The organism is Aquimarina mycalae, from assembly GCF_029906345.1.
GTDB lineage: Bacteria > Bacteroidota > Bacteroidia > Flavobacteriales > Flavobacteriaceae > Aquimarina.
This window is the reverse complement of sequence record NZ_JARYGY010000001.1, coordinates 963,023-1,020,693: the sequence shown is the minus strand read 5'-3', so window position 1 is coordinate 1,020,693 and position 57,671 is coordinate 963,023. Positions and strand designations below refer to the sequence as shown.

The window sequence follows — 57,671 nt, the reverse complement described above, 5'->3', positions numbered from 1 at the left end:
GAAGATATTTCAGATTTACTAAACGGAAATACTGCATCGCAGTCGGAAGCTCCAAAAGAAGAAAAAACGGAAACTCCTGCACCAAGTTCAACAGAAACAGCAACGGTTCCTGAAGGTGTAGAAGTAATTACTATGCCTCGTCTTAGTGATACTATGGAAGAAGGTACGGTAGCTACTTGGCTTAAAAAAATAGGAGATACTGTAGAAGAAGGTGATATATTAGCAGAAATAGAAACCGATAAGGCGACTATGGAATTTGAATCCTTCTATAATGGAACTTTATTACATATAGGGATAGAAGAAGGGCAAACAGCACCTGTAGATGCGTTACTGGCTATTATTGGTCCTGCAGGAACAGATGTTTCTGGTTTAAAAGATGGGGTTCCTGTTGCTGCAAATTCTGCGACAAGTGAAACCGCTCCTGTAAAAGAGGATACTGTAGAAACAGCCACAGTAAGTGCTGTAAACAATGCATCTGGAGGAAGAATATTTGCTTCTCCATTAGCTAAAAAAATAGCAGCAGATAAAGGTATCGATCTATCTCAGGTAAAAGGAACTGGAGAAAATGGAAGAATTATAAAGAAAGATGTAGAATCATTTACGCCTTCTACGGCAATTAGTGCTTCAGTATCAGCAAAGACAACAACTTCAACTCCAGCAATTCAAACGTTTACTCCAGCAGGAGAAGAGAGTTTTGAAGAAGTAAAGAATTCGCAGATGCGTAAAGCAATTGCAAGAGGTCTTTCTGCATCCAAGTTTACAGCTCCTCATTATTATTTAACTATTGAGGTAGGTATGGATACTGCAATTTCTTCTCGTAAGATTATAAATGAATTACCTGATACAAAAGTGTCATTTAATGATATGGTTGTTAAAGCTTGTGCCATGGCTTTAAGAAGACATCCACAGGTAAATACAACGTGGAAAGACGATGTAACTGTATATAACAAACATATAAATATTGGAGTTGCAGTAGCTGTTCCTGATGGTTTGGTTGTACCAGTATTACCATTTACCGATCATATGAATATTATGGAGATTGATACTAAGGTACGAGATTTGGCAACCAGAGCGAGAGACAGAAAATTGACTCCTCAGGAAATGAGTGGAAGTACATTTACAGTTTCTAATTTAGGAATGTTTGGTATACAAGAGTTTACTTCGATTATTAATCAACCGAATTCTGCTATTTTATCAGTAGGAGCAATTGTCAAGAAACCTGTAGTAAAAAACGATCAGGTTGTAGTTGGTAATACGATGAAAGTAACGTTAGCTTGTGATCATAGAACTGTAGATGGAGCCACTGGAGCTCAGTTTTTACAAACGTTAAAACAATATCTGGAAAATCCAGTGACCATGTTGGCGTAATAGAAAAGTAAAACTTTAAATTATAAATCCCACTTCAAAAGAAGTGGGATTTTTTTATATTTAAAAAATGAATAAGAGAATTGAAAATCTGAAATCTAATACGTTATCCAATAAAACATTTTTATTAAAAGAATATATTTTCGAGTATAAACATACTGAGGCACATGTGCCAGAAAAACATCTTAGAGAAGTCTATGATCACGGAGATGGAGCCTCTGTATTACTTTATAATCGTTTAAAAAAAACAGTAGTTTTAACAAGACAGTTTAGACTACCAACATATTTAAACGGAAACAAATCAGGAATGAGTATTGAAGTGTGTGCAGGATCATTGGATGGAGATACTCCTGAAGTCTGTGCAAAAAAAGAAGCACTTGAAGAAACAGGTTATAATGTGAGTTCTGTAGAAAAAGCATTTTCAGTATACGCATCTCCTGCTACAATGACCGAAATTGCTCATTTATTTATTGCGGAGTATACAGATGAAATGAAAGTGGAAAAAGGAGGAGGTCTGGATCATGAAGAAGAGTATATTGATGTGTTAGAAATAAATTTTGATAAAGCATTCGATATGATGAAAACTGGAGATATTAAAGATGCCAGAACCGTTATGTTACTTCAATTTCTGAAAATAAAAGGTATAATGCTATCTTAATTTCATTTCTAAGAGTGTTCTTTTTAAGTATCTTTAGCAAAAATCAACATTCATCTCAAAGAATAAATAAAACATGAAACAGATTATACTAGTAGCTATCGCACTCTTATGTATCACTTGTAAAGAAACAACTGTTGCGCAATCTTCGGCATCCAGTACTACAGCTGCCGATGTAGGCAGCATTATGAACTTTTTGGCTAGTGATGAGCTCAATGGAAGAGATACAGGAAGTGAAGGCTTAGAAAAAGCTGCAAAATATATAGAGTCCGCATTTAAGGAATCTGGAATCACTCCTTATTTCGAAACTTATTTGGATACCTTTGATGCCAAAGGAACAGAAACATATAATGTAGTTGGGTACTTAAAAGGAACAGATCCTGAACTTTCCAAAGAATTTGTAATTGTAGGAGCACATTTTGATCATATAGGGCAAGGTAAAGATGTTAACGGAGATGTGATTGCTAATGGAGCTAATGATAATGCTGCAGGAAGTACAGCGGTAATTTCATTAGCTAAACATTTTGCTAAAACAAAAAATAACAAACGTAGTGTATTGTTTGTGTTATTTGGAGCAGAAGAAAGAGGGTTGCTGGGATCGAAACACCTAGCTAAAGTTTTAAAAGAAAAAAACCTGGATCTTTATACGATGGTAAATTTCGAAATGATCGGAGTGCCGCTAAATGATAAAGCATATAAGGCATATATTACTGGATTTGAAGCATCTAATATGGCTAAGAAAATAAATGAATATGTAGGTAGTGAATTAATAGGTTTTTTGCCTAAAGCAAAGGAGTTTCAGTTATTTAGAAGAAGTGATAACTATCCTTTTTATAAAGAATTTGGCGTTCCTTGTCAAACCATTTCCACCTTTGACTTTACCAATTATGACTATTATCACCATGTTGATGATGAGGTTTCACAAATGAATTTCGAATTTATGGCAGAGCTGATTAATGATTGTGTACCAGCAATAACCAGTATCTTAAATACACCAACAAAAGAAATTAAGTTAAATTAAGACTCATATAAATCGATGAAACAGGGTAAGATTTTATAACTAATGAAAAATATTATAATTACTGGAGCCAGTAGAGGAATTGGATATGAGATGGCTATATTGTTTGCTGAAGAAGGACATCAGGTTTTAGCTTTATCCAGAAATGAAAAACCTATTGCTGCTCTAAATCATAAAAATATCCACACGTTTTCTTTTGATTTATGCGATTCTTCGGATTTACAAAAATTGAAAGATTACGTAGTAGATTCTTGGAATCAGGTTGATATCCTAATCAATAATGCTGGTAAATTATTAAATAAGCCTTTTGGCGAAATTTCTACTCAAGAATTTGAAGAAGTATACAAGGTAAATGTTTTTGGGGTAGCAGAAATTACACGTCTTATGTTGCCATATATGACTGAAGGAAGTCACGTGGTAACGATAAGTAGTATGGGAGGAATTCAAGGTAGTATGAAGTTCCCTGGTCTAGCTGCATATAGTTCTAGTAAAGGAGCTGTAATTACTTTAAGCGAATTACTGGCAGAAGAATATAAAGAAAGTGGTATCGCTTTTAATGTATTAGCCTTGGGAGCTGTGCAAACCGAGATGCTGGAAGAAGCATTTCCTGGATATCAAGCGCCACTTACAGCAATTGAAATGGCAAATTATATTAAAGATTTTTCACTTACTGCAAATAAATTTTATAATGGTAAGGTGTTGCAAGTATCTAGTAGTACGCCTTGATGTATAATCACTTGTGTTTTTTGATATGCATAAAAAAGCAGGAATATTATTATTACTACTCGTAGTTTTTTCGTGTAGCAAGAAAAAGAAAAACCTAACTACAGAGATTGATGCTACATGGCATTTTAAATCAGTAAAAGATACTTCTTGGTTATCAGCATATGTTCCAGGTACAGTACATACAGATTTGTTGAAAAACAAAAAAATAGAAGACCCCTTTTTAGGAGTCAATGAGGAAAAGTTGCAATGGATCACTTCTGAAGATTGGGAGTATAAGACTATTTTAAAGTTAGGAGAAGAACAGTTACAAAGGAAACATCATCAGCTTAGTTTTGAAGGTATTGATACCTATGCCGAAATATTTTTGAATGATAGTTTGCTGTTAAAAACTAATAATGCTTTTAGAACATGGAAGGTAGATGTAAGTGGAAAACTTCAGAGTGAAAACCGATTGAGAGTTTTATTCAAGAATCCAACGGCAATAGAGGAAGAAAAAAAAGCAAAACTATCTTATAACTTACCTGCTGGGAATCGTATTTTTTCTCGGAAAGCTCAGTTCCATTATGGTTGGGATTGGGGGCCTAAATTCATTACTGCTGGTATATGGAAACCCATTATCTTGAAATCATGGGACGATATACAGTTACAAGATGTATATATAAAACAACAATCTTTAGACGACAAATTAGCAAAACTGCAAGCTGATATTCTGTTAAACTCAACTGAAGATATGGATGAAGAAGTAGTAGTTCATATATTGATTAATAAAGAAATCTCTGAAACAAAAAAAATCACACTAGAAAAAGGAAGTCAAACCTATAGTGTAAATTTTCAGATAGAAAACCCTAAACGATGGTGGATACATACGTTAGGCGAACCTTTTTTATATGATATACAAATTCAGGTGTTATATGGAGATGAGGTGGTCGCATCAGAGAATATCAAAAAAGGATTACGAACTATTGAGTTAATTACTGATAAGGATGTAAACGGAGAATCTTTTTATTTTAAACTAAATGGTCAGTCTATCTTTATGAAAGGGGCGAATTATATACCACAAAATATTTTTCAGCCAGAAGTTACTAATCAAGCGTATGTAGCGCTTTTTGATGATGTGATAGATGCAAATATGAATATGTTACGTGTTTGGGGTGGCGGAATTTATGAGAATAACGTTTTTTATGATTTAGCAGATGAAAAAGGTGTTCTTTTGTGGCAGGACTTTATGTTTGCTTGTGCAATGTATCCAGGAGATGTAGATTTTTTAGAAAATGTAAAACAAGAGGCTATAGATAATGTAACCAGATTGCGTGATCACGCAAGTATTGCACTTTGGTGCGGAAATAATGAGAATAACGAAGCTTGGCACAATTGGGGATGGCAAGCAAATAGAAGTGAGGAAGAGAAAGCTGAGATATGGGGTAATTATCAAAAACTATTTAATGATATTTTACCAAATACGGTTGCTGATCTAACAAACACATCATACTGGGAAAGCTCACCTAAATACGGAAGAGGAAACCCAAAATTTCAAACGGAAGGGAATGCACATGATTGGGGAGTATGGCACGATGGATATCCTTTTGAGAGATTCGAGGATAAAGTGCCAAGATTTATGAGCGAATTTGGGTTTCAGTCATTTCCAAGTTATCAGGCTATTCAGTATTTCACGCAACAAGATAGTATCGATATTGATCACTCCAGTTTTGCGACACATCAAAAACATAATAGAGGATTCGCGCTAATAAAAGAGTATATGGAACGTGATTTTCCAGTTCCTGATACAGATGAAGATTATGTATATGTAAGTCAATTATTACAGGCGTATGGTATGGCAAAAGGGATAGAAGCGCATCGTCGTGCTAAACCATATAATATGGGTTCTCTTTATTGGCAATTAAATGATTGTTGGCCAGTGGTTTCCTGGTCTGGTATTGACGGGTTGGGAAATAAGAAGGCATTGCATTATAAAGCAAAAAGAAGTTTCGAAAATATACTGATTTCTCCAAAAATTGAGAATGATACATTGAATATATATGTTGTTAATGATGAATTACAACAACAAACTGGGAACTTAGAATTAACGATTCAAGATTTTAATGGAAAGGTAATTTGGAAACATAATGAGCAAATTTCTGTAAAAGCAAATGCTTCTCAAGTAGTATTTAAAAAATCAATGAAAACTTTAGATATACTAAAAGAAGAAGTAATGTTGATATCAAGGTTTAATCAGTCGAGCACTAATTTTTATTTTGTAAAACCTAAAAATTTACAATTACCAGCTCAAGAAATCATTAAAAAAGTAATTAAAGTTGAGCATGGATATGAAGTCAAAATATCCTCAACCCAACTACAAAAAGATGTATTCTTGTATACCAATAGTAAAGGTAGTTTTAGCGATAATTTTTTTGACCTACTTCCTAATGAAGAAAAGGTTGTTTTGTTTAAAACTACTACGGATTCAGAAGTTGATATTCTGATAAAAACGTTGAATATGCTAGTTGATTAATTGTCTATATGGTATATGATATGATTGCTGATCCATGATTTTTATCTCCAAAAAGTATAAAATATGTTAAGTGTTTTTACGATTTAGATGATACGCAACTTTTAATTCTAAATATACAAGAATAAGAATCACTGCTATTTCAAGTAAAAAATAAAGTAATCCCAAACGAGTCAGTTTTTGAAAATGAACAAATAATATAACTACAGAAATTAAACTATACAAGAGATTCGAAACACCGATGATCTTTAGAAAAAAGCTATGACTTTTATCTAAATAAAAATAGCAATAGATATCATATACTATAAAAATACAGGGAAATGTGGTTAGAAAATATAAAGTAGTTTCAGGAAGCCCTATACTACTTTGAAATCGAATAAATACAACTCCTAGTAATATAGCAGATATCAACGCTCCGATTCCATCTATCAAAAAAAAGGATTTGGCCTTTACATTCATCATTATCAAAGATTGATATCCGATGTTTTTTTATTTTTCAACCATCCGTAGCATAAAATATATCCATAACATACTATTACTAAAAGTAAAGCCATTTTAAAACCAATATTATCAGTTAGAAAGCCATAGAAAGGAGGTATTAATGCACCACCTACAATCGCCATACATAATAAACCTGAAGCTTGAGGCTTTAAATCTCCCAGTCCATCTAACGCAAGGGTAAATATGGTTGGAAACATAATTGAATTGAATAACCCTACAGCCAGAATTGACCACATAGCAATCAATCCATTCGTATTCATGGATATTAAAAGCATCGTAATTGCTAGTCCAGCAAAAATGCTTAATACCTTTCCAGGAGACATAATCTTCGTGAGATACGCACCAATAAATCGACCGATCATAGCTCCAGACCAATAGAAAACAACAAAGGCTCCCACAATAGCTTTGCCGTCCATCGTTGTAAGATCAGAATTTAAGATCCGTTCGCATAGTGTGCGCATAAAAGGAGTGTTTTTGATCACTTCTACCAATTGCATATCCAAGAAGTAATTAACTAAATAACTACCAATAGCTACTTCTGCTCCTACATATACAAATATTCCTAGTGCACCCAAGAGCATTATTTTATTTCGTAACAGCCTACCATATCCATCTTTTGGACTTTCTTTCATTAAAGCAGGTAGCTTAATAAACCTAAATAGTATAGCCAGTAATAAAATAAAACCTGCGATCGCTAAAAAAGGAATTTGTACGGTAGCTGCTTCGGCAGTATAATATGCTTCTTTTTGAGTATCTGTTAATGTTAGAATTTCTTCGGATGATTTTACGGTATCACTCAACAAAAATATAGCTCCTACAATAGGGGCAATAGCCGTACCTAGAGAATTAAAGGCTTGAGATAAGTTAAGACGACTGGCTGCTCCATTTTCATTTCCTAATAAAGCAACATAAGGGTTCGCAGCCACTTGCAAAATAGTAATGCCGCCAGCTAGTGTAAAATATCCTAATAAAAACACACTAAAGAAACGATATGCAGATGCTGGATAAAACAATAAACATCCTATCGCCATAGTGGTGAGCCCTACTATGATTCCTTTTTTATATCCAATTTTGGATAAAATAAATCCTGCTGGTACCGATAATACAAAGAATGCGGTAAAAAATGCAAATTGAACCAATCCAGCTTGAAAATAAGAGAGTTCGAATACATCACGCAACCGAGGGATTAAAGAATCTACTAATACAGTAATAAAACCCCATAAAAAAAATAGTATAGTAATGATGATAAAAGCACTGCGATAAGACTTTGATTGATTCATGATAAAATAATTTATGCTTTATTGTAAAAACTTGTTGGAATGTTCTTATTATTTCCGTCTTGATATTGCATAATCGAAAAACCTTCATGAATACAATAATGACCTACTTCTCCTGATTTATTCATAGCAATATATGCAATCTGAAAATCTTTATAGCGATCATTTTTCGTAACAATCCTACGAATAGCTTCTTCGCAAGCTTTTTGCGGACTCATTCCATTTCGCATCAGTTCTACAATTAGGAAGCTCCCCACAGTTTTTAAAACTTCTTCTCCCATTCCAGTCGCTACTGCTCCACCAATTTCGTTATCAATAAATAATCCTGATCCTATAATTGGAGAATCTCCGACACGACCTTTCATTTTATATGACAATCCAGAAGTGGTACAAGCACCAGCAATATCTCCATTAGTATCAATAGCTAGCATACCGATGGTATCATGATTTTCGATATTTATGATAGGTTTATATTCGGGAGATTTTTTCCAGGTTTCCCAAGCTAATTTAGAAGCATCTGTAAGAAGATTTTCTTTTTTGAAACCCTGTCGATACCCAAATTCCTCTGCACCTTCTCCTGCTAAGATAACATGAGGAGTTTCTTCCATAACTTTTCTGGCTAATGCTGCAACATTCGTAATGTTTTCTACACAAACTACAGCACCACAATCACCATCAGAGTTCATTACACAGGCATCCAGTGTTACATTTCCTTCTCTATCTGGGGCGCCACCTTTCCCAACAGTTGTATTCTTTAAGTTTTCTTCTTCGATGGCAACTCCTTCAATAACTGCGTCGAGTGCTGGTTTTCCAGCTGCTAATGCTTCACCAGCTGCGGCGTTTGCTTTTGTAAATCGCCAAGTACAGATGGCTATAGGAGATGGGTTAGTACTGTTCATAGATGTGTTTTTTTCTTGTGCTACCGATTGATCTTGGTTTTCTTTACAGCCTATAATTGTAGATCCTACGGTTAATCCAACACTAGTAAGTGCTGTATTTTGAATAAATTGGCGTCTCTTCATAAACTATTTTATAATTATTTCATCCGCAAAAATCCATGCCCTCCCATCATGAGCACTTCCTATATGCCAAGAAGGAATTACTCCCACGGTTTTAGCCTGAATCTTTACGTAACGCGCTTTTCGTTTTTCGAATTTTCTTTCGACTATTTTGATACTAGGTGTTTCATTAGGAGTTGGTTCTTGTTCAATTTCATTTTTTGATATTGATTTCCATTGTTGACCATCATCAGAAACCCAAATTTCCACCTTGGTAGGATAGAATATCCAACTACGTTGATCTTCCAGAAAACCTATAGCAACCGTATTAATTTCTTTAGCGCTTCCCAAATCAATGGTTGCAATTACATCTCTATCGTGGAAACCCTGCCAAGATCCTGATCGATAATCTGTGGTTCCTTTAATGCCATTGATTAATGCATTGGGTCCTCCACCATTATATCTATTTGCATATTCGTTCTTTAATTGGATAGAAAGATTAGCATCTATCTTAAAAAACTCTGTAGCAATTACAGCACTTTTAATATTATTTAGTGATGCATATGTTTTTAATGTTAGTGGAGAAGAGATTTCTATGGGCTCATTATATTTTTTGAATACAGAATCGTTCAGAGTATAATAAATAATTGTATTTGAATCTACATTTTGTAGCGTAATAGTTGTTTTTTCTTTGAAAGCAATTTCTCCTTCAGCAATAAAAGGAGGTGTAATAATGATATGATCTGTAATGGCAGTGCTAGGGATGTGCTCATCTTTTGTAGCCCAATTAGATGGAGTATTGGTCATTTCAAAAACTAATGTTCCTCCTTTCATAATATCATCATGTTGAAGATAAGAGAAAAAATGTGGCATATCATTTAATTGAGCCGAAGCTATATATTTGTTTTCCTTAGATAGGTTATTGGCTATAATAGTAAACTCTTTTCCGTTTTCAAGATGTATTGTGGCTTTGTCAAAAAGAGGAGTTCCAATGATATAGTCATTAGATCCAGGAGTTACTGGATAAAAACCGAGACTGCTAAATATATACCAAGCACTCATCTGTCCACAATCTTCATTTCCTGAGATTCCGTCTGGAGTATTAGTATATAATTCGGTGAGAATTTGATGAATTTTTTCTTGAGTTTTATGAGGTTTGTTTACATAATTATAAAGATACCCCATATGATGACTTGGTTCATTTCCATGTGCATATTGTCCGATAAGACCTGTGATATCAACTTGGTGTGATCCAGAAGTATTACTGTTTGCAGAGAAGAGCGTATCTAATTGTTTTTCTAATGTTTTTTTACCGCCTAATAAGGTTATAAAACCACTGATATCCTGAGGGACATAAAAGCTGTATTGCCAGGAATTAGCTTCGGTATAATTAAAATTCACCTCATAAGGATCAAATGGAGAAAACCATGTGTTTCGATATCTACCACGCATAAATTTTGTAGAAGGATCAAATACATTTTTATAATACTGTGCTCTCTTTGTAAATTCTTTTACATCTTCAGGTTTATTAAGCGCTTTTGCCATTTGGGCTATTGTCCAATCATCATAAGCATATTCTAAAGTTTTAGAAACAGACTCACTTTCTTCTTCTACAGGAATGTACCCAAAGTTTTTGTAAGACTGTAATCCTAATTTATCTCTGGTGGCACTATACTTCATAGCTTCAAAAGCTTTTTCTGCATCATACCCTTTTATTCCTTTTAAATATGCATCTGCGATTACTGGAACTGCGTGATATCCAATCATACAATGTGTATAGTTACCAGCCAAATCCCATATTGGCATAATGCCACCTTCATCATATTTAGCAAGAAATGTATTAATAAAATCATTGGTTCTGTCTTGTTCAATAATCGTATATAATGGATGTGTAGCTCTATAGGTATCCCAAAGTGAGAATACCGAATAGTAATCGAAGTTAGCGTTTTGATGAATTTTTAGATCCATTCCTCTATACCTGCCATCGACATCTTGATACATGTTTGGAGCAAGCATGGAATGGTACAACGAGGTGTAAAAATTAGTTTTGTAATCGTTGTTAGTGCTTTCAATTACAATTTTACGCAGTTGATTTTCCCAAGTATCTTCAGCATCTTTTTTTACTTGATCAAATGTCTTAGATCCTATTTCTTTTTCTAAGTTTTTTAGAGCTCCTTTTTCATCTACTGCCGAAATACCGACAGAAACGTAGATGGGATCGTTTGTGGTATTATCAAATTCGAAAGCCATTTTTTTTCCATCTTCTGTAGATTGTGTATTCTTAACTGGTTTAGAAAATTTAATATGATAATATAGCAATTGTTTCTCAGCCCAAGCTTTAGAGTGTCTATATCCTTTAATTTCTGTATCTGATACTAATTGTATTGCATGATCCAGAACCTGATCTCTATGGGCTAAATCTAGTATTACAATTTGTCTTTCTCTATTAGGAAAAACATATTTATGCATTCCAGCTCTTTGGGTAACAGTTAATGCTACCTCAATATTAGTAGAATCAAGATGCACCTTATAATATCCAGGAGATGCTTCTTCATTATCATGAGAGAAATGGGCACGATACCCTTTTTTTCCGTCAGCTCCATTATTGAAGTGTATTTCGTTAGTTGGCATTAATAAGATATCTCCATAATCAGAAACTCCAGTACCACTTAGATGAGTGTGAGAAAAACCATAAATATAAGAATCACTATAATGATATCCAGAACAGCCATCCCAACCATCTAAACGAGTATCAGGACTTAATTGCATCATACCGAACGGCATGCTTGCACCAGGATACGTATGTCCATGTCCTCCAGTTCCAATAAAAGGGTTTACATATGAGGTAAGAGGAGTGCTGTTTTGAGCAACTTTTGTGTTAATTTCCTTTTTACAAGAATAGAATCCAGAAACGATTAAAACTGTAAATACGGTGCATAATGCTCTCATGTAAAAATAGATAGTTATTTTTAAACTTCTAATGTAGTAAAAATGATAATTAAATTATGTAATAATATCATAAGGGTTTGCGGAATACTGTTGTTGCTTTTATGTTTGGGATGTAAAAAAGAGAAAATAGTAGCGATTACACCGCAAATCATTCCAGTTCCTTTTCATCAAGAAATAGAAGATGGTGTTTTTATACTGAATGAAGAAACAACGCTGCGATATGATGAAGGTTTACAGGAAACTGCAAAGTACTTTAGTGCATTCATACAAAAAGGAGGAGGAAGTTCTTTACAGTTACGTAAAAATATAGAAGAGAATAGTATCATCTTGGAGAAAGATGAAACGATGGTGAATGAAGAGGCGTATCGACTTTTTATTTCAAAAAAGAATATAAAAATACAATCAAGTACCGAAAAAGGAGCTTTTTATGCTGTACAGACATTACGGCAATTATTACCCGAATGTTTTGAAAATGGCTCTTGTACAGAAAAAGGGTTTGCGATTAAAGCAATGACGGTTTTAGATGCTCCCAGGTTTTCTTATCGCGGAATGCATCTGGATGTTGGAAGACATTTTTTTAGCGTTTCAGCAATTAAAAAATATATAGAAATGCTTGCAATGCTTAAGATGAATACATTTCATTGGCATCTTACAGAAGATCAAGGCTGGCGTATTGAAATAAAGAAATATCCCAAACTCACTGAAATTGGAGCATATCGTAAAGAGACATTAGTAGGGCATTATAACGATCAACCGCATCAGTTTGATGGTAAACGCTATGGTGGTTTTTATACTCAAGAAGAAATTAAAGAAATTGTAGCGTTTGCTACTTCAAGAAATATTACCGTTATCCCTGAAATTGAAATGCCAGGACACTCTCAGGCGGCAATCGCTGCATATCCAGAATTAGGATGTTCGGGTACTAAGGTAGAGGTTGCCACTAAGTGGGGTGTTTTTGATGAGGTGTATTGTCCTAATCAAAAAACCTTTGCTTTTTTAGAAGATGTATTAGATGAGGTAGTTGATTTGTTTCCTGGGAAATATATACATATCGGTGGTGATGAAGCACCAAAAACAAAATGGAAATCCTGTAATCATTGTCAGCAACTGATACAAGAAAAAGAGCTTAAAGATGAACATGGATTGCAAAGCTATTTCATAGCTAGAATGGAAAAATATATTAATAGCAAAGGAAAGCAGATTATTGGTTGGGATGAAATACTAGAAGGCGGACTTGCTCCTAACGCTACAGTAATGTTTTGGAGAGGAACTGATGGAGCAGTTCAAGCAGCAAAGGATGGTCATGATTTGATACTTTCGCCAACCTCAAATTGCTATTTTGATTACTATCAAAGTGATAATGAAAATGAACCATTAGCAATTGGTGGGTTTTTGCCTTTAGAAAAAGTGTATAGCTTTAACCCAATTCCAGAAGGAATGGATGCTACAGAAGAAAAACATGTCTTAGGTGCGCAAGGAAATGTTTGGACAGAATATATGCCTACATATAAACAAGTAGAATATATGGCTTTTCCTAGGGCAATAGCGTTGAGTGAAGTAATATGGTCAACAGATAAAAATAAAAATTATGTTGATTTTGTATCTAGATTAGCAAATTTTCAAAATAGACTGGACGTTTTGGATGTGAATTATGCAAATCATTTGTATGAGATTCATGGAAATCTGAAAAATAAAAACGAGCAACTTCTTTATAGTTTAGAAACCTTGATGAATGATAATACTATTCGATATACATTAGATGGTAGTGATCCTGTTGGTTCTTCTGAAGTATACGATAAACCGCTATCAATCCAAAGTGATATGAATGTCAAAGCTGGCGTGTTTGATAATGATAAGTTGTTAGGAAATGTCTTTGCTCAAGAATTGAATTATCATAAGGCGGTTGGCGCAGAAATAACGCTCAATGTCGAACCTCATAAAGCATATAGTGCAGGTGGAAAAAAAGCACTAATCAATAGTATAAGTGGAAACAATACTCGTTTTGGAGATAAAGAATGGTTAGGCTTTTGGGGTGATGACTTAGAAATCTTGATCGATCTGGGTAAAGAAACGGAAATACATAAAGTATCTACCCGTTTTTTTGAAGCAAATGGGCAATGGATTTATAGACCAGAAGGAGTAAAAATCTCATTGTTGAATGAGGATATGGAAAACCTTTTTGAAAAAGGACTAGAACAACTATTTCTAAAGGATACAAAATTAACCACACAGGTTACTCAGAATTATGGAGGAGAAAAAGCCAGATATGTTAAATTGGATATAAGAAAATATGGATTGATACCAGATGGGTTACAAGGTGCGGGAAATCAAGCTTGGACTTTTATAGATGAAATAGTAGTAGAATGAAGATAGAAATTTGTGCAAACTCGTATCAATCAGCAATAAATGCAGAAAGAGCAGGAGCGGATCGTATAGAATTATGTGTAGAATTAGCTGTTGGAGGAATTACACCATCCCATGGATTGATTGAAAAAGTAGTTCAAGAACTAAGCATACCAGTCTTTGTATTGATTAGACCAAGAAGTGGTAACTTCACCTACACATCAGATGAGTTTGATGTGATAAAGAAGGATATTGAATATTGTAAAAGTGTCGGTTGCAAAGGTATCGTTTCTGGTATTTTAATGAGTGATAATACTATTGATACTGTCAGAACAAAAGAATTGATAACCATTTCTAAACCAATGTCATTTACTTTTCATCGAGCTTTTGATTGGGCACCTAAACCATTAGATTCTTTAAAACAACTAATAGCTATTGGAGTAGAAAGGATATTAACTTCAGGACAAGAAATAGCCGCAATAGAAGGAATAGAGTTGCTTAAAAATGCATTAGAACAATCAAAACAAAATATGATCATCATGCCAGGTGGAGGAATTAATGCAGAAAATGCAACAGTGTTTAAAGAAGCGGGTTTTAAAGAAATTCATTTTTCTGCAACTTCTTTAAAACAGGTAATCGATACCCCAAAAATTACTATGAATAGTGTTCGGTTTTCTGATGAAACTACAGTAGCTATATCGAACTATGATAAGATTGTAGAAATCAAAAACCTTTTAGATCAATAACTTGTTATAAGTTAATCAGGTTATTTTAAATATCAGTAAGCTTCAGGTATTTGTAAAACTGGTGTACAGTTAGTACTTTCTTAAACTCCTCGTTTTGAAAATAAACTATATTACTTAAATCTTTAGTTTTTTCGTTTGCAGAAGCATTAGACTGAATTACTTTATTAGCTTTGATAGAATACTTTATAATTACTTTTTTGATACGATCACTGGCATAATTACTAAGATTAAGTTCTTGTTGTAAAAGAATTGCTCTTTCTTCTGCTAATATTTCTAACTTTTTATTTATTTTCTCTAGTTCTTCTTCGACTAGTTTTAATTTCTCTTGTGGATCCTGTTCTTCAACTTGAGGTTGTGCGATACCTGTAGTACAAATAAAAAGTAATAGTAAAATTGTAAAAGCTTTCATGACGATAGTTGTTGAGTTTTCTTTATGAAATGTTAAAAATTTGGGTTTCAAAAATATTAATTATTGATTAACAATAGGTTAAAATGTCCAAATACTCGATAAATGTTAATTTTTTTTCGTCAAAAAACCTAAATCACTATGGTTTTGTATTCGTTGTAAGGATGAAATCCCGTAAAATTTATGTTAAATTACCTCGTTCTAATGTGTTGTTTTTGAAGATTTAACCTTTTCGAAAGTGGTTTTAGAGGTCTTAAACTTGACACCATCGATGATTGTAGATGAGGTTTTGATATAAGAAATAATAGTATCGGTTTTTGTGTTAGCAAAACGTACTAAGGTTTTTAATTTAGTTATAGAATCCGAAACAATTTCTGGTTGCCCTATGAATTGTACTTGTTGAATCTCTTTTGCATCTTTAGTAGTAAATAATTCTGAAATACCTCCTTTAATTTTGAATTCAGGGTGTTGTTTTTCTAATATTTGTGTGTCCAGATAATCTTGTAATTTTTCTGAAATTAACACGGCATAAGCATCCTCTATAGCTATAGGAGCAAATTCTTCTTCTAAAAATACGTCTGCAGATGTAACCGACTCTGCTTCCTTATTCATAGAGGCATTGTTAGCACAACTTAGAATCAAAAACAATGATATAACGAATACAAACTGTTTCATGACTTTACACGGAATTTAAGTTTAACAATTTGTTCTTTATGTCTTTTAGATTCAATAATCTCTATGTTTTTTAAGCTGTTTGTAGGAGTTGTAAGTTTATTAATGAATTCGTTTTTAGAATATACTTCTATACCTAAACCAGATGGTAGTACCTGAAAAATAATTGCATCTTTTGCAATCATTCTGGTTAATTCATTTTTTCTGTTTTTCCAATCTTCAATATTTCCATTGGCATAATAATGTAGCATTAATGCATAATCATTGGTACTAACTTGTATAGGTTCATTAGTGATTGATGAAACCGTTCTAAAAATCGTATCTGTTTTATGATAAGGGGATTTGATAACAAAATGAATAAAATCATCTTTTGTTTTCCAACTAAAGCAGCCTAAACTGTCACTTTTGGCATAAAACGGAGATTGTTTATTGTTAAGGATAATGATGTCAATAGGGGTTTTAATAATAGGTTGATTTCTATCCTGATCAATAAAACAAAAGGTAAATGCGTGCGCTTTGGGTATAAAGAAATACGCAGAACTGATGCATAGAATACCAATCAATACTATGCCAATCCATTTGATTGCAAATGGATTTTTTTTCTGACTTATCTTTTCGGTATTTGAAGCTTTAAAATCATTCCAGTTTTTATAACCACAATATTCTGAAAGCAGATGAAGAATATCTATTCGTGGAAGTTTTTCTGAATCGTTTTTAAAGTAACTATAGAAAGATTTTTCACTGATACTTCCTTTTACCTTGTTTTGTAAATCTTCCTGAAACAAAATAATATCCTGTCCTTTCCAAGCAGAAATATCATCGCTCGAGGCAGTGTTTTCTTTTAAAAACTGTTGGGTAACGGCTTTTTTAAGAGAGGAGAATACTATGTTTTCTTCAGATTTAATAATTATAAAATACTGATTATTAATTATTTAAAATTTGTAAAATGATTTACAAAACTTTTACAAACGTTGTACAATAGTACACGTTTTTCTGATACTATGTTTGTTTTCAGTTTAACAAGGTAAAAACAATAAATATGAAAACAAACATTTTAAAATTAATTGGAAACACTATTGTAATAGGTGGTATACTACTTAGCTTTTCTTGTTCGCAAGCCGAAGAAGGATATACCAATATGTCTGAGGATATTGTCATGAAAGAAACTGGTGAAACTCCAAGCCTAAATGCGCTAGAAATAAAAAACGAAGCAGAAATAACAGATATAGATGATAAAAAGGAAGTCATAAAAGAAAGCATTAAAATAATTAAAAATGCGAGTTGTCGTATTAAAGTTGAAAGTGTAGAAAAGGCCACAAGAGCATCAAAAAAGATAGCTGCAAGATTTAACGGTTATATCGCAGATGAACGTTTTATGAATACCAATTATTCTAAGGAAAATAGATTTACTATTAGAGTTCCTCGTGACAATTTTGATATGGTATTAGATAGTATTTGTGGATTGGCTCAATTTATAGATCATAAAAATATATCTACGGTAGATGTAACAGAGGAATATGTAGATATAAGTTCTAGATTAAAAACAAAATTAGAAGTAAAGGAGCGTTATGAAACGATTCTTAGAACCAAAGCCAAAAGTGTAGAAGATGTGCTGCTGGCAGAAGATAAATTGAGAGAGCTTCAAGAAGAAATAGAAGCTGCACAAGGGAGATTGAATTATATGTCTAATAAGGTGTCGTATAGTACTATTCAATTAGATATCTACGAAACAGTTGTTCCTAAAGATGAACCTCAGAAGTATGTAAAAAGTTTTACCGATAAAGCAACTGATGGATTATCTTTTGGATGGAATCTTTTACAAAACTTATTTTTAATTCTATTCTATGTTTGGCCATTACTGCTATTAGGAACGGTGGTTTTTATTTATTTCAAATGGATTAGAAAATAACCTGATATTTTTTAAAAACAACTAAAACATTCTGGACAAAACAGGTTGGATGATATTATTATCTATCCCAAACACTATTGTGGTATTATGTTTGTTCCAGTGTTTAGTGTAACAAAACTAAATAGTATGAAAACAATGAGTATTAAAAAAAGCAGCTTGTGGATTATAGGATTATCCACTTTGTTGATCACTTCGTGTGATCCAAAAACAAAAACGCCAATTACTGTAGTAAGTGATACTACAAAAGAGCAAAACGTAATTATTTCAGAAGATGAAACAGAACCTGCAGAACCTGAAATAACCGATGTAAATGAGGAGCCTGTAATAGAGGAGTTCATTGTTGAAGAGATTGAAGCCCCAGAACCTATTGCACTTGAGTTTGAAGTATTAGAAGATCAAATGGTAGCCGAAACTGTTCCTGGTTTTATTAGCGAAACAGGTGGTGAATCATATAAAGAAGTAATAGAGAACGATTTTAAGAGAGTAAGTCTAGCGCCGCTATCAACTTTTTCTATTGATGTAGATAAGGCATCCTATAGTAATATTAGAAGAATGCTTAACAATGGACAAAGAGTCCCAGAAAATGCGGTAAAACTCGAAGAAATGATAAATTATTTCAAGTACGATTATAAAGAGCCTTTAGATCAACATCCTTTTGCAATTCATACAGAATCTGGTAGTAACCCGTGGAATAATGAAACGCAGTTAGTGAAAATAGGTTTGAAAGGAAAAGAAATACCTGCAGAAAGTTTTCCCGCATCTAATCTGGTATTCTTGATTGATGTTTCTGGGTCTATGAATGATATCAATAAACTACCATTATTGAAAAAAGCTTTTAAGCTTTTGGTAGCTCAATTAAGAGAAAAAGATAAAATATCTATTGTAGTATATGCAGGTGCAGCAGGAGTAGTATTAAAACCGACAAAAGGGAAAAATGAACATAAGATTATTCAGGCTTTGGAGAGTTTAAAATCTGGAGGTTCTACAGCAGGAGGAGAAGGAATTAAACTCGCATATAAGATCGCAGAAGAAAACTTTATCAAGCATGGAAATAATCGAGTGATTTTAGCAACAGATGGCGATTTTAATGTAGGTGTAAGTAGTGATAAAGGAATGAAGAAATTAATTGAAGAAAAAAGAGAATCAGGGGTGTTTCTTACTTGTTTAGGTTTTGGTATGGGCAATTATAAAGACAGCAAATTAGAAGTTCTTGCAGATACGGGTAACGGCAATCACGCATATATAGATTCTATGCAAGAAGCACAACGTGTATTAGGAACCGAGTTTGGAGGTACATTATATACGATTGCTAAGGATGTGAAAATTCAAGTAGAGTTTAACCCAGCCAAAGTGCAAGCATATCGATTGATAGGCTATGAAAATCGTTTATTACAGGATGAAGATTTTATAGATGACACTAAAGATGCAGGAGAATTAGGTAGTGGTCATACCGTTACAGCACTGTATGAAGTAATACCTACAGGAGTACAAAGTGAATATTTAAAAGAAATTTCTGATCTTAAATATGTGCAGAAAAAGGTGAAAGAAGCATATGGAGATGAGTTACTAACTGTGAAATTTAGATATAAAAAACCAAAAGAAAATCGCAGCATCGAAATGACACATGTGTTTAAAACAGATAATGATAGAGAAACATCTACTGATTTTAAATTTGCAGCTTCTGTTGCCTGGTTTGGAATGAAATTGAAGAATTCAAAATACTTGCAGAACCACAATATTCAGGATATTGTTGCTTTGGCTAAAAATAATAAAGGTCAAGATGAAGAAGGATATAGAGCAGAGTTTGTGCGATTAATGAACAGTTATGAAGTAATTGAATAAATTTCCTTAAATCAGAATTCTTTACTAAGCGCATCACACCGATGCGCTTATTTTTGTATTTTGCGGCAATGAAGGAAATCTTGGCAAGATACATCCCTGAACGAGCATTAGAACCTGCATTTGATCTGATTGTGAGATGCAATGTTCATCTCAAAATTGTAAATGAACGTGTTACTCGTCATGGTGATTATAGAAAAATGCCAGATGGGAGGCATCAGATTACAGTCAATGCATCTTTAAATACTTACAGATTCTTGATTACCTTAATCCATGAAATAGCACATTTGGTCGCTTTTGAGAAACATGGTCGATATATCAAACCTCATGGAATAGAGTGGAAGCGAACGTTTCAACAGTTGATGTTGCCTTTTATAAACCCTGATGTTTTTCCTTCCAAATTACTGCCTGTGATTGCCAATCATTTTAAGAACCCAAGAGCAAGTAGTGATACAGATGCAAAACTATCCTTAGCACTAAAACAATATGATCCAGAGAATGATAAAAATTATATCTTTGAAGTACCTTTAGGAAGTAGGTTTAGATTGTATAATGGGAAAATATTTCAAAGAGGAAATAAACGCGTGAAGCGTTATGAATGTGTCGAATTAAGTACGGGTAGAATATATCTATTTAACCCCAATGCTGAAGTCGAATTACTAAATTAATTATGGACAAAAATTATTATGCCATCTTGATGGCAGGAGGAGTCGGATCAAGATTTTGGCCTGTAAGTACAACAGAATTTCCGAAACAATTCCACGATATGCTGGGAACTGGAGAAACTCTGATTCAACGTACCTTTAATAGGTTAGCAAAAATTATCCCAACGGAGAATATATTTATACTCACTAATGAACGATATAATGATTTGGTGTTAGCACAACTGCCAGAAGCCGAACAACGACAAGTAGTTACTGAACCAGCCATGCGCAATACAGCTCCTTGTATCTTATATGCTGCATTAAAAATTCAAAAAGAAAACCCAGATGCGGTGATGGTAGTAGCACCAAGTGACCACTGGATTGAAGATGAAGATGCATTCACTGCAAATTTAAAATTGAGTTTTGAGGCTTGCTTCAAACAAGATATATTGATGACTTTGGGGATCCAACCTACATTTCCGAATACGGGCTATGGGTATATACAATACAATAAAGAAACGAATGCTATAAAAAAAGTAGCTCAGTTTACAGAAAAACCTAATTATGAAACCGCTAAGCGGTTCTTGGACCAAGGTAATTATCTCTGGAATGCTGGGATTTTTATTTGGAGTGTACAAAGTATCGTGAACGCTTTTGCATCTTTCCAGAAAGAAATGACTGCTTTATTCGAAAAAGGGTCACTTGTCTATAATACAGAGCAGGAAAACGATTTTATAGCTAAAAATTATCCGCTTGCAGAAAATATATCTATAGATTATGCTATTTTAGAGAAAGCAAAAAATGTATTTGTACTTCCAGCCACCTTTGATTGGAACGATTTAGGAACTTGGGGATCATTATATGATAAACTAGAGAAAACAGAAGCTAATAATGCAGTAGTGAATGCTAGAGTATTGGCAGAAGATGCATCAGGTAACATGATAAGAACTTCTGGAGATAAAATTGTAGTGGTTGATGGGTTGGAAGATTATATCATTGTGGATAAAGAAGAAGTGTTGTTGATTTATCCTAAAAAGAAAGAACAGGATATTAAGCAAGTGCTTAAAAAAGTAAAAGATACCTACGGAGAAAAATACGGATAATACTAATGGAAGAGAATACAAACCAACAAATTAATGTAGATCACGAAGAGAATAAAGAATCGGTAAAAAGAGATGCCAAAGGTCTTTTTGTAAGTATCAAATTATTTCTTTCTGGTTTATTAGATATTCGCTCAGATACAGATAGAGATCAGACGATCGAAGATGTTAAAAACGATATCCCGTTTAAGGGACATACTGCTTGGATTCTTATATTTTCAGTGTTTGTAGCATCGATTGGACTGAATGTGAGTTCTACCGCTGTAGTGATTGGTGCGATGTTAATTTCTCCATTAATGGGACCAATTGTAGGTGTTGGCCTTTCTATTGCAATTAATGATATTGATACACTAAAGCGATCCTTTGTTAATCTTGGAGTAATGGTTGGATTAAGTGTATTAACTGCAACCTTATATTTTGCGGTATCTCCGTTAACAACACTTACACCCGAATTAGAATCTAGAACAGCACCAACAATTTTGGATGTTTTTGTAGCAATTTCTGGAGGATTAGCGTTGATCGTTGCTAAATCCAAAAAGGGAACTATGCCCAATGCCATTGCAGGAGTAGCGATTGCAACAGCCTTAATGCCTCCTTTGTGTACTGTGGGATATGGTATTGCTGTATTACGTTTAGAGTATGCAATTGGTGCGATGTACCTGTTTAGTATTAATGCTATTTTTATTGCGTTATCTACCTTTATTGTGGCCAAATTGTTACGTTTCCCAATGCTACGTTATGCAAATTCGGCAAAAAGAAAATTCATTGCTAGAATGGCTTCTATCCTAGCTATTGTAATGATGATACCTGCGATTTATACCTTTTATATCATCTTAAATGAAACCAATGCAGAACGTGACTATAAAAGTTTTATGGAGAATGAGATTGGAACTAATGAAAGTCTATATTTAAGGAAACCGTTTTATGAATACGAGAATAAAACTATTAAATTATATTTTGACGGGGAAATCTCGGATGCAACTGTAAGTGATTTGCAAAATGAGCTTAAGAATTATGAGAGTATTAAAGATTTTACGCTAAAAATTAGCGGTAATAAAGCTAGAGGAATTGAGCAGATTTCTAAAGCCAATGATCGATATATTGTAGAGATAAACCGTTTAGAAACAGAGAACGAAGCGTTGTTAGATAAAGTCGAAGATCTAAAAATAAGACTTGCCCTTATGGAAACTCAATTGGCCGAGGCACAGAAAGTAATTCCTGTAGAAATCTTACCGTATAACAATATTGCTAAAGATGCTAAAATCCGTTTTCCTGATTTATCTGAGTTAGGGTATGGTGAAGTCCTGCAATCCAATTTCTTAAAAGTAGATACATTAAAAGTTATTTTCCCTGAATGGAAATTCCAGGTATCTGATAGCCTTAATGATCTTAGAAATAAAGATTTACGAGAATGGATTACTGGTGAGCTAAAAGCTGATACATTGTTGGTTAAGTGATAATATGATGTATCAATAATGGATGTTAAAGGTTAGACAAATGAGAAGTAATTGTAATTTATTTCTGTATGTATTAGTATTTACTTTATTTAACTGTACTCACTACACCGAATACAAAACAAAAAAAACGAATAATGCGGAGGATTTTTTTGAATTGTATGATAATGGATACATTTTTATTGAGAAGGGTGATTTAATTGAAAAGAAAATTGTGAATGATAAAGTAATTAGTAGGCAACTTTCATCAAATACCTATGATACTATTTATAAACCAGATCAAGAAATATATAAAAACATAGATAATGTAGTCGCGCTAAGTGATATTCACGGACAATACGATTTAGCTATTGATATTTTAAAGAACAATAAGATAATCAATAACACATTAGACTGGAATTATGGAAAAGGACATTTAGTAATTGTAGGCGACATATTTGATCGAGGGTCAAAGGTCAATGAAATGCTCTGGCTGGTTTATAAACTTGAAAAACAAGCAAAGAATGAAGGAGGTAGAGTTCATTTTATTTTAGGTAATCACGAGTATATGGTTCTTCATAAAAATCTTAAATATGTAGATGAAGAGTATTTGTTGATTACCAAACTACTTGATATGGATTACGATCAACTATACAGCAATAGAACAATTATAGGACGATGGTTACGCTCTAAACCAACGATCCTAAAAATCAATGAAGATATTTTTGTACATGGTGGAATTTCTAAGGATTTCTTATCTAGTAATAGCTTTAACATAAAAAAGATTAATGAGGTAATGAGAAAATCTATTGGTCGTAGTAAAGAAGAAATGACTGCAAAAGGTTTTTATGATAATTATTTTGGAAAAAAAGGGCCAGTATGGTATCGTGGCTATTTTAGGGATAATTTGGAAGATCAACATATCTCTAAAATACTTAAGCAAATAGATTCAGATCATATAATAGTAGGTCATTGTTCTAATAATGAAGTGGTGCAATTATTTGATAATAAAATTTTTGGAGTTGATTCAAGTATAAAAAAAGGAGAGTATGGAGAAGTTTTATTCATAGAAAAAGGTATATATTCTAGAGGAACAAGAAATGGCCGTAGAGTTCAGTTTAATAAACATTAGACTACCAGAAAAATAAGATTGATTTAGTATTGTAGAATGAAATTAAAAAAGAATAACTAATTCGGTATAATTTTTCTAAAGCCCCTTCAACTGAGCATCTCTTACTTTCTTAAATAAGTTCGAAGAATACACGAATTCGGTCACAGCTTCGTTATCGGTCTGGAAGATTTGAGATTTATCTCCTTCCCATTCTAAATGGCCGTACCTAAGGAAAATGATCTTTTCTCCAATTTCCATTACCGAATTCATATCATGCGTATTGATAATGGTCGTGATGTCATTCTCCTCAGTAATTTCTTTAATCAGGTTATCAATAACAATTGCTGTTCTAGGATCTAATCCAGAATTAGGTTCATCACAAAAAAGATATTTTGGTCTGGTCACAATAGCTCTTGCAATTGCCACACGCTTCTGCATTCCACCACTAATTTCTGATGGAAGTTTACCATTCGCATTTTCCAGATTTACACGGTTCAACACTTCGTTTACACGTGCTAACATTTCATCTTTTTTCTGTTTGGTAAACATCATAAGTGGAAACATTACGTTTTCTTCTACTGTCATAGAATCAAATAAAGCACTCCCTTGAAATACCATACCCATCTGTTCTCTTAGATCTCTTTGTTGTTCTTCATTTAGATCAGAATACGTGGCTCCATCATAGCAAATGCTTCCCGTTTCTGGTGTAAATAACCCAAGCATACATTTCAGGAAAACTGTTTTACCACTTCCACTGGTTCCAATAATCAAATTGGTCTTTCCTCTTTCAAAAGTAGTAGTTATTCCTTTTAGAATCTCTTCACCATTAAATGCTTTATGTATGTCCTTTACTTCTATCATCAGCTTAATAATAATTGGGTTAATACATAATTAGCTATAATAATTACTACAGTAGTCCATACGAACGCTGAGGTACTTGCTTTACCAACTTCTAGAGCGCCTCCTTTCATATAGTACCCATGAAAAGAAGGTATCGTAGCTAATAAGAAAGAATATAAAAATGTTTTTATAAAAGCATAAACCAGATGAAACGGAATAAAATCTTCTTGCAATCCACTTATAAATTCGCTACTCGAAACAAATCCTCCATAAACACCAGCAATATATCCGCCAAAAATACCAACAAACATCGCTATCGCAATGACAAAAGGATACATCAACATCGCAATGATTTTCGGAAAAACCAAATAGTTTAGCGAGTTGATTCCCATTACTTCTAAAGCATCTATTTGCTCAGTAACTCGCATTGTACCAATACTAGATGTAATAAAAGATCCTACTTTACCAGCCATAATAACAGATATAAAAGTTGGAGCAAATTCCAGAATTACCGATTGTCGAGAGGCAAAAGCAATTAGTTGTTTAGGTATTAGTGGGTTGTTAAGATTTAATGCCGTTTGTATCGCAACAACTGCTCCGATAAAGAAGGCTAAAAATACGGTAATACCCAAAGACCCTATGATTAGGTCATCTATTTCCTTTAAAATTAAATTTCTAAGAACAGAGCCTTTAGTCATTCGACTGAAAACTCCTTTAAGCATTAAAAAATAACGACCAATATCGTCTAGATAAAACATATGTCCTACATTAGAAGGGCTAAAATAGAAAAAAAATTAGGGACAGCATGTAACCTTCTATTAAAGTTTTACATTTGCATAAATGCTATTTTAGCGATTTAAATTTTAAAAAGTAATGGTAAAGAAAGTATTCTTAATTCTTGGGGTAGTTCTGTTTTCTATACAATGTAAGTCACAACAAGTACAACCAGATCCAAATTCGAATGAGTTTTCTAAAGAGAAAGCAATTAATGTATCTCCGAAACTGGTAGTTGGGATGGTAGTGGATCAAATGAGATATGATTATCTAACACGTTTTTATGATCGCTTTAGTGAAGGTGGTTTTAAACGAATGATTAAAGAAGGATTCAATTGTAAGAATAATCATTTTAATTATATACCTACATATACAGGACCTGGACATGCATCAGTGTTTACAGGTACAACTCCACAAAATCATGGGATTATCTCTAATTATTGGTATGATAAATTTAGTAAAAAAGGAGTGTATTGTGCTAGTGATCCTTCGGTTTTAGCGGTTGGATCGGATAGTGAATTAGAGCGAATGTCTCCACATCGAATGAAAACAACCACAGTTGCGGATCAGAATCGACTGCATACGCAATTAAGAGGTAAGTCCATCGGAATCGCTATAAAAGATCGAGGAGCAATATTGCCAGCTGGACATTCAGCAAACGGAGCATATTGGTTTAGAGGAAAAGAAGAAGGAAAATGGATTACGAGTACTTATTATAGAAATAATTTACCAGATTGGGTACAACAATTTAATGATTCTGATCAAGCAGAATCCTATTTAAAAGTTTGGAACACTCTATATGATATCAATTCATACACAGAAAGTGGAGCAGATTTAAATAATTTTGAAAGAGGTTTTAAAGGAAAGGAAACAGCTACATTTCCGTATGATTTAAAAGCTTTAAAGGATCAGAATGAAGGTTATGATATTATCAAAGGATCGGCTTATGGTAATAGTTTGACAGCTGATTTTGCTATTGCTGCAATAGATGGTGAGGCATTAGGAAAAGATGAAATTACTGATTTTCTAACAGTCAGTTTTTCTAGTACAGATTATGTTGGGCATAATTTTGGAGTAAATTCAAAAGAAATTGAAGACACTTATTTGCGATTGGATAGAGATTTAGAGCGATTTTTTGTTGCATTAGATGAAAAAGTGGGGAAAGGGAATTATACTGTTTTCTTAACAGCTGATCACGGAGCTGTTCATGTTCCATCATATTTACAAACAGTGAAGATTCCTTCTGGTTATTTTAATATGGATACCTTATCGACAAAAGTTAAATCTTATGTAAAAGAAAGATATAAAGTTGATGGGTTGATCGAGAAAATAGACAATGATCAAGTCTTTTTTGCATATGATACATTAGCAAAGAATAATGTAAGTGCTCAGGATTTAGAGAAAACTATTGCGCATTATATCCTACAATATGATCAGATTGATAAAGTGTTTACGAGAGAACAATTACAAACAGGGATGTTTACTGAAGGAACTGCCGCTTTGATCCAAAAAGGATATAATCAAAAAAGGAGTGGAGATGTGGTGTTTGTGCTTAATCCTGCTACTATTGTATATTCTTCCACAGGATCTACACACGGAAGCGGTTTGAATTATGATACTCATGCTCCTTTATTGTTTTTTGGTAAAGGAATAAAACGAGGAAGCACAACACGAAGAACCACGATTCCAGACATAGCACCTACGATTTCTGCATTGTTAGGAATTACATTCCCTAATGGAGCTACAGGTGATGTGTTGCCATTTGTACTAGACTAAGAATTATTTTTTAATTTTTGATATATGGATTGTGCACTCAGTACTGCGCCTTCCATATATCCTCCATAGGCAGGAGCAGTTTCTGATCCAGCAATAAATAATTTGTTATCAAAAAACCCTTTTTGATAACTCGTATGTCCATTATTTTGATGAGGAAATATGAATTTCTCTAAAGATACAGAAGTATAAGATTCGTTTTTCCATACTGTTTCTTCGTATGCCAAATATTCTAAAGCGTCGTTTCCAAATAATTTCTGTAGCTGGTTTACTACCTTAGATGTTCTTTGTGTTTTAGAATATGTATACATTTCGTTTTGTAAAAACCCCTTTAATGCGAAACGAGTATTTTCTGCATTAGAGTGATCATATAGTTCGGTGATTGGACCAACATTACTGAAAACTGTTCCTGAATAGCTTTTTTCCTTCCAGAAAGCTCTATTATAAGAAATTCCAAATTTAATAGAGTTTCCCATCCAAGTATGAGTTTTATTCGCTACATCAATAATAACTTCGGGTAATGAGGGTTTAAATTGTATCGAATGCATTAAAAGCATTGGAGGAATTGTAGAAATTACCTTCTCTGCCTTGTATACCTGTGTTGAAGAATTAATTTCGAAATGTTTATCAGTATACGTTATGTGCGTTATTTTTTCGTTTAAAACTAACTCTTCTTTATCAAGAATTTCAGAGAGCTTATTAATAATTGAAATTGTCCCTCCTTGTACTCGATAACTAGGTTCTTGGTTATTAGGAATTTTAAATTCCTGTGGTGGCGCTGTAGAAAGTGATTCAAAAAGAGCAATCCCTTCCATGAATTGCTCAAAAACAGGAAGATCTAATTCTTCCAGTAGTTTACCCAATTCTTGATGTTGAGAGCTTAACCAAGTAGCACCCATTTCTATAGGAGTATTATTTTTGGATTGTAGGGTGTGTATTCTTCCGCCAATTCTATTTCTGGCTTCAATAACCTTAACAGATATTCCTTCTTTTTTTAGCTTGTAGGCAAGTAATAAACCTGTTAATCCAGCACCGATAATTAATATTTCTGACTTCATATAGTATATAAATATACAGTGTAAAACGTACTGTACAGAAGTTTTACACTGTATATGATGTGTTTAATCATCCATAAGATGTGTTCCGTGCACAACAGCAGCTCCTGCTCGTAGCGCAGCAGACACAAAAGTAGCTTCTGCAAGCTCTTCTTGAGTTGCACCTGCTTTTATTGCATTTTTCTTGTGGATTTCGAGACAATATGGGCATTGAGTAGTCAATGCAACTGCTACTGCCATAAGCTCTTTATATTTTGCAGGAATTACTCCTTCTTGCAAAGCAATACTATCAAAAACCTGAAAAGCTTTCATAGCTTCTGATGCATTGTTGCCAAGTGTACCTAATTTTTTTAGGTGATTCATATCATACATACTTCGATATTTTTTAAGATTAATTTCTTCCTGCAATTACACCTCCATCGGTATCCCAAATAGCTCCAGTTACCCAAGAAGCTTGATCAGATAATAAGAATGTAATACTATTAGCTACATCTTGAGCAGTTCCGTTTCTTCCAATAGGGTGAAAATTATTAAAACCTACTAATGCTTTTTTAGCTTCGTCAGCTCCTCCAAAAACACCATTATACACTGGTGTTTCTACTACTGCTGGTGATACCGCGTTTACTCGAATTCCGTGATCTGCTAACTCCATGGCTAAATGTTGTGTTAGAGAATGTAATCCTGCCTTTTGCATAGAATATGCAGAAGAAGGAGTAGCTTTTACAGCTTGCTTTGCCCACATCGATCCTACATTTACGATAGAACCAGAATTCGTTTCTTTCATTTTCTTGGCAGCCGATTGTGTAATGAAAAAGAATCCTCGATTTAGATCTTGGTAAGAGTCATAGTCTTCTACAGTATGATCTAAAAATGCTTTTGGGCCAAAAATCCCTGATGCGTTAACCAGATAATCTAACTGATCTAGCTTAGAGATAGTTTCAATAAGCTGATTTACATTGGTGGTATTTGTAATATCAACCTGATGTTTAATAATGTTATCGGCATCGGGGATTTTAGAAATATTCCTGCCTACTACATGAACAGTAGCTCCTCCTTCTAGTAAAGAATTTACTGTTGCCTTACCTATTCCGCTTGTTCCTCCTATTACTAGGGCCGTTTTGTTTTTGAATTGTGTCATTGTATAAATATTTAATAGTTAAGATATGAACAGACAAGTCTGTCTTTTTTATTATAAATTTTTTTATTCAATAATTTTTTGACATAAAGATAAAGAGGCTTCTATAGGCCACGTATTTTGATGTAATTTACTCTCTGAGATCGCTCCTTCGTATAACAAGTAAACCTTTCTGGCAAGCATTTTATTAGCTTGATCAGAATTTTGATTACAATTTTCTATAACAAGATTTTCTATAAAATCTATAAAATCGTTCTTCTGTTGTTGAATTTCGGTACGAACAGTTTCATTCTCTTTGGGCATTTCGGTATATGTATTTAAACACCAACATCCGTTAAAATCTTTCTGATCAAAGAAAAGCGTAAGAAAGTTAAATAAGGCATAGATTCGTTCTTTTCCTGATGGCGCTGTAAGTACAAAATCTCGTATATCTTTAGTAAAGGTGCTATTCTTAAATTGGAGATACGCTATACATATATCTTCTTTAGATGGGAAATGGTTATATAAAGTAGCCTTAGCAATTCCAGCTTCTTTAATAATTTCATTAATTCCAGTAAGATTATACCCCTTATTATAGAATAAGGAAGAAGCAGTTTCCACAATATGATCTCTTACTTTGGAATGTTTCATCTGTTTAATATTACTGTCTTTTTAAAGTTCAGATGAAATTACATAGAACTGTTTTCAAAATCAAATTGAAACAGTGAGTATGCTTATTTCATAATGCAAATATATACAAAAAAAACAAAACTAGACAAGTCTGTCTAGTTTTGCGAATAATTTAACAGAAATCACACTGTTATTTGACGATTGGGTTGGTTATAGGGATCGAGTTTTTTTGAATGTTTTTAATTCTCTATTCTACAGTAGTGTATCCTGTATATTTGGCGCTATAGGCCATTGGTGATTCGGTTTTTACGATTTGAATGTTACTACCTGTACGCTCTCCAAATGTTTCAATTCGACCAGAATTAATTAGACTAATATTATCAATCTTGCTAATAGCCCATCCTGGATCTTCATATTTTATAGCTCTTCCACCTTTTCCAGAATTGATGAATAATAAATTGTCAATATTCAATTTCTGAACTCCCCAAAGTAATACTACACTGCCTAAATCTTTATTATTTACATCTATAAATGTAGAGTTTGTAAGTTCTAGGAATGGTCCTGTGGTACTTTCATCATTACCCATTCTTAATAAGGAGATAGCGTTTCCCATTACTTTTTGGAAATGACAATTATCAATGTTCACATATTCAGCATTGTAACGACCTCTGGCATCATTTTCTCCATCCAAACTAATAGCATTACCAGAAATTTTTTGAAATTTACAATTCTTAAAACTCAAAGTGTCTGCATAGGTATTCTTAAATGCCCGAAACGCTGTTTTTCGACTTGCATCGAAGTTTTTAAATTCACAAGACTCGACTTTTAACTTATAATGAGCAATCATTGGTTTGTTAGAAGTGCTAATGCCTGCAAACGCAATTCCATTATCGGATGCACCATCAAATATTACTCCTTTTATGCGTAAGCTTCCACCGTTTTCGATAACGACAAGTGGTAACTGCGATTCGTTTTTCTCGTATTTAAATATGGTTGGTTTCTCTGGATCAGTGGCGTTAATTGTTATAGAAGTATTCAATACTAAAGGTTCTGAAAAAACATATGTTCCAGATGTTAACTCTATGATATCACCTGATTTAGCTTGCTTAATAGCGTTGTGTAATGCTCCATTATTATTGGTTGTCACCTTGATAATATTTGGATCTTCAGTGTTGATTTCATAATATTTTGATTTTGGAGTATACCAATTAGGTCCAACCTCATGTTTTGTAATAGGAAGTTCTGGTTGGTAACTTTCGTTTTTTAATAAGCCATCTTTAGGGTCTTTTGAAAATGTTATTTCAGATTTTTTAAACCCCTTATGACTAAAACTTATATCCGAAGATACCACAGTGTTTTCAGTAAAGGAGAAAGTGCTATAGTCTGAAATTGCTTCAAATACTTGTTTTCTTGTAGGATGATAGAAAGTGTTATTGGTAAATCTGATATGCTGAGGTGGATCTGTTCTTTCGTTATCGGCTCCAACTCCAAACTGGATATGATCACATTTCAAGAATTTGTTTCCTATGATATCCGTATTTTCTGCTCTGTGATATCTGTTGATTAAGGAGTTGGGTACTCCATTCATTACGGGAAGTGCTCCAAAGAAACGTTTCCCTTTTAACTCTTGGAAATGATTATTCTTGATGGTGTGGCCTTCATTAATCACTCGAACGCCTCCTGTACCAGGTTTGTTATTGCCAATAAAGAAATTGTTTTCTATTAGATTTCGATTTCCGTGTCTTAAAGCTAATACTCCAGCGGATTCATAAAATACATTATTGCGTACGATATTATCGCTTGACTTAAGCGAAACAATTTCTACTTCACCATCACATTGTTCAAAATAGTTGTTTTCAATTAATGTTCTTGATGGACTTAATGAGTATGTAGAAACTCCCACACGCAATGTTTCGCCTCCATTAGATCCTAGGTTCGGTCTGTATCCAAAATGATTATGATCAATGCGATGGTAATTTTCTAAGCTATTTTTATTATTTAATTTGACTACTAATGTCACACCAGCATTTAATTTTCCTCCAAAGTAGTTGTGATCTACTCGATTGTTTTTTCCATGAAGATGGATCCATTCAGATTTGTCAAATCGATTTGTTGGGTTAAAATGATCAATTGCAATTTCTGTAAGTCTACAGTTTTCGGCTAACTTTCCATCATCTGTTTTGAAAATAATTAAAGCATCTTCTTCAGTATATCCATCAGCAAAAACCAATCCTTTAATAATAATATGTTTGCCGCCAATTTTTAGAGAAGTATTTCCTGATAGAATCACTTTTCCTTTTTCTTGAGCTTTGATTGTAATAGGTTTTTTTATCGTTCCTTCTGTTGCTATTACAAAATGTGCATCAGTCCAGATACCATTACTTAATATAATTTCATCTCCAGGTTTCGCTTGCGTTATTGCTTTGTTAAATTCTTCTACTGTATTTACAATCCCAGAATCATTCTTTTGGCCCTTGTTATTTGTTTGCGAGCAAGAATTTAGAATTAATATTATAGCCATTAAATAGCCATAAAGTCTACTTTTTTTCATGTTTTTTTGTTGAAATGTTTGTATTGAACGTTCCCATTAAACTATAAAATTGTCTAATGCTTCGTAAAAAGTAGATACTTGTAAGTTGTGTGTGAGAGCAATTTAGGTCTATTTTTTATAATAACCAAGCTTGATAAGAAGAGAAGAGATTATAATAATTTCTTTTTAATTTTTTTCCAACGAAGTTTTCTTATGAATTCCCCTTCTGACTTAGATACTAAAAAAGGTTGTTGTGCTCGTTTTGCTTTGAAAAAACCAATAAGATAGTCCTTAATTAATCTAGGTTGTTTTTTTAATAGGGCTAGTTTTAAGGCCGCAATTATTGTGATTGTTATGCCATAACGCATCTTATACATTGCCATTCCTTGTAGGTATTTTGTGCTGTTATGGTATGCTTTTCCTGTTGGTTTAAGATGCTTTACAATAAGATTGGTATCAGTTACAGTCTTCCAGTTATGGTATTGAGATAACAATACATCTGTTGTATCCCAGCCAATGGATTTTTTGAGCCCTCCAATTGCCTGAAAACATTCTTTACGATATGCTTTTATTGGACCACGGATATGGTCCTTATTCGCAATATTCTCATATACCCAGGAATTATTTTTTTGAATATGTAAAATCCCAGACGCCATGCCGATGTTAGAATCCGATTCAAAAATTTTAATAATCGTTTCTATATAGTTATTTGGGAAAATTAAATCTGCATCAAATTTGCAAATCACATCATAGTTATGATCTACAGTTTTATATCCTTGATAAAAAGCATTAATAACTTTACTACCTGGTATATGATCACTAGATGAGTTTATATTTACTAAAGAGATGTATGGGTGATTGGTTATGTAATCACGCACAGTTGCTTCAGTTTGATCTGTAGAGTTGTCATTAACCACTACTATTTTATTAGGGACCACGGTCTGAGTAACTAATGAAGCTAATGTCTTATGAACTAGATGTTCTTCATTATGGGCGGGTATGACAACGTAAATCTTCAAGATGATTAGAGTAAATATAAATTATTTTCTTTCTGCATAAACGATATAATATCTAGGAGTAAACGTACGTAACAATGGACGTAATCCTATTTTTTTAACTGGATGTGCCCATTTATTTCTTGCTTTAATTTCCCAACCTGCTTTTTCTAGTAACCAGTCGAACTGCCAATCTTCAAATTCATGGTAGTGTCGATCCCAAGGATCTGTTTTGCTTCGATAGGCAGGAGAAAACCATAGCCTTAATGGTATAGAAGCTACCAGTTTATCTGCCTTAATATCTTTAAGTACATTGAATGGAGCAATAAGATGTTCAAAGATTTCAAAAGCCGTAACAATTTCGGCATCACTTGTTTTGACTATATCTGTATGTAAGTCCAAGTCTTCACCAGATGTGTTTGTTACTTTGTATCCCTCTTTTTCCATAAATGGTACAAAAGGATTATGTACTCCAAGATCAAGAATATCTCCAGGAGCAGGGACATGTTTTCTGAGAAATTCTAAGGTTTTTTGGTATCGTTGGTGAGGAAACTTTCCTTCGTACATAATGTAATCTATATTTATTGGTTGTAAAAATAGACAATTACCTAGATTACTATTCGAAGATACTGGAGAATTTTATAAACTGATCTAGAATTGGTAGAGAAAAGCATTAATGTTCATACCTGCACCAACACTAGCAAACAATAGGATATCTCCTGATTGGATCGACTGATTTTTAATTTTCCCTTGCAAGATGAGATCATAAAGTGTGGGGATTGTGGCAACACTACTGTTTCCTAATTTTTGTATACTCATGGGCATGATACCAGTGGGTACTTCTTGATCATAAAGTTCATAGAATCTTTTTACGATCGCTTCATCCATTTTTTCGTTCGCTTGATGAATGAGAATTTTTTTTACTTCTGAAATGCTTATTTTGGCATCGTCAATACATTTTTTCATCGCCATTGGTACATTGTTCAAGGCAAATTCATATATCTTACGGCCATACATTTTAATATATTTATTGGTGTCTGGTGATTGGGTATTATAAGTGTTTCCGAAAAATAAGAAATTAGCTTCGTCATATGTGTAAGACGCAGTTACTGACGCTAAGATTCCGCCATTATTATTAGATATTTCTACAATAGAAGCTCCAGATCCATCAGAATATATCATAGAGTCTCGATCGTGTTTGTCGATAACCCGTGATAATGTTTCTGCGCCGATGACCAAACATTTTTTCGCCATTCCACTTTGAATAAAAGATTGAGCTTGCACAACTCCTTCAATCCAACCAGGACATCCAAATAAGACATCATAAGCAACACAATAGGGGTTCTTTATTTTTAGTTTATGTTTTACTCTTGCAGCTAGGCTAGGAACAGTATCTGCTTGAGCGGAGTCTTTAGATACATCTCCAAAGTTATGAGCAAGAATAATATAATCTAGTGTTTCTGGGTTAATTTTTGCGTCAGCGATTGCTTTTTCTGCAGCAAGAAATGCGATATCTGATGTGTTTAAATTACTTGATGCGTATCTACGCTCTTCAATACCTGTAATTTTTTTGAATTTATCTATGATAACTGTGGTAGGGTGATTGATTTCACTACCATTAGCATTTAAAAATTGATGCTGTTCGAAATCTTCATTTTTTTCGATTTCTGTAGGAATATAGCTTCCTGTGCCAGTTATCTTAATACTCATCTTTCTTTATTATTGTATGAAAACAGAAGATACGTATTATATACCATTTTATTATGCTTGCATAGTAAAATTTACGATGTTCAAACTTTCATTAAGAAAGGATTTGATGTAAAAAAAGTGCTTTTATCTTATTTTTAATTGAATTACTGTAGCAATTGACAGCGCTCTTGTCTTCATCAATTCAGCACGTGTTCCGATAAAATTATTATCTACTGTAGTGGTAAATAAATTGAGCCATGTGTCGAAATGAATTTTCTCCATAGCTTTTTTCAAATTTAGGTTTTGATGTATTTGTAGCACATTCTTTTTATAATTTCCAGTATAAAATAATTGTTGCTCCCAAAAGTCTGAAATGTGAGGAATATGGATTTCTAAATCGATTTGTGCAATTTCATTAAAAAATGTTCCAATGCTACTATCTTTTAAGGCTTTGTTGTAAAATGTCCTCATCAAAAATTCGATGTCTTCTCTTGTAGTAATATCTTTTAATGTTGTGTTATTCTTGTCCAAAAATACCTTGGTTTACGTTTGTATGTTATGCAAAATTACAAGGTATTTGGACAAGTGCTTTGGTTTTGGGCTATAATTTTTGTTTCGAGACAATTAGAGTACGCAATTCTTGTAGTTTTTCTTTTTCTATCATTTTTTGATGTGCATATGCAAAGATTGCATTTTCTATAATTTCATTTTCTCTTTCTCCAGAAAGAATATAGGATATGATCGTTTTAGAATATGGTTTGTCGTTAGGGCTAAGTATTTTGTTATCAATCAAGTAATCTTGTATTTTTTTTACATGCTTGCTCCCTAGAACTTTTAAGATTGCAGCGCGTTCTTCGGATGTGATCATAAATAAGTTGGCTAATGTGATAGGTATAATTATCTTTGTGAACGTAGTGTTATCGTTTTGTTATACAATATTATACAAAATATTAGATATACACAAATAATAGTCAATATTTTGGATAAAAAAGATAAAATTTTAGATAGAGTTATTGTTTTTGCAGCACACTTAGGGATAAGTCTTAGAAGTTTTAGTCTATCAATTGGTGCTAGTGCAGGGTATTTACACAGATTGCAGTCTGCAAATAGTAATATTGGTGGAGATTTTATAGAAAAAATTATACAATTGTATACAGAATTAAATCCAACCTGGTTAGTTACAGGAGAGGGAGATATGATTAAGGAAGGATATCGAGTAGAGGAAAATGGAATATATTATGGCGGTAAAGATTATTTTAAACAAGCTTTACTAAACTATCTAGATGATAAGGAAGTACAGGATAAACTTCTTCAAACTGTCAATAAAGATCAATCTGATTCTAATTAAAGTAAAGCCTGTATAGTACTATAGAATTTCCTTAGTTTCTAATGCAGGTGCTAATGCCACTTTCACAGAACGATGACTATTAAAAAATCGTTTTCCATCTTTTCTAGTAATAGTCAATTTTGCCTCTCCGTTTATAGATGTTTTCTTGGTAACAATTACTTGCATTCCTTTTAGTCGTTTAAAATTTGGAGTTCCACCTTTTTTAATTATAAAATTTACGGGAGGGAATGAGATATGCTCATAATCTTGTCCAGATGGATTACCAATGGTAAGTACATCCCCAACTTCTATTGTATCAGTTGTTGATACTTCAGATTGTTGAGCATTCATTGTTAAAAATGAGAAAAACGCAATAAATAGTAGATTTTTCATAATAATTTGTTTTATCAGTAATAATGTACCCTTCAGATTATAAAATTAGCATTATTTAATTAACTACAAAATATAAAGTTGGGTTAAATAATAGTTAAAGTATTATATTTTAATAGTAATACTATTAATTTTGAGATGAATATTTTTAATTATGAAATATATACTACAAGATTTAAAGGTTAATATTAATAATAATATATATCTCAAGGATCCAGAATCTTCTACTTTAGGAAAGAAAATTGTGGAATACAGTATTCTATTAATTGATGAAATAGGATTTGATTGTTTTACGTTCAAAAAGTTAGGAGAGAAAATAGGATCTAACGAAAGTTCGATTTATAGATATTTCGAAAATAAGCACAAATTGCTCTTATATCTAACCTCTTGGTATTGGGGTTGGTTAGAGTATCAATTAGTTTTTACTACCAATAGTATTTCTGATTCGAAAGAAAAACTTAAGAAATCTATTGAAATAATTACACGTACAACCAAAGAGGATTCTTCTTTCTCGCATATTAATGAAGTATTGTTAAATAAGATTGTTGTGAATGAATACTCTAAATCATATTTGACTAAAGAGGTTGATAAGGAAAACAAAGAAGGATACTTTTCTATATATAAAAGACTTGTAAACAGAATTAAGGATATGATTATTGAAGTGGATGCTGTCTATCCATATCCTTCGAGTTTGTCTAGTACTATTATAGAAGGAGCATTACACCAGCATTTCTTAAAAGATCACTTTTCTTCATTAACCGATTGTAATGAGAAGATTACACCTACCACTTATTTCATCGATTTAGTATTTAATTCTTTAAATAATACAAAGAATGACTAAAAACATACTGACTGCTTGGCAGCGTTTTATGGGACTCTTAAAACTTGATAAAAGAGATATCCTTCAAGTATTTTATTATGCAATTTTTGCTGGACTTGTAAGTCTATCGCTTCCTTTGGGAATACAGGCTATCATCAATTTACTTCAAGGTGCTCAAGTCAGTACTTCTTGGGTGATTTTGGTCATATTAGTTACAGCGGGAGTTTTGTTTGTAGGGATGCTTCAGTTTATGCAAATTAGAATTATCGAAAATGTGCAACAAAAGATTTTTACCAGAGCTTCTTTTGAATTTACCTACCGATTTCCGAAAATTAAGATGAGCGAATTACGGAATTACTATCCTCCAGAACTTGCAAACCGATTTTTTGATACATTGACTATTCAGAAGGGGTTATCAAAAATATTGGTAGATTTTCCTACAGCTTTGGTTCAAATTATTTTTGGACTCCTGTTATTATCTTTTTATCATCCATTTTTTATCATCTATGGGCTTTTGTTACTGGTACTAATTTATATCGTATTTAAATATACCGCGACAAAAGGATTGGAGACAAGTCTTAGTGAATCTAAAAGTAAATATAAGGTTGCTCATTGGATTCAGGAAGTTGCAAGATCTATCGTTAGTTTTAAATTATCGGGTAGAACAAGTTTATCTCTAAATAAGAACGATGCTTTAGTAGCAGATTATTTAGATTCCAGAGAAAGTCATTTTAGAATATTGGTGCTGCAATTTATCCAGATGATTGGTTTTAAGGTATTAGTAACAGCTGGGCTTTTACTAATAGGTGGAGTATTAGTCTTAAATCAGCAAATGAATATTGGTCAATTTGTAGCAGCAGAGATCATTATTTTATTGGTAATTACTTCTGTAGAAAAACTTATTGTAGGGCTAGAATCTTTTTATGATGTGCTTACCTCTTTAGAGAAAATAGGGCAGATCGTAGATAAAGAACTGGAACCTCAAGAAGGAGAAAAACCCTTTAAAGAAGACGAAGGTTTTGTAATAGAATTGGATCAGGTTTCTTATGTAGTGCCAGATAGAGACAAAAATATTATTGACAATATTTCACTTAACATCTCAGAGAGCTGTACCATATTAATTCAAGGCCCTAACGGCTCAGGAAAGTCAACTCTTTTACGTTTGATTGCTGGTTTAATTGAACCAGATTCTGGAAGTATTTATATTAATAATGTTTCACTAAAAGGGGTAAACCTTAATTATTATAGAGGTTATTTAGGACAATCATTAACAGAAGAATCTCCGTTTGAAGGAACTATTTTGGAAAATATCACTTTTGGAGACGAGAGTATTACTAGTGAACAGGTGTACTGGGCTTTAGAAAAGGTAGGATTGTTGCAATTCGTAAAAGAACAACCAAAAGGATTACAAACAATATTGTATCCAGAAGGGAAACAGATTCCGTATACAATTTCTAAAAAGATTGTACTAGCTAGAGGAATTGTTACAAAACCAAAACTATTGATTTTAAAAGATCCTCTAGATCAGTTTAATGAAGCAGAAGCATTGAGGATTATGGATTTTCTCGTAGATCCTGTAAATCCTTGGGCACTTGTCGTGGTTAGTGAAAATAATAAATGGATATCTCGTTGTGGTAGGATTATTACCGTGGATAAGGGCAAAATAGTAAATGAAAAATAAAAAAATATATGCTGAATATTTCAAATAATAAGCTCAACAAAACTGTGGATCTTTTAGGGTATAAAGCATCACAGAAAGTGTTTGGGAAAGATCATTATAAGTACTTCAATCGGTTTTTATTAGCGTTTACAATTATTGTCTTTATCATTCTGTTTTTTCCTTGGACTCAGAATATTTCGGGTAATGGCTTTGTAACTACATTAACACCTGATCAGAGACCTCAAACTATACAATCACCAATACCTGGTAGAATTGAAGAATGGTACGTGAGCGAGGGAAATTTTGTTAAAAAAGGAGATACTATTTTAAGAATTTCTGAGATTAAGAATGAATATTTTGATCCTAATTTAGTAGAAAGAACAGGACAACAAATTAAAGCAAAATCTATGGCTGTTACTTCTTACGAAGAGAAAGTAAAAGCACTGGCAAATCAGGCAAATGCACTATTGCAGGAAAGAGGACTAAAACTGAAACAGGCAAATAATAAGTTATTACAATCCCAATTAAAAGTAAAAAGTGATAGTATTGATCTATTGGCCGCAAATACTAATATTGGGATTGCGCAACGACAGTACAATCGAATTGTTCAATTGGAAAGTGAAGGCCTGAAATCTCTAACCGATGTGGAAGAGAAAAGATTAAAATTGCAGGAAACACAAGCTAAACTGGTCTCGCAAGAAAATAAATTGCTGGCAAGTAAGAATAATGTAATCAATGCGCAGATCGAAATGAGTAGGATTCGTGCAGCGTACGCAGAGAAAATATCTAAGTCTCAGAGTGATCGGTTTACTGCGCAATCTAGTCAGTTTGATGCAGAAGCACAAGTAACCAAACTAGAGAATCAATATACCAACTATGAGATACGAAATGCTTTGTATTATATCACTGCGCCACAAAATGGATATATCAATAAGGCTATACAATCGGGAATTGGTGAAACTTTTAAAGAAGGAGATCAGTTAGTAGGAATCATGCCTTCAGAATATGATCTCGCAGTAGAAACCTTTGTGAAACCAATAGATTTACCACTAGTGCATATAGGAGAAGAAGTTCGAGTACAATTTGATGGGTGGCCAGCAATCATATTCAGTGGTTGGCCAAATGCATCCTATGGAACATATGGCGGAAAAATAGTTGCTGTGGAAACATTTATCAGTACTAATGGAAAATATAGAGTATTGATATCACCAGACCCAAAAGATCACGCTTGGCCTGATGGAGTTCGTGTAGGATCTGGAGCCAATACTATTGCGCTTTTGGAGGATGTTCCGATTTGGTTCGAATTATGGAGGCAGTTAAATGGTTTTCCGCCTAATTATTATCAGCCAGAAGATAAAATGGCAACTATCAAAAAGAAATGATCTATGAGGAAATTATTGTGGTATAGTTTTCTTTTTTTGACAACTACCTTGTGTGCGCAGAAACAGGATGTAACTATTCTTAATTTTAAAGAGTATTTAGATTTTGTAAAAAAACATCATCCAGTTGCTAAGCAAGCCGATTTAACTATAAGTATAGGAGAAGCAAATCTATTGAAGTCTAGAGGTGGTTTTGATCCTAAAATCGAGGTTGATTTTGACCGAAAAAAGTTTAAAGGTTCAGAATACTATGATTTATTGAATGCTACTTTTAAAGTGCCAACTTGGTATGGTATAGAACTGAAAGCTAATTTCGAACAAAATGAAGGGATCTTTCTAAACCCAGAAAGAACAGTTCCAGATGAAGGGCTGTATAGTGCTGGAGTATCTATACCTATTGCGCAAGGATTATTGATAAATGATCGTATGGCAGCTTTGAAAAAAGCGAAACTGTATAGAAAACAAACCAAAGTGGATCGTGATATTTTGGTAAATGAGGTTTTGTATAATGCATCCTTAGCATATTTTAATTGGCTTGAAGCATTTAATGAGAAAGAAATTTATGAGAATTTTTTAGTCAACGCAAGAACTCGTTTTGAAGGTGTGAAGAAAAGCGCATTGGCAGGAGATAAAGCAATAATAGATACTGTAGAAGCTCAAATTATTGTTCAAAATCGTAGGTTGAGTTTGGAGCAATCTAAAGTAAAATTGATGAAATTCAGATTAATACTTTCTAATTATTTATGGATTGGAAATAACATACCAATAGAACTACAACCTAATGTGATTCCCGATAAAGATGTAGGTGCTATAATAGATCAGACTTTAGAAATACAACAAATATTATTAACAGAAGTGGATGTGATAAATCATCCTAAACTGAGATCTCTGAATTATAAAATTGAAGGACTAGAGGTAGATCGTAAACTAAAAGCAAATAAATTATTACCAAAAATTAATTTAGAGTATAATTTTTTGACAGCTTCACCCGAAGTAGCTAATTCATTTAATACCGCAGATTATAAAGGAGGAGTAACATTTCAGTTTCCTTTGTTCTTACGAAAAGAACGTGGTGCTGTAAAACTTGCAGCATATAAAATACAGGATAGCAAATATGAACTGGCAAGTGCACAATTACAAATAGAAAATAAAGTAAATGCAATCTATAATGAGATAGATTCTTTTAAAACTCAAAATAGGTTGATAGCCGATATGGTAACTAATTATACTAGTTTACTGAAAGCAGAAGAACGTAAGTTTAGTTTTGGAGAGAGTTCGTTGTTTTTAATCAATTCCAGAGAAAGTAAATTAATTGATGCAACCTTAAAACGAAACAAGTTACAGAATAAGTACTTCAGCATCAAAGCAAACTTATTTAAGAGTCTGGCAGTAAATCCAGAGAATCTTTAATGTAATTTTTACTATTCTTTATCGAAACTGTTGTGCGCTAATCAACAACAGAATGTTTTAAAATATAGACACAAATCGCTTTTTAAAAACACAATTGGACTTAGAGAAAATGTATATTCCTAACGTTCTGACCTAAACAGAACTTATACTACGCATGGGATAAAATACGTAAAAAACTTAATTACAATAGCTTAGAGATCTGTAATGGATAGGATGATTGCAGTAATTCTTAAGGGTATTACATAAAGGGAAATTTCCCTAGCTTTTAATATAAAAAACACGTATAATTGCGTGTTTTTTATACTTACGTATACCTATAATTTTAGCGCAATAAGTTAACGTAATACATTGATCCCTATATGTCAACCGAATTTTCTATGATGGTAAAACAATTCGTTGCTGATGGAAGTATAGATGCTATACCTAATCCTTCTCGATCGGGTTATTTATGTAGGCCACAAGAATTTTTATCAGAATTAATCAGATTCGTATCGATGATGCAGGTAATGAAGGTAGGAATTGGAAGTGAAATTGCAACAATAAAAAATGATTTAGAAGTTGCTAATCAATCGCCGATTATCAAAAAATCCGATGATAGACTATATAATATTATGATACGAGCGATACGACGTATTGAGAATATTTGTACCGCTGAAGGAGAACGTGCGCAAATAGCTGAAGAGATTGAATTGGCAGAAACTTATGCGTGGTCTATCGTGGGATGTCAATTATTTCTAAAATATACAGAATCTATAGAGCGTTAATATATGCAGTCCCAGTACAAATAGAAAAACTTCTTCACATCCGATCATAATTATAGATCTATTAGTATACATTTTTAATTCATGGTTGACCTGAACACCTTGCTTTAGTAATTGTTGTGCTAACATATTTTAGTCAGATTATAGTATACTTGATAAATCGTAGATATAGAAAAAAAGATACTCTAATACTTAATGATCACTGAAATTCTCCTCAAGGATTGTATTCCCTTCAAGCTCCTCTGTAATATGTAGATATTTAACTGCTCCTGCTCCCAGAAATCGATAGCGGATACCTACTAAATTCCCAATAGAATTATTATAATTGCCAGAGTATATTTCCTGATTGTCAATAAATACACTTACTTTTTTTTCTCGAATACGGATGTTAATATTTCTAAACTCAGAAAGATTAACTCCGAAAGCAGAGAGATCATGTTCTTTGCCACTATAGTAAACATCGTTTAACATCAGATTGATGTCAGAAACACATCCAGGTATAGAAAAAGGTATAATCAAAGCACCTTCTGTACCTAAGATAACGATCCTGAGTTTTTGGCAAACGGCCCATTTTTCTTTATAAATATTTCGAACTGCTGTTTTAACAGAGATATAATCTCCTGATATGTTCTTAAAGTCTTTTACCAAATGAAATGAAGAAACAACAGGATCGGTTTGTGAAGTAATTTCCTCCAGAATGGATTTAGGCGTTGATAAATAAGTTTCCTTAAGTGATTCGCTTTGGATATATTTTGGGATAGGCTGATAATCCAGTGTGCCAACCCAGTTATTTGAAGCAATAAATAAGTCGTGTTCTTTTATAATCTTTCCGTCAACTAATAATTTAGCTTTAAAATAACCAGGAAAGTAATAGATGCCTGTAGCTTGTTTTTGTTTAGGTTTTAAACTGATTGTTTTGGTTACATCCCAATACTGTTGAATATGTATGCTATCTGATTGTATTTTTTGGAGGTCAAAATCAAAAACAACAGAATTAGGTAAGCCATTAGTAATTGGCCTACTGCTAAAAGTTATTTTAGATAGATCTACGTCTTTAGTCTGCGCTTGCTTGGATCCAATCATAGAGTAAAAGGAAATAAATACAATAGTCATAATAGCGGCGGCAGTAACAATGATTCCAATATGTTGTAATACATTCTTTTCTATCCAGGTAGGTTTTTTTACATCATTTTTATTCTTGAAATTTCTCCAGTTCTCATATCCCGCAAACTGCGATAATGTATTTAATGTGCTAATACTAGGAGCGCTATTGTACGTAATTTTGCCCCAAACACGTTTTAATGTAGTAGGACTTAGTAGCACATTAGTCTTTAGCTGTATAGCTTCACTTAATTCTATAAACACATCATTGTGCCATACGTTTGAGTCTCCCCAACCTAATTGCTCTTCAATTTCAAGTAAACATTTCTTTACTAATCTATGTTCCGGATAGTTGCTCATATCGATTGACAAAATTCCAGAAAAATTATGACTTGAACAACATTGAATCGACTTGAACGAACTTGTTTCTGAATTTAAAAACATACAGAAGATCTTTGAATTACATCAAAAAATAAAACTTATGGTCAAGTTCATCGTATACATACTATTAGGTATGTTTTTTATTCAAGAAACGAATGCTCAAAATATAATCCCTCTAGATACATTACATTGGGAAATAAATGCAACTTCTTATACATTAGAAAATTATGAGGGTAAAGATGCAATCTATATTCAACGAGGATTGGCATTTCTAAAAGACACTAAATTTTTAAATGGGACAATAGAATTTGACGTATATCTTACCAAGCGGCAAGGATTTCCTGGAGTTAGATTTAGAGCTGTGGATCGTAACAATATGGAGTCGTTTTACATTAGACCACATCTGCCAGGCAAGCCAGATGCTAATCAGGTTGCTCCAGTAATTAATGGGATTACGCCATGGCAATTGTATTTTGGACCCAAATACTCTTTTCTGTATGAGTATAATTATGATGATTGGACCCACGTGAAACTGGTTGTGAATGGAAATAGGGCTCAGATATACTTAGATCACGCAAAGAAGCCTAATTTATCCTGGTTTTTGGTTCATGAGCCACAAGAAGGAGGCATTGCGATTGGAGGAGGAGGCGCATCGCCAATGCATTATGCAAATTTCAAAATTGATAAGAATGCTTATGAAATTAAAGATTTCAAACCTATAGAAAGAAAACCAATAGAAGGGTTGATTTCTACATGGGAAATCTCTAATAAGTTTGAAGAAAAAGAATTAAAAGATGTATCAAAACTAAAATCCCTGATAACATCTAGAACCTGGGACAAGAAAATTCAAGTAGAAGAAGGAACTGCAGCTAATATTGCAAGACAAGTGGTTCTAAGAGATAAAATTCCAGGTAATACGGTTTTTGCAAAAATTAGTATCAATTCTGATAAAGATCAAACTAAACTTTTTGAGTTTGGATATAGCGATCGTGTCGTAGCAATTTTAAATGGTCGAGCAATTTATAAAGGAAACAATAGATGGCGTTCTAGAGATTATCGTTATTTGGGCACAGTTGGATTGTTTGATGCAATTTATCTGGATTTAAAGAAAGGAAAAAACACCTTGTTATTAGGGGTTTCTGAGGATTTTGGAGGTTGGTTGGTTACAGGAAGATTTGTGGATGCAACAGGAATTAAAGTGGAATAATTCTGATTTAAAAGAAAAACCAACTGCTATATTATACAATTAGTAAAGGTAAGATTGGAGATTGATAACGTTTCTGATATTTCCGAAAAAGTCATATATGTTACCGATTATTACGTGGTAACTTACAGTTATTGAATACTACACATTATTGTAATATGTGGTTGTTATTTTTAGGGTGTTAATTGTAGTCAACGCTTATTAAAAAGTGTATTGACTCTTAAAACCTAAAAATTATGAAGACAAAATTAAACTCTTATGGAATGGCCATAGTTCTTGCGCTATGTTGTTCCTTACCTGTAAAATCGCAAGGATATACAGATGCAGATATACAAAAAATCGGTAGTGACAGAGATAGCTCCAAAGACAGAGAAAATCTAACTATTGAATCCAGTAGCAATACACGTACGGATGATGTTTCGTTGATATTTGTAGGCCAGAGTGATTCTAATTCTTTAGATGGTGTACGTCCATCAGGTATCCATAGAATAACAAGAGATGGCCATGAAAGCAGCTTTAGTGATGTAAATCTGCAAACATACTACTACGTTCATGATCGCAATGGTAGCAAGCGTTTTAATTTTGGAGATCACAAAAGAGGATTCGTGTATTTGGTTACGTTGCGTAATGTTGATTTAAACGCTTTAAGAGGTATTCGATCAGATAGAAGCTCTGATTACAGATGGACAAATGCCAATACAAATAGAAAATATGGTAGAAATGATGAGTGGCGAAGCGGATGCGGTTCAGGAAAATATAGAGGACTAGCTTATGTAAATAAAGAAATTAAATCATACGACAAAGGCGTGCAAATAGCTGCTGTAATGTATGATGATAATCCCGTAAACATTGGAATATATAGAAGCCGTACTTCTAATACTAAAATCATGAATGTTTTAGAATCCTGGAGACAAGGAGACGATGCTATGGCAATTGGTATGAAAACTACTGATGGGAGTAGAACCGATGAACTACATTTTAGAGGGACAGATTGTGTGAGAGGTAATGGAGAAAATGTCTTGGCTAGTTTTACACTAAAACCTGGTTCTGGATCTAATCCCAATCCTGATAATGATTGGTTAATAGATAATTGTGATAGAGAATCAGGTTGGTCTTCGGCCAATACTAAATCTATTTCTAGTAATTTTAAAGAAGGTAGTGGCTCTTTAAAATCCAGAGGGTCTCGAACAGATGATTTTAAAAGAATATTTGAGACTACTAATGGTCAAGGTGCAACAGCATTAGAGTTTTGGTATTATGTGGATAACCCAAGTAGGTTTGATAGTAGTAATCAGGTAGAATTGGGTTCTGATGGTAGACCCGATAGCAGAGAATATAATTGGAATATAGATAAATCTACACTCAATAATGGTTGGAATTTAATTAGACTTCCGTTTGCAGATGCTAGAATCACTGGAGGAACTCCTGATATTACAAGATTAAATTGGTTTAGATTGTATAGAAGAAAAAACGCTACGACTACATCCAGAATTGATTTTATAAGATTAACAAGTAATAGCTCCAGATTAAAAACTGAAAATCATGTGGGTTTAGGTGCTGACTTGAAACAAAACTATAAATTATATCCAAACCCTTCTAAGGGAGCAATAAATATTCATTTACCTATGAATGATAGTAATGGTAATGCTACCATATCTATAACAAATATTATGGGGCAAATTGTTTATTCTAAAGAATATAACGGGCTATTAAAAGGAAATAATCAGATTGCTATAGATACACAATTGAGTGCTGCGTTATATTTAGTAGAAATTGACACAAAAGAATCTAGAAGAGTTCTAAGACTTGTGATTAAAGAATAAAAGCTTAGGTCTTATTTTTGTCTACAAAAGACCTTTTTTTGGGGAAAAGGGGAGTTGTCTGAAAAGGTAACTTCCCTTTTTATATTACAACCTAAACAATTGTACACGATAAAACTTTCAGAAATAGATATAAGTGTTACTAGATTAATAGCATGTGTTCATTACAAGAATCGTTTGTTTTAAAACTATTCTCGATACGATTTTATGTCGGAGGTTATTAGAATTAGCACTTCTTTTATAATCTAAAGAGCTTTTTAATAGGAAAATTTCCATTATAAAAGGAAAAATTCCAAATTTCGATTATTTCTTTTAGATTTGTATTCCAAAAGAAATGTAATGTCAGAAAAATTATATGCTGTTATTGATGTAGAAACCACTGGTAAAGGCATCAATGGTAATCGCATTACAGAAATCTGTATTGTATTACTACAAGGTAATATAATTGTAGATAAATTCACATCCTTAGTCAATCCAGAATGTAATATTCCCCCTTTTATAACGGGACTTACAGGTATTGATAATGATATGGTGCGCAATGCACCCAGATTTCATGAGATTGCAGAGAGAATTGTACAGATGACTACTGGAGCAATCTTTGTAGCACATAATGTAAACTTTGATTATAATGTGATTAAAGGCGAATTTAAGAATCTTGGATACTCTTTTGTTCGTAAAAAATTGTGTACCGTTCGTCTATCTAGAAAATTGATCCCAGGAATGTTTTCTTATAGTTTAGGAAAATTGTGTTCCTCTCTTAATATTCCTTTAGAACATCGTCATAGAGCAGAAGGAGATACAGATGCTACTGTGATACTTTTTCAACGAATTTTGAGCCTTGATCCAGAGTTTACAGTGATCAATAAATTTCTAAATGTTCGCTCTAAAGAAGCTACTTTACCACCGCATTTACAAGTAGAAAGTATAGATGCATTGCCAGAAGAAACAGGGATTTATTTGTTTAAAGATCAAAAAGGGAAAGTAATTTATGCTGGTAAAGCTAAGAATATCAAGCAACGAGTGGTGAGTCATTTTTATGATAAAAAAAATAAAGAATATGCACTTTGTCAAGCTACATACAATATAGATTATGAGGTAACTGGTAATGAGTTAGTAGCCTTATTATTAGAATCAGAAAAAATACAAAAACACTTTCCTAAGTTTAATAGAGCACAAAAAAGGCCTGTAGCTCCTTATGGTATTATTTATTATACGAATAGGAAAGGAGTAATTCAATTGGCAATAGACAGATCACATACTATTGATCATTCTGTCGAGATATTCTATAGTAGAGCAGAAGCTGTTGAAAAGTTAGAACAACTATGTACGGATTATGAATTGTGCCCAAGATATTGTAGTCTTCAAAGTACAACAGAACGTTGTTCTCATTATAAAATTAAGAATTGTAAAGGAATCTGTGAAAGTAATGAGTCAGTTGCATTATACAATATGAGAGTGCAAAAAGCACTAGCATCTTTACGAAGAAACCAAAAAAGTTACCTGATTAAAGAAAGAGGTAGAACCTTTGAAGAACAAAGTTTTGTGATGATTCAGGATGGTGTATATAAAGGTTTTGGGTTTGTAAATGAAAATGAACAGATTACAAGCATTGAAGACTGCGAAAATTTCTTACAACTACAAAAACATACTTATCATACGACCAAAATTATTAAAAGTTACTTACGCAAAAACGGAGAAAGAAATATAATAAATATTGGTATTTCATAAACTAATATCGAACTGTATTCTTAGTATACAGCTCTAAATTATAACAAAACAATAGCATTTACCAAGTGTATTATTTAGTACTTTGAGCAACATTATTCTTAATGTATTAATGATTTTATTTATGAAAAATATTATAACTACTTTAATCCTGTTATTAACGGTATCAATATATGGTCAAAAGACCATCGATTTCCCATCCAAAGATGGTCTTGTAATAACGGCAGATGTCTATGATACCAAAGATAGTGATCAATTTATTATTCTATTTCATCAGGCAGGATGGAGCAGAGGAGAATATCTTGAAATTGCACCAAAACTGAATAGTTTAGGGTATAATTGTATGGCAGTAGATCAGCGATCTGGAGGTGCTGTAAATGGAGTGAAAAACAAAACAAAAGCATTAGCCCAAAAGCAAGGAAAACAAACAGAATTTGTGGATGCTTTTCAAGATATAGAAGCTGCAGTAGATTATGTAAAAAAGACGTATAACCCAAAGAAGATTATTATTTGGGGAAGTTCTTATTCTTCAGCACTGGTCCTAAAATATGCAGGAGACAATCCTGAAGCAGTACAAGGAGTATTATCTTTTGCTCCAGGAGAATACTTCGGAAAGAAAGGGTTTATTACTAAAAGTGCTGCCAACATTAAGGTTCCAGTATTTATTACTTCTGCTCAAAATGAAAAAAAGAATTGGTCAGGAATATATGAAGCAATTCCTGAAGGTAAAAAACAATCTTTTCTTCCAGAAACAAAAGGGAATCACGGATCAAGAGCACTTTGGGATAAGTTTTCTGATAGTGATGCGTATTGGGTAGCAGTAAAAGGATTTTTAAAAACGATATAAGATTATTATGTAAAAAGTAAAGAGCCTGATGCTTATAAGGTATCAGGCTCTTTGTATAATAGATAGATTATTTTTTATGCTTCTTCCATATAAGCTTCAATAGGAGTACATGTACAAATAAGGTTTCTGTCACCATATGCATCATCTACACGCCTTACTGTAGGCCAGAATTTATTTTCTGCAATATATGATAACGGATATGCAGCTTGCTCTCTACTATAAGGGAAATCCCAATTATCAGCTGTTAACATCGCCATGGTATGTGGTGCGTTCTTCATCACATTATTAGGATTGTCTGCATTAGCATCAGCAATTTCTTGACGGATACTAATCATTGCATCGCAAAAACGATCTAGTTCAGCCTTGCTTTCACTTTCTGTAGGTTCAATCATAATTGTTCCTGCAACAGGAAAAGAAACTGTAGGAGCATGGAATCCATAATCCATTAAACGCTTAGCAATATCAGTTACTTCAATTCCATGTGCTTTAAAAGGACGACAATCTACGATCATCTCATGAGCTGCACGACCACGTTCACCAGAGTATAAAGTACTGTAATGACCACTCAATCGTTCTTTGATGTAATTAGCATTAAGGATTGCATATTTTGTTGCATCTTTAAGACCATCTGCACCTAACATTGTAATATAACCATAAGAAATTAAACACGCTAATGAAGATCCCCAAGGTGCTGCAGAAATTGCTGTAATTGCCTGATCTCCTCCTGTATTTATTATTGGATTACCAGGTAAAAACGGAACAAGTTGTGCCGCTACACAAATAGGTCCAACTCCAGGACCGCCTCCTCCATGAGGGATTGCAAATGTTTTATGTAAGTTTAAGTGACATACATCCGCTCCAATAGCACCAGGATTGGTTAATCCTACTTGAGCATTCATATTAGCACCATCCATATATACCTGACCTCCATTATCATGGATAATCTGTGTAATCTCTTTAATAGCAGATTCGTATACTCCATGAGTAGAAGGGTAGGTAACCATTAAAGCAGACAGGTTATCCTTATGCTTCAATGCTTTTTCTCTAAGATCTTCAACATCGATATTACCTTCTTCTGTAGCTTTGGTTACAACTACTTTCATTCCTGCCATTACTGCAGAAGCAGGATTGGTTCCGTGTGCCGAAGAAGGAATCAAACAGATATTTCTGTGATGATCTCCTCTAGATTCATGATATGCACGAATCACCATTAACCCTGCAAATTCTCCTTGTGCTCCAGAATTTGGTTGTAAAGAGGTTGCAGAAAACCCAGTGATTTCGGTTAGCTGATCTTCTAATTTTTTTAGTACCTCTTGATATCCTTGTGCTTGTTCTATTGGAACTAATGGGTGAATGTTACCCCATTGAGGATCACTTAACGGAAGCATTTCGGATGCAGCGTTAAGTTTCATCGTACAAGAGCCAAGAGGAATCATAGAGTGATTTAAAGAAAGATCTTTACGCTCTAATTTTTTGATATAACGCATCAACTCTGTTTCAGAATGATGTGTGTTGAATACTTCGTTGGTTAAGAATTCAGTATTTCTTTTAAGATTATCGGCAATGTTTCCTAAAGTATCAATCGTGTTGATAGTGATACCTTCTTTTGCTACTGTTTTAGCAAAAATAGATACGATAGCATTTAGATCAGTAATTGTAGTTGCCTCATTCAAAGAAATCGAAACCGTTTCAGCATCTGGATAGTAGAAATTTACTTGGTGAGCTTCTGCAATCTCTTTTATCGCTGTTGCATTTGCTTTGATTTGAATGGTATCAAAATAAGCTGTATTAGTTTGCTCAAAACCTAATTGTTCTAAAGCATTACTTAGCGCCTGAGCAGAAGCATTTACCTTGGTGGCGATGTATTGTAAACCTTCTTTACCGTGATATACTGCATACATTCCTGCCATTACTGCAAGTAACACTTGGGCGGTACAGATATTAGACGTAGCCTTGTCACGTTTGATATGTTGCTCTCGTGTTTGTAATGCCATGCGCAATGCACGATTGCCATTCATATCTTGTGTAACACCGATAATTCTACCAGGGATATTTCTTTTGTATTCTTCTCTGGTTGCAAAATAAGCTGCGTGTGGTCCTCCATATCCTAAAGGAATCCCGAAGCGTTGTGTTGTACCTACTACTACATCCACATCAAAACTACCTGGAGATTTTAATGATACAAGACTTAGGATATCAGCCGCTACTGCTACTTTGATTTCTGCTTGATGCGCTTTCTCAACGAATTCAGCGTAATCATATACTTGTCCTGAAACTCCTGGATATTGGAGAATAGCACCATAAAAACCAGTTGAAAAATCAAAGTTTCTATGATCACCTACTACCAATTCTATATCCAATGGAATAGCTCTGGTCTTTAACAGAGACAATGTTTGAGGTAATATTTCTTCCGAAACAAAAAACTTTCGAATGTTTTCTTTTTTCTGTGCTCTTGATCTTACAGCAAACAACATTGTCATTGCTTCTGCTGCTGCAGTACTTTCATCTAGTAAAGAGGCATTAGCAAGTTCCATTCCTGTAAGATCACAAACCATAGTTTGATAATTTAACAGAGCTTCTAACCTACCTTGTGCGATTTCTGCTTGGTAAGGCGTGTATGCTGTATACCATCCTGGATTTTCCAGAATATTACGTTGGATAACTGCTGGCAAGCATGCTTCATGGTATCCAAGACCAATATAGGTTTTGAATACCTTATTTTTAGCAGATAATTGCTGTATATGCGCAGAGTATTCTTGTTCACTCATTGCGTTGTCTAAATGCAAGGAGTTTTTTAATAAAATGTCATCAGGAACTGTTTCATAGATCAATTGATCCATAGAGTCAGCCTTGATTGTGTCTAACATATCAGTTAGATCCTTTTCTGAAGGACCTATGTGACGTAGCTTAAATGAGTCAGTTTTCATAGCGAAAAGCAGTTGAGATTGAAAGCGCAAAAGTACATATTTAATCCATAAAACTTTCACAATAAATTAACCTAACCCTACCAAGTTTTTAACCAATTTAGACTGTTATTAACAGATACCCCTAAATTTATAGTGTGAAAACCTTAAAAAGCGTATTTAATTTTTATATCTATAGTAGCATTCATGTGGCTTTAGCTATTGTTGCTTTGGTGAAGCTTACTTTTCTGAAATTCGAAATTTTAGGAGATAATACGTACCTGTATTTCAGTTTTGTTAGCGCTATTGTAGCTTATAACTTTGTGAAATATGCTAATGTTTCTAAATTATATCATAAGAAATTAACTAAATCCATTACGGGCGTCAAAATATTGACCGGTATTTGCGTGGTCATATCAGTATATTTTGGTTATCAAATGTCGATTGATATATTGTTATATATAACACCTTTTATTTTGTTGACATTATTATATGCAGTTCCAGTTTTTCCCAATAAGAAGAATCTGAGAAGTATAGCTGGGATTAAAATTTTTATTATAGGACTTGTTTGGACAGGAATTACGGTATTGATACCAGTTATTTATTCTGAAGGAACATTGGATTTTGATAAGATTATTGAGATTATTCAGCGATTTTTATTTATTGTAGTGATCATGTTGCCTTTTGAGATAAGAGATTTACAATATGATGGACGAGAATTAGAAACCATACCACAACAAATAGGAATTACGAGAACCAAAGTTTTTGGAAGCATTTTATTGACTGTTTTTTTGATACTAACGGCCATAAAAGATGAGCTTTCTTCTGCAGAAATTTTAAGTTCTGTATTGGTAACTATTATTACATTACTGTTTTTATGGGGTACTGAAAAAAAACAATCGGAATACTTTTGTTCCTTTTGGGTCGAAAGTATTCCGATAATGTGGTTAATTATATTGGTTATGTTACAAAGCCTATTTGGCTAGTTTCTCACGCATACGTTCTTTCATCTCTTCTTTTTTAGAAGGATCAATTACTTGCACATTAGATTTTTTAATTGCTTTTGTGAGTTTACCATTCCTCTTAGAATATGCTCTTGTTACTTTGCAATAAATTAATCTAATATTTAATTTGATTATTTCCAGTATGGACGCTTCTCCATATTGATTTTTGTCGCAGATAAATTTTGCCTGCTCACAGGATACTAATAAACTATTACTTGTCTTCATTATAATTATTAAAATACTTTTACTTGGGGCTTTTGTTGTTTTTATTGTTCAGACATTTTTTTCTTTAATTGTTCCTTCATGGCATCTTTTGCCGATTGATTAATACTTATGACCTTAGGGTCTTTAAATAATTTAGTTAGTTTCGTGTTCTTAGCCGAATATTTTCTACAAGCCTTACAATAAATTAAATGAATATTTAATTTAATTTTTTCCCATAAAGAGGCTTCTCTATACTGATTTTTATCGCAAATGTGATTGGCGTTTTCACAACTTACAAATATTTTGTTTTCTGTACCCATTATAATTAGAACCAATTTTTTTCCAGGCATTCAGCCATCGCAGTACGTGCACGATGTATGATTACCCATAGATTAGACGCAGTAATATCAAATTCATTACAGATTGCTTCTGTATCAAACCCTTGAATTGTTTTCATTTTGAAAATACGAGCTTGCTTCTCAGGTAATTTACCAATACAGTTGTGAATGGCAACTCCTAATTCTGTGTTTTCAATCTCGTTTTCGGCATTCTGATCAAAGGGGTCAGCTACTCTTTCTTCTAACCAATCTCCTTCGCTCTCACCGTCATTTACATAATTTATACGTACTTCAGCTTTTCCTTTATTACTATTTATTTTTCTATAATGATCAATTATTTTTCTTTTTAATATCGAAATTAGCCAAGTTCGTTCACTCGCTTCTCCCTTAAAGTTTTTCATGGATTTAAGACCAGCAAAGAATGTTTCTTGCACTAAATCCTGTGCAATCTCTCTGTCATCAACTCTAACTATCGTATAATTAAATAGGTAGTCGCTGTATTTATCTATCCACGAATTGGGGTCTATTGTGTTTGTTGACATAGTTTATGAGCTCTTTTCCTCAAAAATAGGATAAAAAGTTGAATATGGTTATATAGTTTAACGAATGTGTAATACTTGTCTAATCTTCAGAAAATTAAAAACCCTTGATAAACTTATATATACACTCCTTTTTATTCAAGTTTCAAATAAAATAAATCAATGATATTTCCCTAAAATATTACTAAATGATGTACTACTATAGAAAACATTAATAATGGATGTGAAAGCAGATTTAATACCTGCTTTGGTTTTTATTGTTAGAAATGACTACAAAATACCTTTAACTGGGTATGTTTTTGGTATGATTATGATTTTATGTTTGTGCATATCAAGTAATCTAAAAAAACAGTCATATGAAAAAAATTACACTACTCTTAGCAATTCAATTTGTGTTTTTATGTAAAATACAAGCGCAAGAAGTCGAAAAAGACTTTGTTCCTTATTATGTAAAGGATGGAAATGTAGAATCATTCGAGCGTAAAGGCGCTAAAATCGAAGCCAAGGCCATAGGTTTTGGGTATGGAGGAGTAAATCAATATCTCACTATTTTTAATAGTAAGTACTCTGATGTTAGGTTTAAATCTGGTGATACACCAAAATTTATCATGTCCTTAGAAGAAGGAACAGATCCTTTGGATTTGGTAATTATCACGAAAGCAGATGTCGTAAAGAAACGAAAAAAGTATAGAAGATTTATACAGAAAGGTAACTCTATGGGTGGCGGGAATAAGGATATTAGTCAGCACCTAATCTTTCCTGAATTAAAAAAGATTGAAGGAAATCTCTATGAGATTATTTTACCAGCATCTTTAAGTCCTGGAGAATATGCTTTTCAACCAATATATAAAGGAAAAGAAGCTAATAATATTATGGCTACTTCTGGAGCAGTACGAATATATTGTTTTGGGATCGATGGGTAACCTTATGTAATATAACAAAATTAACAATATACCTGGAAAGTGTGTAACTCTATTGATCTTGAATAAGCTAAAAAATATTAGTGATAAATGACGTTTACTAATAAGCTTTGCCCGAATGCCCACGAAGGTAAATTCATAGTATAGAGAATAGCTTTTCGGGTACATTGTTAATTTTAAAAACGAGCTCTGTTTTCTGTATGTCGTTTTAAGAATCGATTTCTAGTTAAGAGAAATTTGACAAGGTATCTTTTTAAAACTAATCGATCGAAAATTTTCCCAAAAATACTATAAGGAGTCTGATATTCTAAGACATCGATCATTTCTGTTCCTGTTGAGGTTTTCCTAAAAATGTGTTGATGCTTGAACCTCACAAAATGGCCTTGTATCATTTTATCAACAAAAAAAGTTGGATACCTTATAGAGGTAATTTTGCTCTGATGTTTTAGATACATTCCAAAATGTTTTCCTTTCCAGGTAACAGTTTCATATAATTTAATTACACCAGATACAGTTCCAGCAATTGCTTTTTCTTTAGTTTTTTCGGCAGAATTCATATGGAGATCTATGTTTCTTGCTGCATCAAAAACCATGTTAATCGGAGCGTTGATCGAAGTATTCAGAAGAATTTTAGTCATCATCAAGAGGTTAAATCGGTAATTGTATTTGTTAGATCGGCATACCTAAATTGAAAATTATTTTCTTGCAGCTTTTTAGGAATTACATTTCTGCTTTTTAGAATTAACTCTGTTTCTGTTTTAATGATACCAGCACCAATTTCTAATAAAGGCTTAGGTAAGGGGATTCCAAAAGGAATACCAACCGCTGTTCTTAGTGTTTTCATAAAACTACTATTGTCTGAAGGTGTTGGAGAAACGATATTAATAGGACCTTCTATTGTTGGGTTTTTGATTATAAACTCTAAACTTCTAGCGAAATCGGTTTCATGAATCCAACTAAATTTTTGATCTCCTTTCCCTTGTTTGCCGCCAAACCCCGTTTTTACTAAATTTAAAATTGGTTGTAGTGCACCTCCATTTTTACCTAAAACGATTGAAGTTCTCAGTGCTACTTTTCTGGTTTTTGGTGTTTGTTGAGAAAAGAAAGCATGTTCCCAATTGGTTGCTACGTTTACAGAAAAACCTGTGCCAATTTCACCAGATGTTTCATCCATTTCCTGATTCATAGAATGTCTGTAAATGGTTGCTGTAGATGAATTCAACCAAGTTTTAGGCGGATTTTTACATTCGGAGATAGCTTTGCCTAAAATAGCTGTAGAGGCAATTCTAGAAGAGAGGATAAGATCCTTATTCTTTTGATGATACCTACAATCCACCGAT

General features: G+C 33.2%; 53 protein-coding genes (2 of these 53 running past the window's edge). 26 read left to right on the top strand and 27 right to left on the bottom strand.

The annotated features are described in order from the left end of the window. The 5 genes from QBK95_RS04545 to QBK95_RS04525 form a co-directional block, all read left to right on the top strand. A protein-coding gene (locus tag QBK95_RS04545; RefSeq protein ID WP_280931029.1) for a pyruvate dehydrogenase complex dihydrolipoamide acetyltransferase crosses the window boundary here: on the top strand, positions 1-1,368 show its 3' portion. It extends 240 nt beyond the left edge of the window; the window shows 1,368 of its 1,608 coding nt (coding positions 241-1,608); the start codon falls outside the window, past its left edge; its stop codon occupies positions 1,366-1,368. A 67-nt stretch (positions 1,369-1,435) separates the two neighbouring features. Then, positions 1,436-2,023, top strand: a complete 588-nt coding sequence (locus QBK95_RS04540) for an NUDIX domain-containing protein (protein WP_280931027.1) — start codon at positions 1,436-1,438, stop codon at positions 2,021-2,023. Between the two features lie 73 nt (positions 2,024-2,096). Continuing rightward, on the top strand, positions 2,097-3,041 hold the full coding sequence (locus tag QBK95_RS04535) for a M28 family metallopeptidase (RefSeq protein WP_280931025.1): 945 nt from the start codon (positions 2,097-2,099) through the stop codon (positions 3,039-3,041). Positions 3,042-3,083: 42 nt separating this feature from the next. Continuing rightward, positions 3,084-3,764 carry an SDR family NAD(P)-dependent oxidoreductase gene (locus QBK95_RS04530; RefSeq protein WP_280931023.1) on the top strand — a complete coding sequence of 227 codons (681 nt, stop codon included), beginning with the start codon at positions 3,084-3,086 and terminating at the stop codon, positions 3,762-3,764. Between the two features lie 25 nt (positions 3,765-3,789). Continuing rightward, positions 3,790-6,273, top strand: coding sequence for a beta-mannosidase (locus QBK95_RS04525; RefSeq protein ID WP_280931021.1), 2,484 nt, complete (start codon positions 3,790-3,792; stop codon positions 6,271-6,273). A gap of 66 nt (positions 6,274-6,339) precedes the next feature. Here QBK95_RS04525 and QBK95_RS04520 read toward each other — a convergent pair whose 3' ends face one another. From QBK95_RS04520 to QBK95_RS04505, 4 genes are read right to left on the bottom strand one after another with little or no spacing between them, the layout of a single operon-like run. Beyond that, complete coding sequence (locus QBK95_RS04520) at positions 6,340-6,732, bottom strand: hypothetical protein (protein WP_280931019.1); 393 nt, start codon at positions 6,730-6,732, stop codon at positions 6,340-6,342. A gap of 2 nt (positions 6,733-6,734) precedes the next feature. Continuing rightward, positions 6,735-8,051: a sugar MFS transporter gene (locus tag QBK95_RS04515; RefSeq protein WP_280931017.1), complete on the bottom strand. Its 1,317-nt coding sequence runs from the start codon at positions 8,049-8,051 to the stop codon at positions 6,735-6,737. A gap of 11 nt (positions 8,052-8,062) precedes the next feature. Continuing rightward, a complete protein-coding gene (locus QBK95_RS04510; RefSeq protein WP_280931016.1) occupies positions 8,063-9,070 on the bottom strand; it encodes an isoaspartyl peptidase/L-asparaginase family protein in 1,008 nt (335 codons plus the stop codon). Positions 9,071-9,073: 3 nt separating this feature from the next. Continuing rightward, complete coding sequence (locus QBK95_RS04505; RefSeq protein WP_280931014.1) at positions 9,074-11,995, bottom strand: GH92 family glycosyl hydrolase; 2,922 nt, start codon at positions 11,993-11,995, stop codon at positions 9,074-9,076. Positions 11,996-12,037: 42 nt separating this feature from the next. Here QBK95_RS04505 and QBK95_RS04500 point away from each other — a divergent pair, with 42 nt between their 5' ends. Together QBK95_RS04500 and QBK95_RS04495 are read left to right on the top strand one after the other, a co-directional pair. Then, a complete protein-coding gene (locus QBK95_RS04500) occupies positions 12,038-14,362 on the top strand; it encodes a beta-N-acetylhexosaminidase (protein ID WP_280931012.1) in 2,325 nt (774 codons plus the stop codon). Continuing rightward, entirely contained in the window at positions 14,359-15,084 is a 726-nt protein-coding gene (locus QBK95_RS04495; protein WP_280931010.1) for a copper homeostasis protein CutC, read from the top strand. The genes QBK95_RS04500 and QBK95_RS04495 overlap by 4 nt, the downstream gene beginning before the upstream one ends. Before the next feature lie 25 nt (positions 15,085-15,109). Here QBK95_RS04495 and QBK95_RS04490 read toward each other — a convergent pair whose 3' ends face one another. From QBK95_RS04490 to QBK95_RS04480, 3 genes are all read right to left on the bottom strand, one after another. Next, positions 15,110-15,493 (bottom strand): hypothetical protein, encoded by a 384-nt coding sequence (locus QBK95_RS04490; RefSeq protein ID WP_280931008.1) that lies wholly within the window; start codon positions 15,491-15,493, stop codon positions 15,110-15,112. 198 nt (positions 15,494-15,691) lie between these two features. After that, positions 15,692-16,165, bottom strand: coding sequence for a hypothetical protein (locus tag QBK95_RS04485; protein ID WP_280931006.1), 474 nt, complete (start codon positions 16,163-16,165; stop codon positions 15,692-15,694). Continuing rightward, positions 16,162-16,947, bottom strand: a complete 786-nt coding sequence (locus tag QBK95_RS04480; RefSeq protein WP_280931004.1) for a hypothetical protein — start codon at positions 16,945-16,947, stop codon at positions 16,162-16,164. Before QBK95_RS04480 ends, QBK95_RS04485 begins: the two co-directional genes overlap by 4 nt. Positions 16,948-17,201: 254 nt before the next feature. Between QBK95_RS04480 and QBK95_RS04475 the strand changes: the two genes are divergently transcribed. The 6 genes from QBK95_RS04475 (at position 17,202) to QBK95_RS04450 (ending at position 24,219) form a co-directional block, all read left to right on the top strand. Further along, the gene (locus tag QBK95_RS04475; protein ID WP_280931002.1) at positions 17,202-18,071 is read left to right on the top strand and encodes a DUF4349 domain-containing protein; all 870 of its coding nucleotides are present in this window, start codon (positions 17,202-17,204) and stop codon (positions 18,069-18,071) included. Between the two features lie 126 nt (positions 18,072-18,197). Next, positions 18,198-19,913 carry a vWA domain-containing protein gene (locus tag QBK95_RS04470; protein WP_280931001.1) on the top strand — a complete coding sequence of 572 codons (1,716 nt, stop codon included), beginning with the start codon at positions 18,198-18,200 and terminating at the stop codon, positions 19,911-19,913. Between the two features lie 68 nt (positions 19,914-19,981). Next, positions 19,982-20,578, top strand: coding sequence for a SprT-like domain-containing protein (locus QBK95_RS04465; protein WP_280931073.1), 597 nt, complete (start codon positions 19,982-19,984; stop codon positions 20,576-20,578). A gap of 2 nt (positions 20,579-20,580) precedes the next feature. Continuing rightward, the gene (locus QBK95_RS04460; protein ID WP_280930998.1) at positions 20,581-21,657 is read left to right on the top strand and encodes a mannose-1-phosphate guanylyltransferase; all 1,077 of its coding nucleotides are present in this window, start codon (positions 20,581-20,583) and stop codon (positions 21,655-21,657) included. A 5-nt stretch (positions 21,658-21,662) separates the two neighbouring features. After that, entirely contained in the window at positions 21,663-23,111 is a 1,449-nt protein-coding gene (locus tag QBK95_RS04455; RefSeq protein WP_280930996.1) for a DUF389 domain-containing protein, read from the top strand. Between the two features lie 40 nt (positions 23,112-23,151). Further along, entirely contained in the window at positions 23,152-24,219 is a 1,068-nt protein-coding gene (locus QBK95_RS04450; RefSeq protein ID WP_280930994.1) for a metallophosphoesterase, read from the top strand. Positions 24,220-24,294: 75 nt separating this feature from the next. Here QBK95_RS04450 and QBK95_RS04445 read toward each other — a convergent pair whose 3' ends face one another. Next, on the bottom strand, positions 24,295-25,059 hold the full coding sequence (locus tag QBK95_RS04445) for an ABC transporter ATP-binding protein (protein WP_280930992.1): 765 nt from the start codon (positions 25,057-25,059) through the stop codon (positions 24,295-24,297). After that, the gene (locus tag QBK95_RS04440; RefSeq protein WP_280930990.1) at positions 25,059-25,796 is read right to left on the bottom strand and encodes an MlaE family ABC transporter permease; all 738 of its coding nucleotides are present in this window, start codon (positions 25,794-25,796) and stop codon (positions 25,059-25,061) included. The genes QBK95_RS04445 and QBK95_RS04440 overlap by 1 nt, the downstream gene beginning before the upstream one ends. A 115-nt stretch (positions 25,797-25,911) precedes the next feature. Here QBK95_RS04440 and pafA point away from each other — a divergent pair, with 115 nt between their 5' ends. Then, a complete protein-coding gene (gene pafA / locus QBK95_RS04435) occupies positions 25,912-27,588 on the top strand; it encodes an alkaline phosphatase PafA (protein ID WP_280930988.1) in 1,677 nt (558 codons plus the stop codon). On the opposite strand, the gene QBK95_RS04430 is transcribed toward pafA, so the two are convergent. From QBK95_RS04430 to QBK95_RS04385, 10 genes are all read right to left on the bottom strand, one after another. Then, positions 27,585-28,643 (bottom strand): flavin monoamine oxidase family protein, encoded by a 1,059-nt coding sequence (locus tag QBK95_RS04430; RefSeq protein ID WP_280930986.1) that lies wholly within the window; start codon positions 28,641-28,643, stop codon positions 27,585-27,587. The two genes, pafA and QBK95_RS04430, sit on opposite strands and share 4 nt — an antisense overlap. A 63-nt stretch (positions 28,644-28,706) precedes the next feature. Next, positions 28,707-29,003 (bottom strand): carboxymuconolactone decarboxylase family protein, encoded by a 297-nt coding sequence (locus QBK95_RS04425; RefSeq protein ID WP_280930984.1) that lies wholly within the window; start codon positions 29,001-29,003, stop codon positions 28,707-28,709. Between the two features lie 28 nt (positions 29,004-29,031). Further along, on the bottom strand, positions 29,032-29,778 hold the full coding sequence (locus QBK95_RS04420; protein WP_280930982.1) for an SDR family NAD(P)-dependent oxidoreductase: 747 nt from the start codon (positions 29,776-29,778) through the stop codon (positions 29,032-29,034). A 63-nt stretch (positions 29,779-29,841) separates the two neighbouring features. Continuing rightward, on the bottom strand, positions 29,842-30,405 hold the full coding sequence (locus tag QBK95_RS04415; protein ID WP_280930980.1) for a TetR/AcrR family transcriptional regulator: 564 nt from the start codon (positions 30,403-30,405) through the stop codon (positions 29,842-29,844). Between the two features lie 226 nt (positions 30,406-30,631). After that, the gene (locus QBK95_RS04410; RefSeq protein ID WP_280930978.1) at positions 30,632-32,935 is read right to left on the bottom strand and encodes a chondroitinase-B domain-containing protein; all 2,304 of its coding nucleotides are present in this window, start codon (positions 32,933-32,935) and stop codon (positions 30,632-30,634) included. Positions 32,936-33,084: 149 nt separating this feature from the next. After that, the gene (locus tag QBK95_RS04405) at positions 33,085-33,933 is read right to left on the bottom strand and encodes a glycosyltransferase family 2 protein (RefSeq protein ID WP_280930976.1); all 849 of its coding nucleotides are present in this window, start codon (positions 33,931-33,933) and stop codon (positions 33,085-33,087) included. Between the two features lie 21 nt (positions 33,934-33,954). Further along, positions 33,955-34,476 carry a methyltransferase gene (locus QBK95_RS04400; protein ID WP_280930974.1) on the bottom strand — a complete coding sequence of 174 codons (522 nt, stop codon included), beginning with the start codon at positions 34,474-34,476 and terminating at the stop codon, positions 33,955-33,957. 84 nt (positions 34,477-34,560) lie between these two features. Then, on the bottom strand, positions 34,561-35,619 hold the full coding sequence (locus QBK95_RS04395) for a 3-oxoacyl-ACP synthase III family protein (protein ID WP_280930973.1): 1,059 nt from the start codon (positions 35,617-35,619) through the stop codon (positions 34,561-34,563). A 123-nt stretch (positions 35,620-35,742) separates the two neighbouring features. Continuing rightward, positions 35,743-36,129 carry a group III truncated hemoglobin gene (locus QBK95_RS04390; protein WP_280930971.1) on the bottom strand — a complete coding sequence of 129 codons (387 nt, stop codon included), beginning with the start codon at positions 36,127-36,129 and terminating at the stop codon, positions 35,743-35,745. Between the two features lie 70 nt (positions 36,130-36,199). Then, positions 36,200-36,466: a hypothetical protein gene (locus tag QBK95_RS04385; protein ID WP_280930969.1), complete on the bottom strand. Its 267-nt coding sequence runs from the start codon at positions 36,464-36,466 to the stop codon at positions 36,200-36,202. Between the two features lie 111 nt (positions 36,467-36,577). Here QBK95_RS04385 and QBK95_RS04380 point away from each other — a divergent pair, with 111 nt between their 5' ends. Beyond that, positions 36,578-36,946, top strand: coding sequence for a hypothetical protein (locus QBK95_RS04380; protein ID WP_280930966.1), 369 nt, complete (start codon positions 36,578-36,580; stop codon positions 36,944-36,946). A gap of 18 nt (positions 36,947-36,964) precedes the next feature. Here the strand turns inward: QBK95_RS04380 and QBK95_RS04375 are convergent, their stop codons facing one another. Then, positions 36,965-37,318 (bottom strand): hypothetical protein, encoded by a 354-nt coding sequence (locus tag QBK95_RS04375; protein WP_280930964.1) that lies wholly within the window; start codon positions 37,316-37,318, stop codon positions 36,965-36,967. A 151-nt stretch (positions 37,319-37,469) separates the two neighbouring features. On the opposite strand from QBK95_RS04375, the gene QBK95_RS04370 reads away from it, so the two are divergent. The 5 genes from QBK95_RS04370 to QBK95_RS04350 all read left to right on the top strand — a co-directional run bounded on the left by QBK95_RS04370 (position 37,470) and on the right by QBK95_RS04350 (position 43,348). After that, positions 37,470-38,156, top strand: coding sequence for a TetR/AcrR family transcriptional regulator (locus QBK95_RS04370; protein ID WP_280930962.1), 687 nt, complete (start codon positions 37,470-37,472; stop codon positions 38,154-38,156). Next, complete coding sequence (locus QBK95_RS04365; protein ID WP_280930960.1) at positions 38,149-39,816, top strand: peptidase domain-containing ABC transporter; 1,668 nt, start codon at positions 38,149-38,151, stop codon at positions 39,814-39,816. Before QBK95_RS04370 ends, QBK95_RS04365 begins: the two co-directional genes overlap by 8 nt. 8 nt (positions 39,817-39,824) lie before the next feature. Then, a complete protein-coding gene (locus QBK95_RS04360; RefSeq protein WP_280930958.1) occupies positions 39,825-41,177 on the top strand; it encodes an HlyD family secretion protein in 1,353 nt (450 codons plus the stop codon). A gap of 3 nt (positions 41,178-41,180) precedes the next feature. Beyond that, positions 41,181-42,584 (top strand): TolC family protein, encoded by a 1,404-nt coding sequence (locus QBK95_RS04355; RefSeq protein WP_280930957.1) that lies wholly within the window; start codon positions 41,181-41,183, stop codon positions 42,582-42,584. Between the two features lie 359 nt (positions 42,585-42,943). Continuing rightward, positions 42,944-43,348: a hypothetical protein gene (locus QBK95_RS04350; protein WP_280930955.1), complete on the top strand. Its 405-nt coding sequence runs from the start codon at positions 42,944-42,946 to the stop codon at positions 43,346-43,348. A gap of 189 nt (positions 43,349-43,537) precedes the next feature. Here QBK95_RS04350 and QBK95_RS04345 read toward each other — a convergent pair whose 3' ends face one another. Continuing rightward, positions 43,538-44,806, bottom strand: coding sequence for a hypothetical protein (locus tag QBK95_RS04345; RefSeq protein WP_280930953.1), 1,269 nt, complete (start codon positions 44,804-44,806; stop codon positions 43,538-43,540). 121 nt (positions 44,807-44,927) lie between these two features. Here QBK95_RS04345 and QBK95_RS04340 point away from each other — a divergent pair, with 121 nt between their 5' ends. The 4 genes from QBK95_RS04340 to QBK95_RS04325 all read left to right on the top strand — a co-directional run bounded on the left by QBK95_RS04340 (position 44,928) and on the right by QBK95_RS04325 (position 50,423). Further along, positions 44,928-46,034 carry a hypothetical protein gene (locus QBK95_RS04340; RefSeq protein WP_280930951.1) on the top strand — a complete coding sequence of 369 codons (1,107 nt, stop codon included), beginning with the start codon at positions 44,928-44,930 and terminating at the stop codon, positions 46,032-46,034. 233 nt (positions 46,035-46,267) lie between these two features. Further along, positions 46,268-47,854 (top strand): T9SS type A sorting domain-containing protein, encoded by a 1,587-nt coding sequence (locus QBK95_RS04335; RefSeq protein WP_280930949.1) that lies wholly within the window; start codon positions 46,268-46,270, stop codon positions 47,852-47,854. Between the two features lie 336 nt (positions 47,855-48,190). Beyond that, positions 48,191-49,579: an exonuclease domain-containing protein gene (locus QBK95_RS04330; RefSeq protein ID WP_280930947.1), complete on the top strand. Its 1,389-nt coding sequence runs from the start codon at positions 48,191-48,193 to the stop codon at positions 49,577-49,579. Between the two features lie 121 nt (positions 49,580-49,700). After that, positions 49,701-50,423, top strand: coding sequence for an alpha/beta hydrolase (locus QBK95_RS04325; protein WP_280930945.1), 723 nt, complete (start codon positions 49,701-49,703; stop codon positions 50,421-50,423). Between the two features lie 74 nt (positions 50,424-50,497). On the opposite strand, the gene gcvP is transcribed toward QBK95_RS04325, so the two are convergent. Continuing rightward, positions 50,498-53,350 carry an aminomethyl-transferring glycine dehydrogenase gene (gene gcvP, locus QBK95_RS04320; protein ID WP_280930943.1) on the bottom strand — a complete coding sequence of 951 codons (2,853 nt, stop codon included), beginning with the start codon at positions 53,348-53,350 and terminating at the stop codon, positions 50,498-50,500. A gap of 134 nt (positions 53,351-53,484) precedes the next feature. Here gcvP and QBK95_RS04315 point away from each other — a divergent pair, with 134 nt between their 5' ends. Continuing rightward, positions 53,485-54,312: a UbiA prenyltransferase family protein gene (locus tag QBK95_RS04315; RefSeq protein WP_280930941.1), complete on the top strand. Its 828-nt coding sequence runs from the start codon at positions 53,485-53,487 to the stop codon at positions 54,310-54,312. Here the strand turns inward: QBK95_RS04315 and QBK95_RS04310 are convergent. The 3 genes from QBK95_RS04310 to QBK95_RS04300 are packed head-to-tail and all read right to left on the bottom strand — an operon-like array spanning position 54,301 to position 55,414. Next, on the bottom strand, positions 54,301-54,555 hold the full coding sequence (locus tag QBK95_RS04310; RefSeq protein ID WP_280930939.1) for a hypothetical protein: 255 nt from the start codon (positions 54,553-54,555) through the stop codon (positions 54,301-54,303). The two genes, QBK95_RS04315 and QBK95_RS04310, sit on opposite strands and share 12 nt — an antisense overlap. 41 nt (positions 54,556-54,596) lie before the next feature. Further along, complete coding sequence (locus QBK95_RS04305; RefSeq protein ID WP_280930937.1) at positions 54,597-54,854, bottom strand: hypothetical protein; 258 nt, start codon at positions 54,852-54,854, stop codon at positions 54,597-54,599. A 5-nt stretch (positions 54,855-54,859) separates the two neighbouring features. Continuing rightward, positions 54,860-55,414, bottom strand: coding sequence for a sigma-70 family RNA polymerase sigma factor (locus tag QBK95_RS04300; RefSeq protein WP_280930935.1), 555 nt, complete (start codon positions 55,412-55,414; stop codon positions 54,860-54,862). A 353-nt stretch (positions 55,415-55,767) separates the two neighbouring features. Between QBK95_RS04300 and QBK95_RS04295 the strand changes: the two genes are divergently transcribed. Beyond that, positions 55,768-56,334 carry a hypothetical protein gene (locus QBK95_RS04295; protein ID WP_280930933.1) on the top strand — a complete coding sequence of 189 codons (567 nt, stop codon included), beginning with the start codon at positions 55,768-55,770 and terminating at the stop codon, positions 56,332-56,334. 173 nt (positions 56,335-56,507) lie between these two features. Here QBK95_RS04295 and QBK95_RS04290 read toward each other — a convergent pair whose 3' ends face one another. Continuing rightward, positions 56,508-56,969, bottom strand: a complete 462-nt coding sequence (locus tag QBK95_RS04290; RefSeq protein ID WP_280930930.1) for an SRPBCC family protein — start codon at positions 56,967-56,969, stop codon at positions 56,508-56,510. A gap of 2 nt (positions 56,970-56,971) precedes the next feature. Further along, on the bottom strand, positions 56,972-57,671 hold the 3' portion of the coding sequence (locus tag QBK95_RS04285) for a TIGR01777 family oxidoreductase (RefSeq protein ID WP_280930928.1). The gene runs 212 nt beyond the window's last position; the window shows 700 of its 912 coding nt (coding positions 213-912); its start codon lies off the right edge, out of view; the stop codon is at positions 56,972-56,974.

Bases quoted from the DNA above. Each gene is read 5' to 3' on its own strand.
- QBK95_RS04540 (WP_280931027.1), top strand. From the start codon at position 1,436: ATGAATAAGAGAATTGAAAATCTGAAATCTAATACGTTATCCAATAAA.
- QBK95_RS04535 (WP_280931025.1), top strand. From the start codon at position 2,097: ATGAAACAGATTATACTAGTAGCTATCGCACTCTTATGTATCACTTGT.
- QBK95_RS04530 (WP_280931023.1), top strand. From the start codon at position 3,084: ATGAAAAATATTATAATTACTGGAGCCAGTAGAGGAATTGGATATGAG.
- QBK95_RS04525 (WP_280931021.1), top strand. From the start codon at position 3,790: ATGCATAAAAAAGCAGGAATATTATTATTACTACTCGTAGTTTTTTCG.
- QBK95_RS04520 (WP_280931019.1), bottom strand. From the start codon at position 6,732: ATGATGAATGTAAAGGCCAAATCCTTTTTTTTGATAGATGGAATCGGA.
- QBK95_RS04515 (WP_280931017.1), bottom strand. From the start codon at position 8,051: ATGAATCAATCAAAGTCTTATCGCAGTGCTTTTATCATCATTACTATA.
- QBK95_RS04510 (WP_280931016.1), bottom strand. From the start codon at position 9,070: ATGAAGAGACGCCAATTTATTCAAAATACAGCACTTACTAGTGTTGGA.
- QBK95_RS04505 (WP_280931014.1), bottom strand. From the start codon at position 11,995: ATGAGAGCATTATGCACCGTATTTACAGTTTTAATCGTTTCTGGATTC.
- QBK95_RS04500 (WP_280931012.1), top strand. From the start codon at position 12,038: ATGATAATTAAATTATGTAATAATATCATAAGGGTTTGCGGAATACTG.
- QBK95_RS04495 (WP_280931010.1), top strand. From the start codon at position 14,359: ATGAAGATAGAAATTTGTGCAAACTCGTATCAATCAGCAATAAATGCA.
- QBK95_RS04490 (WP_280931008.1), bottom strand. From the start codon at position 15,493: ATGAAAGCTTTTACAATTTTACTATTACTTTTTATTTGTACTACAGGT.
- QBK95_RS04485 (WP_280931006.1), bottom strand. From the start codon at position 16,165: ATGAAACAGTTTGTATTCGTTATATCATTGTTTTTGATTCTAAGTTGT.
- QBK95_RS04475 (WP_280931002.1), top strand. From the start codon at position 17,202: ATGAAAACAAACATTTTAAAATTAATTGGAAACACTATTGTAATAGGT.
- QBK95_RS04470 (WP_280931001.1), top strand. From the start codon at position 18,198: ATGAAAACAATGAGTATTAAAAAAAGCAGCTTGTGGATTATAGGATTA.
- QBK95_RS04465 (WP_280931073.1), top strand. From the start codon at position 19,982: ATGAAGGAAATCTTGGCAAGATACATCCCTGAACGAGCATTAGAACCT.
- QBK95_RS04460 (WP_280930998.1), top strand. From the start codon at position 20,581: ATGGACAAAAATTATTATGCCATCTTGATGGCAGGAGGAGTCGGATCA.
- QBK95_RS04455 (WP_280930996.1), top strand. From the start codon at position 21,663: ATGGAAGAGAATACAAACCAACAAATTAATGTAGATCACGAAGAGAAT.
- QBK95_RS04450 (WP_280930994.1), top strand. From the start codon at position 23,152: ATGAGAAGTAATTGTAATTTATTTCTGTATGTATTAGTATTTACTTTA.
- QBK95_RS04445 (WP_280930992.1), bottom strand. From the start codon at position 25,059: ATGATAGAAGTAAAGGACATACATAAAGCATTTAATGGTGAAGAGATT.
- QBK95_RS04440 (WP_280930990.1), bottom strand. From the start codon at position 25,796: ATGTTTTATCTAGACGATATTGGTCGTTATTTTTTAATGCTTAAAGGA.
- pafA (WP_280930988.1), top strand. From the start codon at position 25,912: ATGGTAAAGAAAGTATTCTTAATTCTTGGGGTAGTTCTGTTTTCTATA.
- QBK95_RS04430 (WP_280930986.1), bottom strand. From the start codon at position 28,643: ATGAAGTCAGAAATATTAATTATCGGTGCTGGATTAACAGGTTTATTA.
- QBK95_RS04425 (WP_280930984.1), bottom strand. From the start codon at position 29,003: ATGAATCACCTAAAAAAATTAGGTACACTTGGCAACAATGCATCAGAA.
- QBK95_RS04420 (WP_280930982.1), bottom strand. From the start codon at position 29,778: ATGACACAATTCAAAAACAAAACGGCCCTAGTAATAGGAGGAACAAGC.
- QBK95_RS04415 (WP_280930980.1), bottom strand. From the start codon at position 30,405: ATGAAACATTCCAAAGTAAGAGATCATATTGTGGAAACTGCTTCTTCC.
- QBK95_RS04410 (WP_280930978.1), bottom strand. From the start codon at position 32,935: ATGAAAAAAAGTAGACTTTATGGCTATTTAATGGCTATAATATTAATT.
- QBK95_RS04400 (WP_280930974.1), bottom strand. From the start codon at position 34,476: ATGTACGAAGGAAAGTTTCCTCACCAACGATACCAAAAAACCTTAGAA.
- QBK95_RS04395 (WP_280930973.1), bottom strand. From the start codon at position 35,619: ATGAGTATTAAGATAACTGGCACAGGAAGCTATATTCCTACAGAAATC.
- QBK95_RS04385 (WP_280930969.1), bottom strand. From the start codon at position 36,466: ATGATCACATCCGAAGAACGCGCTGCAATCTTAAAAGTTCTAGGGAGC.
- QBK95_RS04375 (WP_280930964.1), bottom strand. From the start codon at position 37,318: ATGAAAAATCTACTATTTATTGCGTTTTTCTCATTTTTAACAATGAAT.
- QBK95_RS04370 (WP_280930962.1), top strand. From the start codon at position 37,470: ATGAAATATATACTACAAGATTTAAAGGTTAATATTAATAATAATATA.
- QBK95_RS04365 (WP_280930960.1), top strand. From the start codon at position 38,149: ATGACTAAAAACATACTGACTGCTTGGCAGCGTTTTATGGGACTCTTA.
- QBK95_RS04360 (WP_280930958.1), top strand. From the start codon at position 39,825: ATGCTGAATATTTCAAATAATAAGCTCAACAAAACTGTGGATCTTTTA.
- QBK95_RS04355 (WP_280930957.1), top strand. From the start codon at position 41,181: ATGAGGAAATTATTGTGGTATAGTTTTCTTTTTTTGACAACTACCTTG.
- QBK95_RS04350 (WP_280930955.1), top strand. From the start codon at position 42,944: ATGTCAACCGAATTTTCTATGATGGTAAAACAATTCGTTGCTGATGGA.
- QBK95_RS04345 (WP_280930953.1), bottom strand. From the start codon at position 44,806: ATGAGCAACTATCCGGAACATAGATTAGTAAAGAAATGTTTACTTGAA.
- QBK95_RS04340 (WP_280930951.1), top strand. From the start codon at position 44,928: ATGGTCAAGTTCATCGTATACATACTATTAGGTATGTTTTTTATTCAA.
- QBK95_RS04335 (WP_280930949.1), top strand. From the start codon at position 46,268: ATGAAGACAAAATTAAACTCTTATGGAATGGCCATAGTTCTTGCGCTA.
- QBK95_RS04330 (WP_280930947.1), top strand. From the start codon at position 48,191: ATGTCAGAAAAATTATATGCTGTTATTGATGTAGAAACCACTGGTAAA.
- QBK95_RS04325 (WP_280930945.1), top strand. From the start codon at position 49,701: ATGAAAAATATTATAACTACTTTAATCCTGTTATTAACGGTATCAATA.
- gcvP (WP_280930943.1), bottom strand. From the start codon at position 53,350: ATGAAAACTGACTCATTTAAGCTACGTCACATAGGTCCTTCAGAAAAG.
- QBK95_RS04310 (WP_280930939.1), bottom strand. From the start codon at position 54,555: ATGAAGACAAGTAATAGTTTATTAGTATCCTGTGAGCAGGCAAAATTT.
- QBK95_RS04305 (WP_280930937.1), bottom strand. From the start codon at position 54,854: ATGGGTACAGAAAACAAAATATTTGTAAGTTGTGAAAACGCCAATCAC.
- QBK95_RS04300 (WP_280930935.1), bottom strand. From the start codon at position 55,414: ATGTCAACAAACACAATAGACCCCAATTCGTGGATAGATAAATACAGC.
- QBK95_RS04295 (WP_280930933.1), top strand. From the start codon at position 55,768: ATGAAAAAAATTACACTACTCTTAGCAATTCAATTTGTGTTTTTATGT.
- QBK95_RS04290 (WP_280930930.1), bottom strand. From the start codon at position 56,969: ATGACTAAAATTCTTCTGAATACTTCGATCAACGCTCCGATTAACATG.